Source organism: Facivitalis istanbulensis (genome assembly GCF_040560405.1).
Taxonomy (GTDB): domain Bacteria; phylum Pseudomonadota; class Alphaproteobacteria; order Sphingomonadales; family Sphingomonadaceae; genus Sphingomonas; species Sphingomonas istanbulensis.
In genome coordinates, this window is record NZ_JAVSCQ010000001.1 from 112,191 (window position 1) to 166,453 (window position 54,263).

Below are 54,263 nucleotides of genomic sequence, written 5' to 3' on the forward strand. Positions count from 1 at the left end.
GGTGCAGATTGTCGAGCGGCGCGCCGGACAGTTCGAACTGCCCCGCCGGCTCCAGGCTGATCGAGCCGTCCGCGCCGGTCAGCGCGATGACGTTGCCGCCCTCCAGCACCGGCGCCCAGCCATATTGCTCCAGCTCGCCGAGCAGCGCCCGGATGCCCGAAGCCTCGTCATAGGAGGGGGCGTGGTGGTCGCCCAGCGCATAGACGAACTTCTCATGCTCGGTACCGATCCGCCAGCGGTCGCGGGGCTTCTCCCCCTTCGCGAAGCTCGCGATCAGCTGGTCGCGCGACTCGATGATGGCGCCCTTGGCGGTGCTCGCGGTCTTGGTGCTCATGAACCGCGCCTTACGCGGGCGGGCGCGTCCGCGCCATAGGGTGAATCATCACCAGTCGCCCGCCGCCGCCATCCACAGGGACACCGCCGCCGCCGCCGCCGTATCGGCGCGCAGGATGCGCGGGCCCAGGCCGATGCCGATCGCCGCGGGATGCGCGCGGATCGCCTCGCGCTCGCCGGCGTCGAACCCGCCCTCCGGCCCGATCAGGATCGCTGCCGGACCTTTATGCGTCCGCATCGCCTCCAGTGCCGGAACGCCGCCATTTTCATCCGCGAAGAACAGGGCGCGCCCGGCGGGCCAGTCGCGCAGGAGCACGGGCAGCTTCACCGGCTCGGCCACCTGCGGCAGGGCGGTGCGGCCACATTGCTCGGCCGCCTCGATCATATGCGCGCGCAACCGCTCGGTATTGGGCTTGTCCACGACCGTGCGGCGCGTGACCATCGGCACCAGCCGCGCGACGCCCAGCTCGCACGCCTTTTCCGCCAGCCAGTCGACCCGGCCTTTCTTCAGCGGGGCGGCGCAAAGCCAGAGATCGGGAACCGCCTCGCGCTCACGCAGCCGCTCGGTCACGTCCAGCGTCAGGTCGCGCTTGCCGACCGCCGCCGCGACGCCCAGCCATTCGCCGGTGCGATCGTCGAACAGCTTGACCGGATCGCCGACCCTGGTGCGCATCACCGACACCAGATAATGCGCGGCCGGGCCATCGATACGGATCGGCCCCTCCCCCAGCATCTGGTCGACGAACAGGCGGGGTGTGGATTGCGGCGGCCAGGCGGGAGTAGCGGGCATGGGGTCCGCTTACACCGGTCGTTCGCCGCTTGCCACTTTTGCCGTTTCGGGTGTTCTTTGCCTCAAGCGAAAGGACAGATCATGGGCAAAGGCTATCAAGAGGAACTCGAATCCCTGCAACTGGCGCTGGTCCGCACGCAGATCGCGATGACCCAGCGGGACGAAGAGGCGGCCCAGCGCGTGGTGATCGTGCTGGAGGGCCGCGACGGCGCGGGCAAGGACGGCACGATCAAGCGCATCACCGAACATCTGTCGGTCCGTGCCACCCGGGTCGTGGCGCTGCCCAAGCCGTCCGACCGCGAACGGACGCAATGGTATTTCCAACGCTATGTCGCGCATCTGCCCGCGGCGGGCGAGATCGTGATCTTCAACCGTAGCTGGTACAACCGGGCGGGCGTCGAGGTGGTGATGGGCTTTTCCACGCCCGTCGAACAGGAAGCGTTCCTGCGCGACGCGCCCGATTTCGAACGGATGCTGGTCGAAAGCGGGATCAAGCTGGTCAAGATCTGGCTCGACATCTCGAAGAAGGAACAGGCCAGCCGGCTGGAATCGCGGCGGACCGACCCGCTCAAGGCGCTGAAGGTGTCCGACATGGACAAGGTCGCACAGGCCAGATGGGCGGAGTATTCGGCCGCGCGTGACATCATGTTGACCCGCACCCACACCCCCTTCGCGCCGTGGCATGTCGTGCGGGCCGACGACAAGAAGGAAGCGCGCATCGCGATCATCCGCCACATCCTCCACCGCATCGCGCCGCCCGATGTCGCGGCCGACGTCGACCTGCCCGATGCCGACCTGCTCTTTCCGTTCGATATGGCCGCGCTGGAGGATGGACGGCTGGCCAAATAATGCCGGACGGGGAAGACGGCAAAAGGGGACGGCGCGACCGCGCTCCGGCTGTCGTCCGCGCCCCACCGTCAGTCCCGCCGGGCGCGGGCCGGGGCAATCAGGGCTTGGCTTTGTCGCCCGGCTTTGTCTAACGCCTTGGATGAAGGCCCTTAGAGGCACGCTAGGTAAGGAAAAGGCATCATGGTTGCCGACTGGTCAAAGATCGAATCGCTTCCCCGGACCCCGCTGCTCGATCTCTTCGCGAATGACCCCGACCGGCTGGCCTCGCTCAGCCTCGATGTGGCGGGCATTCATTTCGACTGGTCGAAGACGCACCTGACGCCGGAGGCGGTCGCCACCTTCGCCGAACTCGCCAAGGCCAGCGACCTGGCCGCGAAGCGCGACGCGCTGTTCGGTGGTGAGGTGGTCAACGTCACCGAGGGCCGCGCGGTCGAGCACACCGCCGAGCGCGGCGAGGGCAATCCCGAAAGCGTCGCCACCGCCCGCGCCTCGCACGCGCGGATGCGCGCGCTGATCGATGCGATCGAGGCGGAGGCGCTGGGGCCGATTCGCCATGTCCTGCATATCGGCATCGGCGGCTCGGCGCTCGGCCCCGACCTGCTGGTCGACGCGCTGGGCCGCGACAGCGACCGTTATGACGTGGCGATCGTGTCGAACGTCGATGGCATGGCGCTGGAGGAAGTGTTCAAGCGCTTCGACCCCGCCGCCACGCTGCTGGTCGTCGCGTCCAAGACCTTCACCACCACCGAGACGATGCTCAACGCCACCTCGGCACTGCAATGGATGACCGAGAACGGGGTCGAGGACCCGTATGGCCGCGTCATCGCGCTGACCGCCAACCCAGACAAGGCGGTCGAATGGGGCGTGGACGAAACCCGCATCCTGCCCTTCGCCGAATCGGTCGGCGGGCGCTATTCGCTCTGGTCGACGATCGGCTTCCCCGCCGCGCTGGGCCTTGGCTGGGACGCGTTCGAGGAGCTGCTGGAAGGCGCGGCCGAGATGGACCGCCATTTCCGCCTGACCGATCTGGCGCAGAACGCCCCCGCGCTCGCCGCCTTCGCCGACCTCTATTATACGCAGGTCCGCCATGCCGAGACGCGTGCGCCCTTCGCCTATGACGAGCGGCTGCGCCTCCTCCCCTCCTATCTCCAGCAGCTGGAGATGGAATCGAACGGCAAGGGCGTGACCGTCGACGGCCAACCGGTCGGACGGCCCACCGCCGCGATCACCTGGGGCGGGGTCGGCACCGACGCGCAGCACGCGGTGTTCCAGTTGCTCCACCAGGGCACCCACCTCGTCCCCGTCGAGTTCATCGCGGTGGTCGAGCCCGGCGACGTGCTGAGCGACGACCATCACCGCCAGCTGCTGCTCAATGCGTTCGCGCAAGGAGCCGCGCTGATGAAGGGCAAGAAGACCGACGACCCCGCGCGCAGCTATTCGGGCGATCGGCCATCCTCGACCATCCTGCTGGAGACGCTCGACCCGCGCACGCTGGGCGCGCTGATCGCCTTTTACGAGCACCGCGTATTCGTGAACGGCGTCCTGCTGGGCATCAACAGCTTCGACCAGTTCGGCGTCGAGCTGGGCAAGGAGATGGCCAAGGCGGCGGACCAGGGTGGGCAGGAATTCGACCCCTCGACCGAAAGCCTCATCAAGCGCGCCTTCGGCTGATTCGGTCCTCCCCGCCAAGGGGAGGATTTCCGATCACTGTAAGGGGAAGGCCGGACTTGGCTCGGCATCCCCGGTTGTGCTTTCAGGGCCGCCACGCCCTTTTTGAAATGCTCCGGAGAAACCGTTGCCATGGCTGAGTATGACTATGACCTGTTCGTCATCGGCGCGGGCTCCGGAGGCACGCGCGCGTCGCGCGTCGCGGCGGCGCATGGGGCGCGCGTCGCGGTGGCCGAGGAATATCGCGTCGGCGGCACCTGCGTCATCCGCGGCTGCGTCCCCAAGAAGCTGCTGATCTACGGCGCGCATTTCGCCGAGGATCTGAAGGACGCGCGCCGCTTCGGCTGGGAGGTGCCCGGTGACTGCGCATTCTCCTGGACGACGCTGCGCGACAATGTGCTGGCCGAGGTCGACCGGCTGAACGGCGCCTATACGAAGACGCTGGAAAGCCACAAGGTCGAGATCATCGACCAGCGCGCGACCGTCACCGGGCCGCACAGCGTCAGACTGGCCGACGGGACCGAAAAAACCGCCGAGCGCATCCTGATCGCGGTCGGCGCGCACCCCGCCATCCCGACCTGCCCCGGCCACGAGCTTGGCATTACCTCCAACGAGGTCTTCCATCTCGATTCGATTCCCAAGCGCATCCTGATCGCGGGCGCGGGCTATATCGCCAACGAGTTTGCAGGTCTGTTCCACCAGTTCGGCGCGCACGTCACGCTCATCAACCGCAGCAAGGAAATCCTGCGCGGCTATGACCTGACCATCCGCGACCGCCTGCTTCAGATTTCGATGATGAAGGGGATCGACTTCCGCTTCGACGCCACCTTCCACCGGATCGAGAAGCAGGCGGACGGCTCGCTCAAGGTGTCGATGTCGGGCCATGACCCGATCGAGGTCGATCTGGTCATGTTCGCCACCGGCCGCAAGCCCAACACGCATGGCCTGGGGCTGGAGACGGCGGGTGTCGAGCTGGACGACCACGGCGCGGTGAAGGTGGATGAGGAGAATCGCTCCTCCTGTCCCAGCATCTATGCGGTCGGCGACGTGACCAACCGCGTCCAGCTGACCCCGGTGGCGATCCGCGAGGGACAGGCCTTTGCCGACACGGTCTATGGCAACACCCCGACCAGGGTCGATTATGACTGCATCCCCGCCGCCGTGTTCAGCCATCCGCCGATGGCGGGCGTCGGCATGACCGAGGCCGAGGCGCGGCAGAAGCTGGGCTCGATCCAGGTCTATACCTCCGACTTCCGCCCGATGAAGAATGTGCTGGCCGGCCGCGACGAACGTTCGCTGTACAAGATGGTGTGCGACGCCGAGACCGGCCGCGTCGTCGGGCTGCACATGATCGGCCCCGACGTGCCCGAAATCCTTCAGGCCGCCGCCGTCGCGGTCAAGGCCGGGCTGACCAAGGCGCAATTCGATGCGACCGTGGCGCTCCACCCGACCATGGCCGAGGAACTGGTCCTGATGCGCTGACCCTGTGCGCGATCATCCCGCTCCGGCCCGGGCGGGATGATCGCGGCCGCCAGTAAAGGGCCAACATTCCTGTCGCGGTTTGCCGAAACTGTCGCTAGGGACAGCCCCTTGTCAGGCGGCGAGTCCCGCCCTTTCATCCACGGATCGTTCGATGCAGCCCACGCCCATGACCCTGGATCAGGTCATCGCCATGACCGAGGCGGCGATGCATGCGGCCGATGCGATCAATCATCCGCTGGCGGGCAATCACATCTCGGCCGCGCTCGACATCTTGCTTGCCGCACGCCGGGCGGCGACGGCGGTCGAGAGCCAGCCCGACTGACCCGCATTCAATCCACCGCTTGCGGCGAGGATTCGGCGATCAGGGCATCATCCAGTTCGCTCGCCCGCTGATGCGCGGGACGCCGATCGAGCCGCGCGATATAGGCCATGATCGCCTCGGTCCTGGGGACCAGACCGAACTGAGTGAACCACATCAGCTGCGACCCCAGATAGACGTCCGCCGCCGTGAAGCGGTCGCCCGCGATATAGGGCATATGCGCCACCGCCTGGTCGATCACGGCCACCGCCCGGTCGAAATCGCCATAGCCCGCCATGCGCTGCTGCTCGGCATCGGGTTCGACGCCCAACGCGCGGTTGGTGATCGCCGCCTCCAGCGGGCCCGCGGCGAAGAACAGCCAGCGATAATAATCCGCCCGCTCCTCGGGCAACGGCGCCAGCTCGGCATCGGGAAAGCTGTCGGCCAGATAGGCGCAGATCGCCGCCGTCTCGGTCACCACCCGGCCATGATGGACGATGGCGGGCACCTTCATCATCGGATTGATCGCGCGATAGGCGGGCGCGACCATCGCCGCGCCATAGTCGAGCGCCACCACGTCATAGGCGGCCCCCGTCTCCTCGATCATCCAGCGCGCGATCCGTCCGCGCGAGCGCGGATTGGTGTAGAGGGTCAGGTCGCCGGTCATCGCATCTCTCCTGTCATAAGGCGGTTCGGCCACGATCGGGCCAGTGTCCCGGATGGCGCGAGGCCCGCGCCCGGTGCCGGCCGCGCCGCCGATCCGGTCGTTATGGTCCTCAGCCGCAACAGCGTGCGCCGATGGTGCTGGGCAGGGTCCGGGGCGTCGCAAGTCCGGGCGGCACGGTCGCGCAGGGCATCGGTCATGCGGCATATCCTCCCGGTCATCAGCGACGAAAGACCGTCCGACCGTATGCCGACCGATTCCCGTCTCGCTGCGCAGCAGCATAATGGCGCATCGGCAAGGCGGCTATAGCGGGCTCGCTCCGAGGCACGCCCATCGGCTCGCCCATGAAAAAGGCCCGCCCCTCGCTGGGAGGGACGGGCCATTCGCATCACGGGATCGGATCGATCAGCGATATTTGCCGGTGAACGTCACACCGATGATCCGCGGTTCGTTGAACACGGCCGCCATGTAGTTTTCGATCACGCCCTTCACGTTCTTCTCGTTCGTGATGTTGCGCGCGAAGACCGACAGGCTCCAGTCGTCATGCGGCGCGCTGTAGCCGATGCTCAGGCCGCCCTCGAAATTGCCGTTCGAGGTGAACTCCTTGGTCCGGTACAGGACGAAGTTCGTGTAGCCCTGCAGGTTCCAGTCGGTCGAGATGAACGCCTTGCCACCATCGCCCAGCGGCACGTCATACTTCGCGGCCAGGTTCAGATTGTATTCCGGCGCGTTGGGCAGCGGGTTGCCGTCGATCTGCGCGAAATAGGCGTTGGAGCCGAACGCCTTGCGGACGACGAACGGGTCCATCACGGTGCAGACCTGCACGCCGTTCAGGCCGCACGTCTGGGCAAAGACGCGCTTGTCGCGAATCTCCGAGTGCAGCAGGCTGAGGCCCGCCGACAGCGTCAGATTCTGCACCGGCAGCCACTGCGCATCGGCTTCCAGGCCATAGGCCACCGCCTTGTCGGCGTTGAACAGCACGCCATTGCCGTCCGAATCGTTGCCGTTCAGCTGGATGCCCTTCACGCGATAGGCAAAGGCCGATGCGTTCAGGTGCAACGTGTTGTTGAACAGCTTGGACTTGAAGCCGGTCTCGAACGACAGGTTGGTTTCCGACTTCGCGGTGGTGAAGTCGGAATTGAACACCGCCGAGCGACCCTGGATCGTCGGGCCACGGAAGCCTTCGGCCGCGCGGACATAGACGTTCAGCTCGGGGCTGACCTCATACATCGCCGACAGATCCCAGCTCGGCTTGGTGTCCGACATGCGCACGTCGCGGCGACCGCGATAGGTGGAGACACCGGCCGCACTGTCGGCCGTGCGCAGCAGCTGGGTCCGCTTGGTATCCTCGCTGATACGGCCACCGGCGGTCAGCGTCAGGCGGTCGGTCGCACGATAGCTGACCTGGCCGAACACGCCCCACGAAGTGTTGACGTCGTGCAGGCGGACCCAGTTGTTCGGGTTCGCCCCGATCAGATAGGCGCGCTGGTAGAAGTCGGTGATGTCGCGGCTGTCGAAATAGATGCCGCCGACCTGCCACTTGATCGGGCCGTCTCCCTGCGAGGCCAGGCGCAGTTCCTGCGTCCACTGGTCGAGCCCGCGCACCTGACCCATGCTCAGGCCATAGCCGTTGGGCACGCCGTTCACCGGATAGTTGGCCGCCGCGCCGCCATCGGTGTCGCCCTTGCTGTAACCGGCGGTCGTCTCATAGGCGGTGATCGAGGTCAGCTCGGCCGCGCCCAGGTCCCAGGCGGCGCGCAGCGAGGCGCCCTGCGTGTCATAGGACTGCGGATTGCCCTGTCCCTCGTCCAGCGCGATCTGATCGCGCGGCTCGGCCGACACGTCGCGCGACCCCTTCTTCAGCGCGCCGCGATGGAACAGGGTCGAGGTGCCGTCATACCAGCGCGCATGGCCCGCCAGGTTGAACGACAGCGTCTCGGTCGGAGTGAGAAGCAGCTGAAGCCGGACGTCGCGCTCGGTGAAACCACCCATCGCGTCCTTTTTCGGGGTCAGCGTGCCATCGGCGCTGGGGCCCGAATAGACATTGTCCACCCAGTTGTCGCGATGCTGGACCAGCGCCGACAGGCGGAAGCTCAGCACATCGGCGATCAGCGGACCGCCGACACCGGCGTCCAGGCTCATCGTGTTATAGCTGCCGATCGAGGCGGTCGCGCGGCTCTGGAAGGTCTGGGTCGGCTTGATCGTGTCGAACTTGATGATGCCCGCGGTCGTGTTGCGTCCGAACAGCGAACCCTGCGGGCCGCGCAGCACTTCGACCTGGTCGACGTCGAACACCGGGTTCGACTTCAGCACGACATGCTCCAGGACCACATCGTCCTGGATGATCGACACCGGCTGCGACGCGCCGAGATAGAAGTCGATATTGCCCAGGCCACGGATATAGAAGCGCGGGAAGATGCGGCCCGTGGTGGTTTCGGCATAAAGGCCGGGTACCCGGCCCGACAGCGCCAGAATGTCCTCGCCGCCCTGCTGGAAGGCGCGCAGGTCCTGGCCGCCGACGACGCCGACCGACACCGGCACGCGATTCAGGCTCTCCGAGCGACGCTCGGCGGTGACGACGATGTCGCCCAGGCCACCTTGTTCGTCGTTCGCGGCGGCGCCCGCCGCTCCCTTATCGGCGGTCTGCGCGATGGCCGGCACGGCCGCCAGCGTTCCCCACGCGGCGCCCAGAAGCGCCACGGTCTTGATAACCGATTTCATGTTGTTCCCCACGCTCGAACGGATCGGTCTACGCCGCCCGTATGATTTCATACTCCCGGTGAGCGGGCGGTTAGGACCGCATTATGGCGCTAACGTGACACAAATGATGCATAAAAGTCACAGCAGCCGTGAAACCCGCCGCCGCTTCGGCGCGCGCCGGGCCGTCTCAGCGATCGGCGATTTTGCAGCCATAGTCGGGCTTTTACGTATGCCTGGAGCGTTAAAAAAACGGCTATTGCTGTCCGGTTGGGGCGGAGCGTCGATCCGGGTTTTGCTTGACGCGGCCCACTGGGCTGGTCAGGGGGGCGGCGTTCGTGCAGGCTTCGATCCCTGGTTCCTTTCGTCGCGGTCCGGCGGTTCGCCGTGGCCGGTACAGCCATGGGTATGAAACAGGCGCGGCATAGGATCACTATCGGGGTTGCCGACTGATGTTCGCCTGGTTCCAACGCCTTCTGCCGAAGACGGGAAATTTCTTCGAACTGTTCGAAGCGCAAGCCGCGACAATATTGGCCGGGGCGCAAGCCACGGCGCGCCTTTTCGACGACCAGGGCAACGCCGCCGAACACATCGCCGCCATCGCCGCGCGGGAACATGAGGCGGACGAGATCACGCGCCAGGTCCTCACTTCGGTCCGCTCGACCTTTCTGACGCCGTTCGACCGCGCCGCGATCACCTCGCTGATCGGATCGCTGGACGACACGATCGACGAGATGCACGCCGCCGCCACCGCGATCGGGCTGTACAAGGTCACGCGGTTCGCGCCCGAAATGCGCGAAATGGCGATGGTCGCGGTCGAAGCCGCCAAGTTGACGGTCGAGGCCATGCCGCTGATGCGCGATGTCGCGCGCAATGGCGACCAGCTCCACGCGCTGACCGAGGAACTGGTCCGGCTGGAGGGGCGCGTCGACGACATTCACGCGGCGGGCCTGAAGCGCGCGCTGGAGGAATGTGGCGAGCAGGACACGCTGCGCTTCGTCATCGAGCGCGAAATCTACAAGCATCTGGAACGCATCCTCGACGCGTTCGAGGATGTCGCCGACGAGATTGACGGCATCGTCATCGACCACGCCTGAGCGACGGGCCATGCATGAGCTTGCCTTTCCGCTGCTGGTCGGCCTGATCCTGGTCGCGCTGGCGTTCGATTATCTCAACGGGCTGCATGACGCCGCCAATTCGATCGCGACGGTCGTGGCGACGCGGCTGCTGTCCCCCGTCGCGGCGGTGGGCTTTGCGGCCTTCTTCAACTTCGCCGCCTATTTCCTGACGGTCGCCTTCCCCAGCCTGCACAAGGTTGCCGAGACGATCGGCAAGGGCCTGATCGACCAGGACATCATCACGCCCGCGGTCATCTTCGGCGCGCTGGGCGGGGCGATGGCGTGGAACATCATCACCTGGCTGCGCGGCATTCCCTCGTCGAGCAGCCATGCGCTGGTCGGCGGCCTGATCGGCGCGGGCGTTGCCCATTCGGGCATGGATGCGGTCAAATGGGCCGGGCTGAACAAGACGCTGCTGGCCATCGTCCTGTCGCCGATGCTGGGCATGGTCCTGGCCATGCTCATCATGCTGCTCAGCAGCTGGGCCCTGCGCGGTGCGACGGCGGGGGGAGCGGAGCGCAGCTTCCGCGCGATGCACATCGTGTCCTCCGCCGCCTATTCGCTCAGCCATGGCCTGAACGACGCGCAGAAGACGATGGGCATCATCACCGTGCTGCTCTATTCGACCGGGCGGCTGTCCGGCCCGTTCGAGGTGCCGCACTGGGTCGCCATCGCCTGCTACATCGCCATCGCGATGGGCACGATGACCGGCGGCTGGCGGATCATCGAGACGATGGGATCGCGCATCACCAAGCTGTCGCAGCATCAGGGTTTCAGTGCGTCGACCGCGGGGTCGATCGTGATCTTCCTGGCCTCGATCATGGGCATTCCGGTGTCGACCACCCACACCATCACCGGCTCGATCATCGGCGCAGGCGTGGCGCGGCGCGCCTCGGCGGTACGCTGGGGCGTGGCGGGCAATGTCGTCATCGCCTGGATCATCACCATCCCCGCCTCCGCGCTGATGGGGGCGGGCTTCTATCTGCTGACGCGGCTCTTCTGATCCGTCAGCGGGCTGGTCGCCCGATGATCCGGGCGACCAGCCGCGTCACCGGGCCGTGGCGGCCCATCCAGTCGTGATAGGCGCGATAGGCGGGATCGGCGGACAGATGCCATTCCTCGGTCCGGGCGCGCCAGTAATAGACGCCGCTGACCACGCCGAGCAGCACCGTGCTGCGCGCCGCATCGACCCAGCTGCCCGTCGACAGCACCGGCACCGTCGCAATCCACCAGAAGAGATTCTTCGAGAGATAGGCGGGATGCCGTGACCAGGCATAGGGTCCGTGGGTCAGGATGCCGCGATGCGTCAGGTTGGAGAAGCGCAGTCCGAACGCCACCGTCGCCCAGGCATAGATCGCGGTCAGCGCGACCAGCACCGCGCCGATGATCGCCAGCAGCAGCGGATGGCCGGCCAGCCAATAGCTCCATCCGGCGGTCCCCGGACGATAATCGAGCGGACCGCCATCCGTCATCAGGATGGTCGGCGGATAGCAGATGAGCGCCGCCATCCACGCCGCCGCATAGGGGTTGGCCGAGCGGATATGCGCGTCGAGCGGCCGCATCGCCAGGATATAGCCGACCGTGGCGAAGGTCACGTCGATCACGAACATCAGGGTGATGAGCCAATTGGCCAGCGCGACCGGATCGCGCAGCGCCACCGACACGTCGCCGCGCACAAACTGTCCGAATCCGGCAGGCAGGGCGGCGATCATGAAGGCGAGGAAGAAGGCCTTCACGCCCCAGGCGCGCAGATGCTCATAGATCGCCTCCGGCTCGACGCCCGGCTGTCCGGTCAGCCACGCCCCCAGCATCCATGCGCCATCGCGCGGCTCGACCAGATGGCGGTCGAGCCATAGCACATAGGGAATGGACCCCAGGAACAGGAAGGGCGCGGCCCAGCCCAGGCACCACATGGCGAACGCGAAATTGCCCTGCCAGTAGAAGCGCCCGGTGGCATAGATCGCGCCGATCAGGGCGAAGGTCATCCATAATCCCGCCAGCTTGGTCAGGCTGATGTCCAGCGTCGCGCGCATCGGACGGCGAGTCGTCCAGTCAATCCCGGTCGAGGGACGGCGATGCACCTTGTCGACCAGCAGCGACCACAGGATCATCGGCCCGCCGACCGCCACCAGATTGACCAGAGCGGCATAGGGCCCGCCCAGATGCAGCCAGCGCGCGGCCGCGATCCAGCCCAGCGCCCCGGCCAGTCCGGCCAACCCCACCCCATGCCCGACGGCGGAGACAGGGCGCGGCGAAGGATGGGAGGACGGATCGGACATGGGCCCCGTGCCATAGCCCATTTTGGCGAGGAAGGGATCAGGATGTTTCGCCACCGGCCTTCCCGTTCCCAAATGCGTCCTCATCGGCTCAGCCGCCGTTCAGCACGGTTGCGCTTTGATTGGCGACGGCTTCCCGCTACACAGGCGGTCCGTTTTTCTGGTCCAGGACCCTTGATGCTCCGTCCGCTTTCGAAACGCCCGCTCTTCGCAGCCACTGCGATCGTCGGGGCGCTTGCCATGGTTCCGATCACGACCGCCGCCATGGCCGCGGTCGACAGCTCCACCGTTCGCCAGTTCGACCGCTTCCTCGACGTCTATAACCGGATCAAGGCCGATTATGTCGACAAGGTGGACGACCAGACGCTCATCAAGGGCGCGATCCAGGGGATGCTGGCCGCGCTCGATCCGCATAGCAGCTATGTCGACGCGCTCGATTTCGACAATCTGAAGATCCAGACCGAGGGCAATTATGGCGGGCTGGGCCTGACCGTCTCGATGGAGGATGGCGCGATCAAGGTCATCGCGCCGCAGGAGGACACCCCGGCGGGCCGCGCGGGCATCAAGTCGGGCGACTATATCACCCATATCGACGGCAAGCTGGTCTATGGCCAGTCGCTGGACGAGGCGATCGGGCAGATGCGCGGCAAGCCCGGCACCAAGATCCGCCTGACGCTGGTCCGTCCGGGCCGCGACAAGCCGATCGAGTTGACGCTGACCCGCGAGGTCATCGTGCAGCGCCCCGTGAAATGGGAAGTGCGCGGCGATGTCGGCTATATCAACATCAACACCTTCTCCGAGAATACCGGGGCCGATACGCGCGGGGCGATCATGGCGATCGACAAGGCGCTGGGCCATCGCCCGCTCGGCTATGTCGTCGATCTGCGCGACAATGGCGGCGGCCTGCTGACCCAGGCGATCGCGGTCAGCGACGCCTTTCTCGATCATGGCGAGATCGTGTCGCAGCGCGGCCGCGAGAAGAGCGATATCGAGCGTTATTATGCCAAGCCGGGCGACGACGCGCATGGCCTGCCCGTGGTGGTGCTGACCAATTCGGGCACCGCCTCCGCCTCGGAGATCGTCGCGGGCGCGCTTCAGGATCATCACCGCGCGCTCATCATGGGCGAGCGCAGCTTCGGCAAGGGATCGGTGCAGACGCTGCTGCCGCTCGGCCCCGAAACCGCGCTCCGCCTGACCACCGCGCGCTATTACACCCCGTCGGGCCGCTCGGTGCAGGAAGGCGGGATCGAGCCGGATATCAAGGTGCCGCAGATTTCCGACCCCGATTACAAGACGCGTCCGATCTTCCGCGAGGCCGATCTGCGCCGCCACCTCATCAACGAGGTGAAGGCCGACAACGCCATCCTGGAGGAGGATACCAAGGCCGATCCGCGCTTCGCCCAGACCCCCGACGCGTTGAAGAAGGACGGGATCGAGGACTTCCAGCTTTACTATGCGCTCAAGACGATCGCGCGTCTGGGTGGGCCGACCCAGGTGGCGGCCGCGACCAAGCCGCCGGTGAAGTGACGATGGCGCGCCCCGGCACCCGTCGCGAATGCATGGCGAAATGGATCGCCCTGCTGCTGCCCGCCGCGCTGCTGGCCGGTGCCTGGGGCAGCCAGCTGATCGGCGGCCTTTATCCGTGCGAGATGTGCCATTGGCAGCGCTGGCCGCATTATGCCGCGCTGGTCCCGGCGCTGCTCGCCTTTGTCGTACCGCAACGCAGTCTCCGGGGATCGCTTGTCATCCTTGCCGCGTTGTTGATCGCGGTGTCGGGGGCGATCGGTGTCGCGCATGCCGGAGTCGAATATGGCTGGTGGCCGGGCTTCACCGCCTGCACCTCGACGGTGAATTTCACGGGAGGGACCGCAGCCGACCGGCTGAACGCCATTCTAAAGGCGCCGGTCATCCGCTGCGACGTGGCGCAATGGACGCTGGGCGGCATCTCGCTGGCCGGGTTCAACGCGATCCTGTCGCTGGGCGGCGCGGCGACCATCCTGGTGCTGATGAGGAAGGCGCGATGAACAAGTTGCGTTGGATGCCGGGCGACCGGCGCGAAACGACGAAGGCGATGGTCCGGGTGGACCAGGCGGGAGAGTATGGCGCGACGCGCATCTATGCCGGGCAGCTGGCGGTGCTGGGCGACCGGCACCCCGCCTCGCGCGCGATCCATCACATGGCGTTGCAGGAAGAGCGGCACCGCGCCTTTTTCGACCGGATGATCGCCGAGCGGCGGGTGCGTCCGACGCTGTTCCAGCCCTTCTGGGACAAGGCCGGCTTCGCACTGGGCGCGATCACCGCGGCGATCAGCCCCAAGGCGGCGATGGCCTGCACTGCGGCGGTCGAGACCGAGATCGACAAACATTACCAGGCGCAGCGCGACCAGCTGGGAGAGAGCGATCCCGAATTGTCGGAGGCGATCGCCGATTTCCAGGCCGAGGAGTTGGAACATCGCGACCATGCGCTGGGCGCGGGGGCGGAAGAGGCGATCGCCTATCCGCTGCTGTACGGAATGATCCGGGCAGGCTGCAAGGTCGCGATCGCCGCGGCCAAGCGGGTCTGACCGGTGCGAGACGGGAGAATGAAGATGGTGAAGCGGTCATGGCAGGTGGCGATGCTGGCCGGACTGGCGCTCGGCGCAGGCGTGCCGGTATCGGCGCAACAGGTGGCCGCCCCGGGCGCGGCCAAGCCCAAGCCGATCGAGGTGCCGGGCGAGGTGTCGCGCAACGCGCCGATCAACGGCGTGCTGACTTTGTTCGGCAATGAACGCTGTCCCACCGACGCCAATGGCAATGAAATCGTCGTCTGCGTGCGCCGCGGGGCGGAGGAACAATATCGCGTGCCCAAGGAGCTGCGCGAACTGCAGGTGACGCCCGAGAATGAAAGCTGGGCGGTCCGCGCGACCGGCACGGTCAACGAGGGCGTCGGCGTGAACAGCATCGGCAGTTGCTCGGCGGTCGGCGCGGGGGGCGCGACGGGATGCTTCGCGCAGCGCGTCCGCGAAAACCGCGCGGCCAATGCCGACCGGCGGCGCGAAGCGGGCGTTCCCTGATCGGGCGGTCCGGGTAGCGCACGCTCTGGTCAAAAACCCATGGCTTTCCCTCGCCTCCGGGCAGGCGCGCGCCAGAATCCGAACCCGATCCCCCTTTCCCCTTTCGGGGAGGGGCTGATCCTTCATAACGCCGGGACGCCCTGCCCCGTCACGCCGCTGCCTGCACCCGTGGCGCCGCCGCGATCCGGTCCAGCGCGATGGCGCGCGCAGCCTGATGCGGCACCACGCCGTCCCGCTCGGCCCGCGCCAGTGTGTCGGCCAACCGCCGCCCGATCGCCATGACCCGCTGGCGTACCTCCGCTGCTCCCCAGCCGAGATATTCGCCCGCGACATTCACGATCCCGCCCGCATTGACGAGGAAATCGGGCGCATAGAGCACACCACGCCCGGCCAGCCGCTCGGCCACGTCTTCACTGGCCAGCTGATTGTTGGCCGCGCCACAGACCAGCTGCGCCTTCAGCCCGTCAACCGTCGCCGCGTCCAGCACCCCGCCCAGCGCACAGGGGGCGAGCACATCGACCCGGGCGGACAGCAGCGCCCGGCTGCTCATGACCATCGCGCCGAAGCGGTCGGCAGCGCGTGCCGCGATCTCGCTGCGCGGCTCCGCGACGACCAGCCTGGCCCCCATGTCGTGCAGCAACTCGCACAACGCATAGCCGACATGGCCCAGCCCCTGGACCCCCACGGTGACATCGGACAGGCTCGCGCCCAGCCGATGGCGCACCGCGACCTGCATCGCCTGCGCTACGCCCAGCGCGGTCCAGGGCGAAGGATCGCCGCCCGGCTTGCCCCCGCGCGGGGGCAGCCCCGCGACATGATGCGTCTCCTGCGCGACCACCTCCATGTCGGCGACCCCGGTTCCGACATCCTCGGCCGTGACATACCGGCCACGCAGCGAACGGACGACGCCGCCCAATGAACGGAACAGGGCTTCGCGGTCGAACGGCCCTTCGGGCAGGCGCAGCACCGCCTTACCACCGCCGAAGGGAAGATCGGCCAGCGCGTTCTTCAGCGCCATGCCCTCGGCCAGCCGCAGCGCATCCTGCGTCGCCTGCTGGTCGCTGGCATAATGCCACAATCGGCACCCGCCCGCCGCCGGTCCCAACGCGGTCGAATGCAGCACGATCACCCCGCTCGCCCCGCTGGCGTCGTCGCTAAAGGGCACGACCTCCTCGGGCGGCAGGGCATGGTGGCGGGCTTGATCGAGCGGCATCGCTGTTCTTCCTGACAATCGGACGTTCGTGATGCGTCAAAACTAGCCCGGCGGCGCGGGGAAATCTGACCTCATTTCCCTTGCACATCGCATTATCGGGGATAGGTTGTTCTTCTGAATACAATCTAGCGATCATCCATGCCGCACGAACTCGATATCTGGGAGCGCCGCATCCTCGCGCTACTGCAAGAGGATGCCAGCCTGTCGACCGCCGCGATTGCCGAAGCGGTCGGCCTGTCCACCTCGCCCTGCTGGCGGCGGATCGACCGGCTGGAGCGTGAGGGCATCATCAAGCGCCGCGTGGCGCTGGTCGACCGCACCAAGGTCGGGCTGAAGGCGCAGATCTTCGCACAGGTGAAGCTGAACGCGCACGGCCGCGCCAATCTGGACGAATTCGCCACCGCGATCCGCGACCTGCCGGAGGTCATGGAATGCCATGTGCTGATGGGCTCGGTCGACTTCATGCTGCGCATCGTCGCGGCCGATATCGAATCCTATGAGCGGCTGTTCTTCGAGAAGCTGTCGAACCTGCCCGGCGTGCAGGAAATCAATTCCACCGTCGCGCTGTCGGAGATCAAGTCGACCACGTCCCTGCCGATCGGCGGCTGAGGCCGGCGATCCCGCGCGCGACCTTGGCCGACATGGCCGGCCGGTGGAGATTTGCTGCCCAACCGATCACTTTGATCGGCGTTGTTCCATTGCCATTAACCGCGCTGTGCCTATCTTGCAGGTGGAAAGGTATCCGGCACCGATGAACGAAAACGACAAGCAGCAGAGCCCCGATCCCAATGGGGGCGGCAACCCCTGGATGAAGAGCCTGCTGATCTGGGTGGGCATCCTGATGGCGCTCGCCCTGTTCGTCAGCCTGTCGGGTGCGGGATCGACCGCGCAGAGCGGCAATGCGATCGAATATTCGACCTTCCTCGACAAGGTCGACGAGGGCACGGTGAAGACCGCGACCATCTCGCGCGATTCGATCACCGGCACCCTGTCCTCGGGCGAGCGGTTCAAGACCACTCCGGTCCCCGATTCGCAGCTGATCCCGCGCCTGCGCGAGAAGGGCGTGACCTTCACCGCCAAGGCGGAGGAAGGCCCGTCGATCTGGATGGTCATGCTGTATAATTCGCTGCCCTTCCTGCTGTTCATCGGCATTGCCTTCTTCGTCCTGCGCCAGATGCAGAAGGGCGGCGGCGCGAACGGCGCGATGGGCTTTGGCAAGAGCCGCGCGCGGATGCTGACCCAGAAGGAAGGCAAGGTGACCTTCGACGATGTGGCCGGCATCGACGAGGCGCGCGACGAATTGCAGGAAATCGTCGAATTCCTGAAGGACCCGTCGAAGTTCGCCCGGCTGGGCGGCAAGATCCCCAAGGGCGCGTTGCTGGTCGGCTCGCCGGGCACCGGCAAGACGCTGCTCGCCCGTGCGATCGCCGGCGAGGCCGGGGTGCCGTTCTTCACCATTTCGGGTTCGGACTTCGTGGAGATGTTCGTCGGCGTCGGCGCCAGTCGCGTGCGCGACATGTTCGAGCAGGCGAAGAAGTCGGCGCCCTGCATCGTCTTCATCGACGAAATCGACGCGGTCGGCCGCCATCGCGGTGCGGGCCTGGGCAACGGCAATGACGAACGCGAGCAGACGCTGAACCAGCTGCTGGTCGAGATGGATGGTTTCGAGGCCAATGAAGGCATCATCATCATCGCCGCGACCAACCGCCCCGACGTGCTCGACCCCGCGCTGCTGCGGCCGGGCCGCTTCGACCGGCAGGTCGTGGTGCCGCGCCCGGACATCGATGGCCGCGTGAAGATCCTCCAGGTCCATATGAAGAAGGTGCCGCTGGCCCCCGATGTCGACCCCCGCGTCATCGCCCGTGGCACGCCCGGCTTCTCGGGTGCGGACCTTGCCAATCTGGTCAACGAAGCCGCGCTGATGGCGGCGCGCAAGGGCAAGCGCCTGGTCGCCAATGCCGAGTTCGAGGAAGCCAAGGACAAGGTCATGATGGGCGCGGAACGCCGCTCCATGGTCATGACCGAGGATGAGAAGCGGATGACCGCCTATCACGAGGCGGGCCATGCCATCGTCGCGCTGCACGAACCGGCATCCGACCCGATCCACAAGGCGACGATCATCCCGCGCGGCCGCGCGCTGGGCATGGTGATGCGCCTGCCGGAACGCGACTCGTACAGCTATCACCGCGACAAGATGTACGCGAACCTCGCGGTCTCGATGGGCGGCCGCGTGGCCGAGGAGATCATCTTCGGCTATGAAAAGGTGTCGAGCGGCGCCAGCGGCGACATCCAGTATGCCACCGGCCTCGCCCGCGACATGGTCACCAAATGGGGCATGTCCGACAAGGTCGGCCCGGTGGAATATGCGCAGCCCGAGGGTGAGAGCTTCCTCGGCTATTCGTCCAGCCAGCCGGTGCGCATGTCCAACCAGACCGCGCAGTTGATCGACGACGAGATCAAGTCGATCGTCGAGGGCGGGCTGCACCGCGCCAAGCATGTGCTGACCGAGAATGTCGACCAGCTTCACCTGCTGGCCGGCGCGCTGCTCGAATATGAGACGCTGTCGGGTGACGAGATCAAGTCGCTGATCGCCGGCGACGATATCGGCCGCGACGATCCCAAGGCCAGAGCGGTGCCGATCGCCAAGGCCGGGACTTCGATCCCGAAGACGCGGCGCGGTGCGGGCCCCTTCGGATCGCCGAGCCCGCTCGGCGCCTGACCCGGCGATCATGCCCATGACAGGAGGGCCGTCTCCGGCGAGGGGGCGGTCCTTTCCTTTGTCCCAGCCCGCGTATCGATAGTCGTAAAGCCGCTTAAAGGCGCACGACAGGGCCTGTTTCATCGGTATGAGGAAAGCGCGTCTGACGCCATGAGGCACGCGGTCGGACAATGCGCCAGTTCCACCGAAGAACTCATGCCACGCGGGACCGAATCGGTCCGTTGAGGCCACCCATGCGCTCGCCAAGCCCCGCGGCCTGTCGTTGCCGTGCAAAGCTCAGCACCCGCGCCCTGCCGATCCGTCAAATGCCGGCCAGAAAGACCACGCCGGGGATCGTCAGGCTACGCCCCGTCGCGGACAATCGCCCCGCCTGGCCGATGCGAAAGGCGTTGACCGTCCCCGATCGCTCATTGGCGACCAGCATCTCGCCCCGTTCTTCGCGCAGCAGAAAGAAGCGCGGCCAGTCGCCGTCGGTCGGCAGCGACTGGACGAGGCTCGGTGCCCCCTTGGTATCCAGCGCGAAGACGCTGATGCTGTTGGCGCCGCGATTGGAGACGTAGAGCGTCCGCCCGGCGCGATCGATCGCGATGTGCGCGGCATAGGACGCCCCCTTCACCTCCGGCGGCAGCAGGCGATGCTCGCCGACCGTGCGGAAGCGGCCATCCGCCTGCGGCTCCAGTTCGAACAGGCGCGGCTGCAATTCGCAGGCGACATAGGCACGGCGCAGCGTCGGATGGCGAACCATATGGCGCGGCCCGACACCCGCGGGGGCCTGCCAGCCGATCACCGGCTCCGCCAGCGTGCGCGCGGCCGGATCGAATCGATAGGCGAAGATCGCATCCGCGCCCAGATCCACCGCGTGCAGCCAGCGCCGATCGGGGCTGAACCCCACCCAATGCGCATGAGGCCCCGCCTGCCGTTCGGACACGGGGCCGGAACCGCGATGCTGAAAGACCTGCGGCGCGCCCAGCGTGCCCGTGCGGCGGTCGAGCCGATAGAAGGCGACCGATCCGCTCGAATAATTGGCGACCGCCAGACAGGCGGAAGCACGGTCCAGCGCGACATGGCACGGGTCCGCCCCGCCGGTGGAGGCATGACCCCGGCCATGCCAGCCAGGGCCATAGGCGCCCACCTGTCCCTGCGTCCGCTCGCGCAACAGGTAGAAGGTGCCGCCCGGTCCGCCGCCCACGCCATAGGACGCGTCCTCGATCCCCGTCGCCGGCGCGCCCGGCCGTCCGTCGACAATGGGATAAAGCCCCCTGCCCCCCTCCCGCGCATAGGTCCCCGCGATGAGCCGATCCTGCCCCGCCGCCTGCGCCGAGGCGGGGCCCGTCGCGAGTCCCCATCCGGTCATCGCCATCGCCCCGGCCATGACGTCGCGCCGCGTGCTGGTCATCCTGCTCCCCTTTTCGGTCATGTCCTCCCTCTTGAACGCCAAAGGGGCCGGGAAGGCAATCGCCCACCCGGCCCCCTCTCACCCCGATCCGGTCAACCGATCGGAGGGCGTGGATCAGATCGCGACGACGCCGCCATCATTCTTCGTGATGACGATGGTCGACGAACGCGGGCGGATCGTCGCCGCCGCATTGCCCGCCTGGCTGTCCGGCCAGTTGCTGGTCGGCGCGGCCGGGCTGCTGGCATCCTCGCCCGGATGCTGGATGTTGATGAACACCGAGGTGCCGTCCGGCGTCGAGTGGATGCCGGTGATCTCGCACTGCTTGGGGCCGACCAGGAAGCGCTTGAGCGTCACGCCCGGCGCCTTGCCGATCCGGGTGGTGACGGTCGCCGAGGCGCCGCCCGCGCTGCTGGTGACCGAACGCGTGCCGCCATCGCCGACCCGGCCGGGGATCGCAGCCAGCATCATGCAGTTGGTGACGTCGGTAAAGGCGCCATCGTCGGTCTGGATCCACATCACCGGGGTCTGCTGGCCCGCGACATTGCTGGGCAGGCTGAACCACAGGCCATCGGGCGAGGAGAAGTCGTTGGTCGCGTCCAGCCCCGACAGGTTGATGTTGGTCGGATCGAGATCCGCGCCCGCGCCGAAGGCATAGACGTCCCAGGTGAAGCTGGTCGCCTCGGTCGTGTCATTCGCTTCGCGCAGGCGGATGATGTGGCCGTTGCGGTTGCCGACCGAGGTCGAGGGCGCATCGACATAGGAACGCGGATTGGCCCAATCGACGCCGGTGTTGCTGCCCGACGCGACCGGCTTGCGCGAGGAGTTGTTGGTCAGGGTGCAATACATCTCGCCCGTCGCCGGATTGACCGCGGTCCATTCGGGCCGGTCCATCTTGGTCGCCCCCAGCGCGTCGCCGGCCAGACGCGTGTTGATAAGGACATCGGCCTGATCGGCGAAGGGATAGACACTGTTCGAGGAGGACAGCCCGTTCTGGCCATAGACCAGCGGCAGCCACTGGCCGGTGCCGTCGGCGTTGAACTTGGCGACATAGAGCGTGCCGTTGTCGAGATATTTGTCACCGACCGCCAGGCGATCGCTGGCGCTCGCGTCCGAGGCGCTCCACGGCGTCGCCGACACGAATTTGTAGATATACTCGTTCTGTGCGTCGTCGCCCATGTAGAAGGCCGGACGGACCCCCGCGATCATCCGGCCGCTCTGGCAGCCTTCATGGTTCATACGGCCGAGCGCGGTACGCTTGCGCGGGGTGGAGTTGGGGTTGAACGGATCGATCTCGACCACCCAGCCGAACTGGAACGGCTCGTTGCGGAAATCGGCGGTACCGTCGGTCGCCAGCGTGGCCGTCGCGGTCGCGTTCCAGCGACGGAAGACGGTGCTGGACGAGTCGGACGGCGTGACCGTGGTCCAGCCATAATTGCCCGAGCGCCCTTCGCGGATGCCATAGCGCGCCAGCGAGACATTCTGCTTCGCGTCGATCGTGCTGCGCACCGTCGCGTCGCCATTGTTGCGCCGGAAATAGCCCGCCCAATTCTCTTCGTTGGTCAGATAGGTGTTCCACGCCATCGTGCCGTTGGCGCAATTGTTAATCGTGCCCCGACCGCCCGTGCCGTCGGGCGAATAAGCCGTCTTCAGCCATGCGCTGCCCTTTACCGGGCCGCTGAACGCCATCGGCGTGTTCGGCGTGATGCGGCGGTTCAGCGACGACGACCGCACATAGGCCCATTGGCCGTTGCTGCGCGCGACCTCGACCACCGACACGCCGTGGCACTCGATCTCCTTGATGGCCTCCGATTCGGGGCGCGGCGACGCCGTCGGGCCATTCGCATGGAGATAGAGCTGGGTGATGTTCTCATGGTTGAGGACGAGCAGACCGCGCGTGCTGTTCGTCGGATCGGGGTTCGAGCCCGATGCGGCGAGACCGAAATAGCTCATGCCATCGTGGTGATCGCCCGCGCGCTGCGCATAATTGGTATCGGTGCCGTTGTTGGCGGCGGCCGCGACATTGCCGTTGATCGGATCGCCCAGGCGATACAGCACGGTCACGCTATAGCCCGAGGGCACCGTGACCACGTCGGCCAGGCTGTGCGGCACGGCGGTGAAGTCCAGCGTGATCGGCGTCACGGTGACGGTCACGCTGTTGTTGGTGACCAGGCCGTCGCGGCTGGTGATCTCCAGATTGAAGGCGAGCTGGGTGGCGGTCGCCACCGCCGGTGCCCGGAACGAGGCGACCAGCTGGTTCGCGTTGGTCAGCGTGACCGACGGGCCCGCCGTCTGGCTCCAGTTCACATTGGCGACCTGCCCGCTGGCAACGGTGCCGGTCAGCGTGACCGCGCGGCCCGCCGCGACGCTGGCGGTGCTGCCCGCCGCGGTGGCGGTGACGGCCTGCGGATTCTCATCGTCGCACCCGGCCAGCAGCGCGCCACCAAACAGCGCGGTCGTCATCGCCGAAACACCATGGCGCAGCGTCTGGCGGCGCGACAGGCGGGTGGCGATCAGATCGCTCATATGCGTGTTGGTCGAACGGTTGGTGTCGATGTCGCCATCGTCATAGGCGACCAGATTTTCGATATCCGACATGACAAATCCCCCGGCACCGCGCAGGAATGGGCGCGGCCTCGCCAGCGGGTTTGCCGCGCAAGAAAGTCATGACCGCTTCATTTTCGCGTCACCTCGATGACTCATGGATGAAGTCTTCATGACGGGAACGTCATGCGATCCCCACGACTTGACTCCGCGCGCCGATGCTGGCAAGGCGCGCCCGCATCCCAAGGGCTCGCCCATGGGATTCCGTCCAAGACAGCAGGTGCCGGGGAATTTGCCCCAGCTTAATCTCCTGCCGAGACGGGGAAAAGGATTTTGCCGGTCGCCCAGTTCATGCTGGTCCCGCCCGGTCTGCCCCGCGTTTCTCACGCGTTGGTTGCCCATTCCCCATCGCTGGACACCCCGAGGGGTGGTCACATCCCCCGGTCAAGCAACCGGGATGGCCGTTCGCGGCCGTTCCAACCATGGAGAATGGCATGGATCGCGATCAAAAGACCCAGGCCGTCGCCGAACTGAATCGTACCTTCAACGAGGTCGGCGTGGTGGTCATCACCCGCAACCTCGGCATGACCGTCGCCCAGTCGACGGCCCTGCGCACGAAGATGCGGGAAGCCGGCGCGGTTTATAAGGTCTCGAAGAACCGGCTTGCCAAGATCGCTGCCCAGGGCACCGACTATGCCGGTGTCGCTGACATGCTGACGGGTCCCGTCGGCATTGCCAGCTCGATCGATCCCGTGGCCGCCGCCAAGGTGGCCGTGGAATTCGCCAAGACGACCGACAAGTTCGAGATCGTCGGCGGATCGATGGGCGCGAACGTCCTTGATGTCGCAGGCGTGCAGGCGCTGGCGACGCTGCCCTCGCTGGACGAGCTCCGGGCGAAGCTCATCGGCCTCATCGCGGCTCCCGCGACGAAGCTGGCGACCATCACCCAGGCTCCCGCGGCGCAGCTCGCCCGCGTCCTCGCGGCTTATGCCGACAAGGACAAGGAAGCCGCCTGATCTTCGGGCGTACACGACGATTTGAACTGACACACTCGGGCCATTTTACCCGGCCCGTATTGGAGATAAGAACATGGCAGACCTGAACGCGCTGGTTGACCAGCTGAGCGAGCTGACCGTCCTCGAAGCCGCCGAGCTGTCGAAGATGCTCGAAGAGAAGTGGGGCGTCTCGGCCGCTGCGGCTGTTGCCGCTGCGCCGGCCGCTGGCGGCGCTGCCGCTCCGGCAGTCGAAGAGAAGACCGAGTTCGACGTGATCCTCACCGGCGACGGTGGCAAGAAGATCAACGTCATCAAGGAAGTCCGTGCGATCACCGGCCTGGGCCTGACCGAAGCCAAGGCGCTGGTCGAAGGCGCTCCGAAGCCCGTCAAGGAAGGCATCAACAAGGACGAGGCCGAGAAGATCAAGAAGCAGCTCGAAGAAGCCGGCGCGACCGTCGAGCTCAAGTAATCGGACAGCGGGGGTGACCCCGCCAGCCGTTCGCTTGGCGAGCTAAAGAAAGGGCGGCCCCTCTTGCGGGGGTCGCCCTTTTCTTTTGTCCGCTTCCCCCGGCATCCCTTCCCCCATGCAAATTCGCGCGCATGCGGCGTCGGCTTGGGCTAGGCGTTGGGACATCATGCGTCGCCTTGCCTATCTGCTGCCCGTCCCCGCCCTCCTTGTCGCGGCGATGGTCGCGCCCCAGCCCTCGCGGAACCCCGCCCCTGCCCCGACCGATGGCCGGGATGTGGTGACGGCCGCCGCCCGCGATCCGGGCGTGGCGACGCTCGCGCCCGATGCGGAGCAGCGCTGGATTTCCTTTCAACTGACACCGGGCAATCAGATCCGCTTCGCCATGACGATCGATGGGCAGAAGGTCACCGCGATCCTCGATACCGGCGTCAGCTTCACCCTGTTGTCCCGCAGCTCGCCCATCGCCGCCACGGCCCGCATCCACCCCGGCGGCGAGGCCAGCGCGATCGGCGGCGCGGTGGCAATCGGATGGATGCCGACCCACAGCCTGGCGCTGGGCGGGCTGACCCGGCGCGGCGGGGGCGTCGCGGTCGCTCCCCTGCCCGCCATGGCGACGGGCGATGCCCAGCCGGTCGACCTGCTGGTCGGGCGCGACCTGACGGCGGGCCATGCGCTCGACATCGACTATCCGCACAAGCGCTTCCGCCTGATCGCCTCGGGCCGGATGCCCTTTACCGGCGCGACGGCGCCGTTGAGCATCTCCGCCGAACGCCGGGTCTATGAGAGCCTGGTCGGCCTGGGCACGACCAGGCTGTCGCCGATCATCGTCGATACCGGCGACGGCTCCTCGCTCACCGTGACCCAGGCGGGCTGGCGCGCAGCCCGGCTGACCGGGGTTCCCGTGACCAGTGCGATCGGGTTCGGGCTGGCGGGGCCTTCGGTCAACGACCTGGCGATCGTTCCCGATATCCGGCTCGGCACGCTGACCGCGCGCGAGGTCGAGGTGCGGGTCGAACCGGCCAAGGGCTTCAGCGAATCGGTCGGCGCGGCGGGCCGCATCGGGTCGGGCTTTCTCCAGCGCTATCGCGTGCTGCTCGACCCCGGGGCGGGGCGCATGATCCTGACCCCGGGGCCGCATGCCAACGACCCCGCGCTACGCTCCACCGCCGGGCTGCTCATGGGGGTGGCAGGGGACCGGCTGCGCGTCCTGCATGTCATGCGCGGCGGCCCGGCGGACAAGTCCGGGTGGCGGGACGGTGACACCATCTGCGCGATCAACGGACAGCCCATCCCGCGCGACTATGTCGACAGTCCGCTCGCACGCTGGACGGTCGGCAAGCCCGGAACCATCGTCCGCCTGCGCGGCTGTGATGGGCAGGAACGCGTACTGACGCTCGCGCGCTTCTATTAGCGCCATGTCGTAGGCGTCCGCGAATGGATCACCATCGGACCGCCTTCACGCTCCGGGAAGAGCATTCCGCAACGAAAAAAGGGCGCCTCCGAATCGAAGGCGCCCTTCCCTGTCGTTCGGTGATTCCGATCAGTCGCGGTCGAGGATCGCGTCGATCGCCGCGCCGACCTCGTCCATCGCCGCCATGCCGTCGACCCGCGTCACGATCCCGCGCGCTTCATAGATGGGCAGGATCGGCGCGGTCTTGGCGCGATATTCGGCCATGCGGGTCCGCACCGTCTCGGCATTGTCGTCCGGCCGCCGCTTGAACTCGGTCGAGCCGCAGACATCGCACACGCCCTCGACCTTGGTGGGCTTGAAGCGGTCGTGATAGCCAGCGCCGCACGAGGCGCAGGTGAAACGGCCGGTGATCCGCTCGACCAGCGCATCCTCGTCCACCGCGAGTTCGATCACATGGTCCAGCGTCTTGCCGCGTTCGGCCAGCAATTGGTCCAGCGCCTCGGCCTGCGCGGCGGTACGCGGATAGCCGTCGAAGATCGCGCCGCCCACGGATTCCTGGGCACCATCGGCCTGGTCCAGCCGCTCGCCGATCAGCGCCGAGACGATCGCGTCCGACACCAGCTCACCCGCATCCATCACCGCCTTCGCCTGGAGCCCGACGGGAGTCCCCGCCTTGACCGCCGCGCGCAGCATGTCGCCGGTCGACAGCTGCACCATGCCGCGATTGGTCACCAGCCGCTGCGCCTGGGTTCCCTTGCCCGCACCCGGCGGGCCCAGCAGGATGATGTTCACGCCCACGTCACTCTCCCCCATATCCGTCGTCCGCCCGCGCTCAACGCAGGCGACCGCCCTTCAGCTTCGCCTTCTTGATGAGATCGCTATATTGATGCGCAAGCAAGTGGCTTTGAATCTGCGTCACCGTGTCCATCGTCACGTTGACGACGATCAACAGGCTGGTGCCGCCCAGATAGAAGGGGATCTGGAGCGCCGACACCAGATATTCCGGCAACAGGCAGATGATGGTCAGATAGGCCGCGCCGATCACCGTGATCCGGGTCAGCACGTAATCGAGATAGGTCTCGGTGTTCTTGCCCGGACGGATGCCCGGGATGAAGCCGCCATAGCGCTTCAGATTGTCCGCCGTTTCTTCCGGGTTGAACACGACCGCGGTGTAGAAGAACGAGAAGAACACGATGCCCGCGCCGTACAGCAGCATATAGATCGGCGAACCATGCTGCAGATACTGGTTGAGGCTGATGATGAAATCGCCCCAGCGGCTCTCGCCGGCGACGCGCTGCCCCGCGAATTGCGAGATGGTCAGCGGCATCAGCAGCAGCGACGAGGCGAAGATCGGAGGGATCACGCCCGCGGTGTTGATCTTCAGCGGCAGGTGGCTGCGATCGGCCTGCATTCCGCGCTGCGTCGCGCGCTTGGGATACTGGATCAGGATCCGGCGCTGCGCACGCTCCATGAAGCAGATGAACAGCACCAGCACCACGACCGCGACGACGATGCCGATCAGGCGGACCGGATCGATGCTGCCCGAACGGCCACCTTCGAGCAGGTTGACCAGCGTGGTCGGCAAGTGGGCGACGATGCCCGCCATGATGATGAGCGACACGCCGTTACCGATGCCCCGGCTGGTGATCTGCTCGCCCAGCCACATCAGGAACATCGTACCGCCGATCAGCGAGATGACCGCCGCGATGCGGAAGGTCATGCCCGGCTCGATCACCGCCTGGATGCCCTGGCTCGCGCCCAGCGTCTCAAGGCCGACGGCAATGAAATAGCCCTGGATCGCGGTCAGCAACACCGTGCCGTAGCGGGTATATTGGTTCAGCTTCTTGCGGCCGCTCTCGCCTTCCTTCTTGATGGCGGCGAGCTGCGGGCTCAGCGAGGTCGCGAGCTGCACGACGATCGACGCCGTGATGTACGGCATCACGCCCAGCGCGATCAGCGACATGCGGCTGAGCGAACCGCCCGAGAAGGTGTTGAAGAAGTCGAGCACGCCGCCCGTGGTCTTCTGGCTCAGCAGGCCCAGCGCGGTCGGGTCGACGCCCGGCAGCGGCACATAGCTGAGCAGGCGGAAGACGATCAGCGCGCCGATGGTGAACCACAGCCGCTTCTTGAGGTCGGTGGCCTTGGCGAATTTCGCCAGGCTGATGCTTTGCGCCATCTGGTCGGCTGCGGATGCCATAGCTGTTGCGTTATCCTGGAAACGAAAAACGGCGGGATGCGTTTTGAACCGCCCCGCCGCTCATATAGGCGCGAAGACGCGCTTGTCTAACCCGGATGGACAATCCGCCGCTGCCGGTGTGGCGTTTACGCCATCCGACAGCGGCGAATCCGATCCGGTTCAGGCCTTGGCGGCGAGCTTCGCGGCGCGGGTCTTGCCCTTCTTCGCGGCGGCCTTTTCAGCGGCGGGCACGACGTGCGGCACGTCAACCGAGCCACCGGCCTTCTCGACCGCGGCGCGTGCCGAAGCCGACACGCCCTGCACGACGAACGACAGCTTGGCGGTCAGTTCACCCTTGGCCAGCAGACGCACGCCGTCCTTGCCGCCACGCGCCAGGCCGGCAGCCTTCAGCGCGGCATGGTCGATCGTGCCGTCGGTGGCCAGCTTGCCCGAGTCGACCGCCTTCTGGATCGCGCCCAGATTCACCTCGGCATAGTCCTTGGCGAAGATGTTGTTGAAGCCACGCTTCGGCAGACGCATGTGGAGCGGCATCTGACCGCCCTCGAAGCCCGCGATGGACACGCCCTCACGGCTCTTCTGGCCCTTGACGCCGCGACCACCGGTCTTGCCCTTGCCGGAACCGATGCCGCGACCGACGCGGATCTTGGACTTGCGGGCACCCTGGTTGTCGAAAAGTTCGTTCAGCTTCATGATTTGCACTCGCTTTCGCTATTTGCGCGCTGGCCACCATTCCAGAGAATCATGGCCGTTGGATAAAAGGAAGGGGGCCGCATAGCCCCCTTCCCTGTCTTTGTCACGGATTCGATGTGACGGAATCGAGACTGTCTTGCGACAGGTCTCAGTCCACCACCTGAACCATGTGCTGCACCTTGCGGATCATGCCGCGGACTTCAGGGGTGTCCTGAAGCTCGGAGACCTTGTGCATCTTGTTCAGGCCCAGGCCGACGAGGGTCGCGCGCTGGTCCTTGGTGCGGCGGATCGGCGAACCGGTCTGCTTGATCTTGATGGTAGCCATGGTCGCTTACTCCACGACGGCCGCGGCTTCCGCCTCGGCAGTCTGCTGGGTGGCACCGTGACCGCGACCCAGCAGGTCGGCGATCTTCTTGCCACGACGCTGCGCCACCGCCTTGGGCGAGGTCTGCTCGCCAAGGGCCTCGAAGGTGGCGCGGATCATGTTGTACGGGTTCGACGTACCGACCGACTTCGTCACCACGTCGGCGACGCCGAGCGATTCGAAGATGGCACGCATCGGACCGCCGGCGATGATGCCGGTCCCCTGCGGGGCCGAACGCACCGTCACGCGGCCCGCACCGAAATGGCCGTTGCCATCATGGTGCAGCGTGCGACCGTCCTTGAGCGGAACGCGGACCATCGCCTTCTTGGCGGCGGCGGTCGCCTTCGAGATGGCTTCCGGCACTTCGCGCGCCTTGCCATGACCGAAGCCCGCACGTCCCTTGCCATCGCCGACCACGACGAGCGCGGCGAAGCCGAAACGCTTACCGCCCTTCACGGTCTTCGAGACGCGGTTGATGTGGACGAGCTTTTCGATCAGCTCTTCGCCCTGCTCCTCGGTGCCACCGCGACGGTCGTCGCGACGACCACGGTTGCCGTCACGGCCGCCACGGCCGCGGTCACCGCCGCCCGGACCACGGCCACGGCCGCCCCGGGGACCACGACCCTGGGTCGCGTCCTGCGCGGCGCCTTCGGCACCGGCAACGGCCACGTTGTTCTCGTCAGCCATATTAGAACTCCAATCCCGCTTCGCGTGCCGCCTCGGCCAGCGCCTTGACGCGACCGTGGAACAGGAAGCCGCCACGGTCGAAAACGACCTGCGTGACGCCAGCGGCCTTGGCCATTTCGGCCACGCGCTTGCCGACTTCGGTCGCCGCTGCGACGTTCGCGCCCGACTGGCCGCGTGCGTCCTTTTCCAGCGTCGAGGCCGAAGCCACGGTACGACCCGCCTCGTCGTCGATCACCTGGGCATAGATATGCTTGCCCGAGCGATGCACCGACAGGCGCGGACGGGTGCCCGCACGCGCACGCAGCGCGGTACGGTTGCGCCGACGGCGCTTCTCGAAAAGAGAGAGACCCTTGGTCATTACTTCTTCTTCCCTTCCTTGCGGAAGATGAACTCGCCGTCGTACTTGATGCCCTTGCCCTTATACGGCTCGGGCTTGCGCCAGCGGCGGATCTCGGCGGCCAGCTGGCCGACCTTCTGCTTGTCCGCACCGCTGATCTCGACGGTGGTGGCGTCCGGCGTCTTCACCTCGATGCCTTCCGGCACGTCGATATTGACGTCGTGGCTGTAGCCGAGCTGCAGCTTCAGGGTCTTGCCCTGTGCGGCCGCGCGGTAACCGACGCCGGTGATGACCAGCTTCTTGGAGAAGCCAGCGGTCACGCCGGTGACGAGGTTCTGGACCATCGTGCGCTGCATGCCCCAGAACGCGCGGGCGCGCTTGGTGGCATTCGACGGCTGCACCGAAATGGCGTCCGCCTGGACGTCATAGGTGATCTCGTCGACGAGCGGCATGGAGAGGGTGCCCTTGGGACCCTTCACGCTCAGCACCTTGTCGGCGATGGTCGCGGTGACGCCGGCCGGAACCGGGACCGCCTTCTTTCCGATGCGGCTCATCAGAACACCTCCGCCAGGACTTCGCCACCGACATTCTGCTCACGCGCTTCGGCGTCCGACAGAACGCCACGCGGCGTCGACACGATGGTGATGCCCAGGCCGTTGCGCACGCGCGGCAGGTCCTGCGCGCCCGAATAGATACGGCGGCCGGGCTTGGACACGCGCGCGACATGCTTGATCGCGGGCTGGCCCTCGAAATACTTCAGCTCGATGCGGATGCCGGCCGCGGGGCCCATCTGCTCTTCGCTGTAGCCACGGATATAGCCTTCGCGCTGGAGCACGTCGAGCACGCGGGCGCGCAGCTTCGACGCAGGCGTCAGGACGGAGTCCTTGCGCGCGCGCTGGCCATTGCGGATGCGGGTGAGCAGGTCACCCAGGGGATCGGTCACTGCCATCTCAAATGGTCCTTACCAGCTCGACTTGGTGACGCCGGGGATCAGGCCCTTGTTGGCCAGATCACGCAGCATGACGCGAGCGAGACGGAACTTGCGGTAATACGCACGCGGGCGGCCCGTGATCTCGCAGCGATTGCGGATGCGGGTCGGATTGCCGTTGCGGGGGATCTCGGCCATCTTCAGGCGCGCGATCAGACGCTCGGTCTCATCGAGGCTCTGGTCGTTCGCGATCGCCTTCAGCTTCGCGTACTTGCCGGCATACTTCTTGACGAGAAGGCGACGCTTCTCGTTCTTATTGATTGAACTCAGTTTCGCCATGGACTTAAGCTCTTTCTGTAAGGACCCCCTCCCCGGCGTGGAGAGGGGGCAGTCCGGTTACGCCGCCTTCTTCTCGTCGGCAGCGTCTTCCTTGGGGAACGGGAAGCCGAAAAGACGGAGCAGCTCGCGCGCTTCGTCGTCGGTCTTCGCCGAGGTGGTCACGATCACATCCATGCCGCGCACCTTGTCGATGCGGTCATAATTGATTTCGGGGAAGATGATCTGTTCCTTGATGCCGCAGGCATAGTTGCCGCGACCGTCAAAGGACTTGGGGTTCAGGCCGCGGAAGTCGCGAACGCGCGGCAGCGCGATCGTGATGAAACGGTCCAGGAACTCGTACATGCGCTCGCGACGCAGCGTGACCTTCACACCGATCGGCATGCCTTCACGCAGCTTGAACTGCGCGATCGACTTCTTCGCCTTGGTGATGACGGGCTTCTGACCCGCGATCAGCTCCATCTCGGACGCAGCCTGGTCGACGCGCTTCTTGTCCTGCGTCGCTTCGCCCACGCCCATGTTGAGCACGATCTTCTCGATCCGGGGGATCTCGTTGACGTTCTTGTAACCGAACTTGTCGGTCATCGCCTTGATGATGCTATCGTCATAGATAGCCTTCATGCGGGGCTTGTAATCAGCCATCGATCTTCTCCCCGGTCTTGACGGCGACACGGACCTTCTTGCCATCCTGCGTCTCGAAACGGACGCGGGTCGGCTTGCCATCGGCGGTCACGTGCGCGACCTTCGAGATGTGCAGCGGCGCAGCGGTGCGCTCCAGGCCACCCTGCGGGTTCGCCTGGGTCGGCTTGCGGTGACGGGTGGCGATGTTCACGCCGTCCACGACGACCTTGCCGTCCTTCGGCATCGCCAGCGACACGGTGCCGGTCTTGCCCTTGTCCTTGCCGGACAGGACGATGACCTTGTCACCCTTCTTGATGCGTGCAGCGGCCATTACAAAACCTCCGGCGCCAGCGAGATGATCTTCATGTGCTTCTTGCCGCGAAGCTCACGCACGACCGGGCCAAAGATACGGGTGCCGATCGGCTCCTCGTTCTTGTTGACCAGAACGGCCGCGTTTCCGTCGAAACGGATCACCGAGCCGTCGGCACGACGGATGTCCTTGGCGGTACGCACGATCACCGCGCGGTGAACGTCGCCCTTCTTCACGCGGCCACGCGGCTGCGCTTCCTTGACGCTGACGACGATGATGTCGCCGACCGATGCGGTACGGCGCTTCGAGCCGCCCAGCACCTTGATGCACTGCACCCGCTTCGCGCCGCTGTTGTCAGCGACGTCGAGATTGGACTGCATCTGGATCATGGATCCGCTTCCTTCTCTCTTCTGGGGTGGATACCGACCCAACCCCGCCTTAAAAAACGACCCCCGGCGCGGGTGTCCGCGCCAGGGGGAGAGGCCCTGTAGCCACTCCTGGCCCGAAAGGCAAGCGAGTCGCTCGCCGCCCCTCAACCAATCCGCTCTTCACCCCGAAGGGTGGCCCGTTCCTCCCGATCCCCTTTCCCCTGACGGGTCCGCGGAGCCGGGAGGTCAGAGGCGTCAGCCCTCGGCCGAGGCCCGTTCGGGCGTCGAGTGGGTGTTGACCCGCTCGATGACCTTCCAGGTCTTCAGCTTGGAGATCGGGGCGGTCTCTTCGATCCGCACCGTCTCACCGGCCTTGTATTCATTCGCCTCGTCATGGGCGTGATACTTCTTCGACCGACGGATGATCTTGCCGTAGAGGGGGTGCTTGACCTTCCGCTCCACATTGACGACGACCGTCTTGTCGGTCTTGTCCGAGACAATCACCCCGGTCAGCACGCGCTTCGGCATGTGTCTCGGTCCTTACTTGGCAGCCGCAGCGGTGCGCTGCGCCTGGATGGTCTTGATCCGCGCGATATCGCGACGGACTTCCTTGACCCGGCTGGGCTTTTCGAGCTGGCTCGTGGCCGCCTGGAAGCGCAGGTTGAACTGCTCGCGCTTCAGGTTGCCCAGCGCCTCGACGAGCTGGTCGTCGCTCTGGCCGGTATATTCAGTCTTGGCCATTACTCGCCTCCGAGGTGCGAGGTGTCGCCCAGGCGGGCAACGACCTTGGTCTTGATGGGGAGCTTCATCGCGGCGCGCTCAAACGCTTCGGCGGCAATCTTGCCTTCGACACCGTCGAGCTCGAACAGGATGCGACCCGGCTTCACGCGGGCGGCCCAGAATTCCGGCGAACCCTTACCCGAGCCCATGCGGACTTCGGCGGGCTTCGACGAAACTGGCACGTCCGGGAAGATGCGGATCCAGAGACGGCCCTGACGCTTGATGTGACGCGTGATCGCGCGGCGAGCCGCCTCGATCTGGCGCGCGGTGATCCGCTCCGGCTCCATGGCCTTCAGGCCATAGGACCCGAAGTTCAGGCTCGTGCCGCCCTTCGCATCGCCGTGGATGCGGCCCTTGAAGGCCTTGCGGAACTTGGTGCGCTTTGGTTGCAGCATGTTCTTTGATCCTTAGCGGCGATGATCGTCGCGCGCCGGGCGCACGCCGGAGGTCTGAGCCTCCATCATCAGCCGGTCCTGCGCCATGGGGTCATGGCCCAGGATCTCGCCCTTGAAGATCCACACCTTCACGCCGCACACACCATAAGCGGTGTGGGCCTGCGCTTCGGCATAGTCGACGTTCGCACGCAGCGTGTGCAGCGGAACGCGGCCTTCACGATACCATTCGGTCCGCGCGATTTCCGCGCCGCCCAGACGGCCGCCGCAGGTGATGCGGATGCCCTCGGCGCCCAGACGGAGCGCCGACTGCACCGCGCGCTTCATCGCGCGACGGAAAGCGATACGACGCTCGAGCTGGTCGGCGACGCCCTGCGCGACGAGCTTGGCGTCGATCTCGGGCTTGCGGATCTCGACGATGTTCAGCGACACGTCGGACGAGGTCATCGAACCCAGCTTCTTGCGAAGCTTTTCGATGTCGGCGCCCTTCTTGCCGATGATCACGCCCGGACGCGCCGCGAAGATCGAGATGCGGCACAGCTTGGCCGGACGCTCGATGACGACCTTCGAGATCGCGGCCTGGGGCAGCGTCTTCATGATGTACTGGCGGATCTTGAGATCCTCCAGCAGCAGGCGGCCATAGTCATGGCCTTCGGCGAACCAGCGGCTGTCCCAGGTGCGGTTGATCTGGAGACGCAGGCCGATCGGATTGCTCTTCTGACCCATTATGCTTCTTCCTGCTCGCGGACGACGATGCGGAGCCGCGAAAACGGCTTCAGGATGCGGGTCGACTTGCCGCGACCGCGCGTCGCGAAACGCTTCATGGTGATCGACTTGCCGACCGACGCCTCGGCGACGACGAGCGCGTCGACGTCGAGGTTGTGGTTGTTCTCGGCATTGGCGATCGCGGAGGCGAGAATCTTGCGCGCGTCGACAGCCATGGCCTTCTTCGAGAAGGCCAGGATGTTCATCGCGTCGCCGGCCTTCTTGCCGCGGATCAGGCCAGCGACCAGGTTCAGCTTCTGCGCCGAGCCACGGATCTGCGTGCCGACCGACAGCGCTTCCTTCTCACCGACCTTGCGGGGGGATGCGGGCTTGGACATCAGCGCTTACCCTTCTTGTCGGCAGCGTGGCCGGGGAAGTAGCGCGTGGGCGCGAATTCACCGAGCTTCATGCCGACCATGTCCTCGTTCACCGAGACGGGAACGAACTTGCGACCATTGTAGACGTTGAAGGTCAGGCCGACGAACGACGGCAGGATGGTCGAGCGGCGCGACCAGGTCTTGATCGGACCTGCGCGGTTGCCGGCATCCTGAGCCACTTCGGCCTTCTTCAGGAGATGGAGGTCCACGAAAGGACCCTTCCAAACGGAACGAGCCATTGCGTGTTAGCCCTTCTTCTTGGCGTGACGGCTACGGATGATCATCTTGTCCGTCGCCTTGTTGTGACGAGTGCGCGCACCCTTGGTCGGCTTGCCCCACGGGGTGACCGGATGACGGCCGCCCGAGGTCCGGCCTTCACCACCGCCGTGCGGGTGGTCGACCGGGTTCTTCGCCACACCACGGGTCAGCGGACGATGGCCCTTCCAACGGTTGCGACCAGCCTTCGCCAGGTTGGTGTTGCCGTTGTCGGGGTTCGACACCGCGCCGACCGTCGCCATGCACTCGGCACGGATGTAGCGCTGCTCGCCCGAGTTCAGGCGAACGATGACCATGCCCTTGTCGCGACCCACGACCTGCACATAGGTGCCGGCCGAACGTGCAATCTGACCGCCCTTGCCGGGCTTCATCTCGACGTTGTGGACGATGGTGCCGACCGGCATCTGGCCCAGCTCCATCGCGTTGCCCGGCTTCACGTCGGTCTTCTTGCCCGCGACGACCTTGTCGCCGACGGCCAGACGCTGCGGCGCGATGATATAGGCCAGGTTCTCCTTGCCCTCGGCATCGGCGCCGTAGTTGATCAGCGCGATGAAGGCGGTGCGGTTGGGATCATATTCGATCCGTTCCACGGTGCCCTCGACGTCCCACTGGCGACGCTTGAAGTCGATGAAGCGGTAACGCTGCTTGTGGCCGCCCGCGATGCCGCGGCTGGTCACATGGCCCTTGTTGTTGCGGCCGCCGGTCTTGCGCTTGCCTTCGGTGAGCGCCTTGACGGGCGCGCCCTTCCACAGCGCCGAGCGGTCGACGAGGATCAGGCCACGGCGGGCCGGGCTCGTCGGGTTATAATGCTTGAGTGCCATCGCCTCAGATCCCCGTCGTCACGTCAATGGACTGACCGTCCTTGAGGGTGACGATCGCCTTCTTCATGTCGGAACGCTGATAGGGCGCACCCTTCCAACGCTTCGTCTTGCCCTTCTGGACGATCGTGTTCACGCCGGTGACGGTCACGTCGAACAGCGCTTCCACCGCCGCCTTGATCTCGGGCTTGGAAGCACCGGGGGCGACCTTGAACACCACGGCGTTGTGCTCGCTGAGGAGCGTCGCCTTCTCGGTGATGTGCGGCGCAACGATCACGTCGTAATGACGCGGATCGACCGCCTTCTGCTGCTTAGCCATGGAAACGGGCCTCCAGCTTCTCGACCGCCGAGCGCGTCAGCACCAGCGTGTCATGCTTCAGAATGTCGTAGACATTGGCACCGGCGGCCGGAAGGACGTTGATTTCCTTCAGGTTGCCCGCGGCCAGCGCGAACGACGTTTCGACGGCGTCGCCATCGATGACCAGCGCGGTCTTGCCGAAGCCGAGCTTCACCAGATCGCCCTGCAGCGTCTTCGTCTTGTTACCCTCGACGGCCAGATCGTTCATCACGATCAGCGAACCCGCCTTGGCGTGGCTCGACAGCGCCATCTTCAGGCCCAGGGCGCGAACCTTCTTGTTCAGACCCGGGTTGAAGTCACGGACGCGGGCGCCGTGCGCCTTGCCGCCACCGATGAAGACGGGGGCCCGACGATCGCCGTGACGAGCGACACCGCCGCCCTTCTGGCGACCGAGCTTCTTGCCCGAACGTGCGACATCGGCGCGCTCACGGGTGCCGCGCGCGGTGGCGCGACGCTTTTCCAGCTGCCAGGTCACCACGCGGTGCAGGATGTCGGCGCGCGGATCGAGGCCGAAGACCTCGTCGTTGAGCTCGATCTCTGCGGCGTCGGTGCCGGCGAAGGATTGAACCTTGACCTTCACGACTTAGCCCTCCTGGCTCTCGGTGGCTTCCGGAGCAGGCTCGGCAGAAGCGTTGTTGTTGGCGGCCGCCTTGATGCTGGCGGGGAACGGAGCGTCCGCGTGGCGCGAAACCTTGACCGCGTCCTTGACGATCAGCCAGCCACCCTTCGAGCCGGGCACCGAGCCCTTGACGAAGATCAGGCCGCGCTCGACGTCGGTCGACACGATTTCCAGGTTCTGCTGGGTGCGGTTCTTGTCGCCCATGTGGCCAGCCATCTTCTTGTTCTTGAAGACGCGGCCCGGATCCTGACGGTTACCGGTCGAACCATGCGAACGGTGCGAGACCGAGACGCCGTGGGTCGCACGCAGACCACCGAAGTTCCAGCGCTTCATCGCACCGGCAAAGCCCTTACCCTGGGTACGACCCTGGATATCGACATACTGGCCGGGGACGAAATGGTCGGCGGCGATTTCCGCGCCGACATCGAGCAGGCCGTCTTCATCCACCCGGAATTCGACCAGCACCTGCTTGGGCTCGACTTCGGCCTTGCCGAAATGGCCACGCTGCGGCTTGGCAACATTCTTGGTCTTGGCAACACCTGCACCAAGCTGAACGGCGGTGTAGCCGTCACGGTCTTTTTCGCGACGGGAAACGACCTGCACGCCTTCAAGCGCCAGAACGGTGACCGGCACGTGCCGACCATCGTCCTGGAACAGGCGGGTCATCCCCAGCTTCTTCGCGATCACGCCGGTACGCATGATCCTGTTCCTTCCTCGACAGAGGCCCCCAAGAACCATTCAAGGGGGGCGTATCCAGCCCGGATAAAGCGAAACGAGCCCCCGTCCCGGGCTGGCGACCGGCAAGCCGGTCAGACGGGGGACGCTGTCCCCGGCACCACCTTCCCCAGATCAGGTCAGGCCGCCGGGCGGTATCCCTTAAGAGTGCCGGATCGCGGGAGCGATCGCGGCGCGTTTTCCGACAGCTTCAAATCGGGAAACGCCAAAATCCCGTGGGACAGAATCGTCGACCACGGGAATACCGGCCCTCTTACGCCAGCTTGATCTCGACATCAACACCCGCGGCGAGGTCAAGCTTCATCAGCGCATCGACGGTCTGCGGGGTCGGCTGCACGATGTCCAGCATCCGCTTGTAGGTGCGAACCTCGAACTGCTCGCGCGACTTCTTGTCGATGTGCGGACCACGGTTGACCGTGAACTTCTCGATGCGCGTCGGAAGCGGGATCGGACCGCGGATAAGAGCGCCGGTACGGCGCGCGGTGTCGGCGATGTCGCCCGTCGCCTGATCGAGCACGCGATGGTCGAACGCCTTCAGACGAATGCGGATATTGCTGTCCATGATCCCTACCGATGCGAAAGAGCGGGCTTTCCGGCTACCGTCACGGCGGATCACGAACGCGATCGGTTTCCCGACCAGGCATTCGGCGATCCGCCCCGATGGCGACCTTGGGCCGAAACAAACTCTGGGTTGCGGCATGAACGGCGAACCATCCCTGCCCTCACTAAAAGCAAACGGCCGACTCCGGTGTTTCCGGGGCCAGCCGATTCCCTTGAGGGACGTGCCTATACGCACATGACCCGGTGCCCGCAAGAGGGCGAATCCGGTTTTTGTTGGACGCCGGGGCACAAGAGGCGCCGTCCATCGGACGATGACGCGCTCCCCAGTTCCCGAAGCCCAGATAGGCCCGGACAAAGCCCGGGAAGTGCAGCGTCAGGCCACTCGCACCGTGCCCCCCTCGCCTGCCAGCATCGATCGACCAAGCCCGGCGATTCGCCCGATTCAACGGCGGCGGGCACACAACAGAAAAAGGCCGACCCCGTCGCCGGGGCCGGCCCTTTCTCGTCAAGTCCGACGGCTTTCGCCGAAAGGACTTAGGCGTCGATGGCGCTCACAACGCCGGCGCCGACGGTGCGGCCGCCTTCACGGATGGTGAAGCGCTGGCCGACGTCCATGGCGATCGGCGCGATCAGCTTCACGCCCAGTGCGACGTTGTCGCCCGGCATGACCATCTCGGTGCCCTCGGGCAGCTCGACGGTGCCGGTGACGTCGGTGGTGCGGAAGTAGAACTGCGGACGATAGTTCGCGAAGAACGGGGTGTGACGGCCGCCTTCTTCCTTCGACAGGACGTACACTTCCGACTTGAAGTCGGTGTGCGGCTTGATCGAACCCGGCTTGCAGAGAACCTGGCCGCGCTCGACCTGGTCACGTGCAACGCCACGGATCAGCGCGCCGATGTTGTCGCCGGCTTCACCCGAATCGAGCAGCTTGCGGAACATTTCGACGCCGGTGACGGTGGTCTTGCGGGTGTCGTTGATGCCGACGATCTCGACTTCTTCACCAACCTTGATGATGCCGGTTTCGACACGGCCGGTGACGACCGTGCCGCGACCCGAGATCGAGAACACGTCTTCGATCGGCATCATGAACGGCTTGTCGAGCGGACGCTCGGGCTGCGGGATATAGTCGTCGACGGCCTTCATCAGCTCGAGGACGGCTTCCTTGCCGAACTTGTCGTTCGAGCCCGACAGGGCGCAGGTGGCCGAACCCTTGATGACGGGGATGTCGTCGCCCGGGAATTCGTACGAGCTGAGCAACTCGCGGATTTCCAGCTCGACCAGCTCGAGGATTTCCTCGTCGTCGACCAGGTCGACCTTGTTCATGAACACGACCATCGCGGGCACGCCGACCTGGCGGGCCAGCAGGATGTGCTCGCGGGTCTGCGGCATCGGGCCGTCGGTCGACGACACGACCAGGATCGCGCCGTCCATCTGCGCCGCGCCGGTGATCATGTTCTTCACATAGTCGGCGTGGCCGGGGCAGTCGACGTGCGCATAGTGGCGGTTCGTCGTCTCATACTCGACGTGCGCGGTCGAGATGGTGATGCCGCGCTCGCGCTCTTCCGGAGCCTTGTCGATGTTCGCGAAGTCGACGGCGGTGCCACCGGTCGTCTCGGCCAGAACCTTGGTGATCGCGGCAGTCAGCGAGGTCTTGCCGTGGTCGACGTGGCCAATGGTGCCGATGTTGAGGTGCGGCTTGTTCCGCTCGAATTTTGCCTTTGCCATTTTCCTACCTTCTGAATCGAATTCGGTGCCGCATCCGGGGCCACGCGAACGCGGCCCCATAGCGGGTGTTTCAGGTGATTGCCAGCCCTCAAGAGCATTCGCGCCATGGGGGGAGCCCCGGAGCGCGATCCGCCCTTTTAGGCCAACTTCGCCTTCACTTCGTCCGCAACATTCTGCGGCACTTCGTCATAGTGCGAGAACTGCATCGAGTACTGCGCACGACCCTGGGTGAACGAACGGAGCGCGTTCACATAGCCGAACATGTTGGCCAGCGGGACCATCGCCTCGACCGTCTGCGCATTGCCGCGCGTATCGGTGCCCTGGATCTGGCCACGACGGCTGTTCATGTCGCCGATGACGTCGCCCAGATAGTCTTCCGGGGTCACGACTTCGACCTTCATGACCGGCTCGAGCAGCGTGATGCCCGACTTCTGGGCCGCTTCGCGCATCGCGCCGCGGGCACAGATTTCGAACGCCAGCGCCGACGAGTCGACGTCGTGGTACGCACCGTCATACAGCAGGACTTCGAAGTCGATGATCGGGAAGCCGACCAGCGAACCGGTTTCCGCGGTTTCACGGAAGCCCTTCTCGATCGCGGGGATATATTCCTTCGGAATGTTACCGCCCTTGATCTCGTCCTTGAAGACGAAGCCCGATCCACGCTCGCCCGGGGTCAGCTTGACCTTGACGCGGCCGAACTGGCCGGTGCCGCCCGACTGCTTCTTGTGCGTGTAGTCGATGTCGACCGGCTTCTTGAGATATTCGCGATACGCCACCTGCGGCGCGCCGACATTCGCCTCGACCTTGAACTCGCGCTTCATGCGGTCGACCAGAATCTCGAGATGGAGCTCGCCCATGCCCTTGATGATGGTCTGGCCCGACTCGGGGTCCGAGGTCACGCGGAACGAGGGGTCCTCGCGGGCGAGACGATTGAGCGCGACGCCCATCTTCTCCTGGTCGGCCTTGGTCTTCGGCTCCACCGACAGCTCGATCACGGGCTCGGGGAACTCCATCCGCTCGAGGATGATCGGGGCGTTCTGCGCGCAGAGCGTGTCACCCGTGGTGGTGTCCTTGAGGCCCGCCAGCGCGACGATGTCGCCCGCATAGGCTTCCTGGATGTCCTCACGGCTGTTCGCATGCATGAGCAGCATGCGGCCGATCTTTTCCTTCTTGTCCTTCACCGAGTTCAGGACCTGCGACGAGGTTTCGAGCTTGCCCGAATAGATGCGCGCGAAGGTGAGCGAACCGACGAACGGGTCGTTCATGATCTTGAACGCCAGCGCCGAGAAGGGCTCGCTGTCCGACGAAGGACGCTCGTCCGGCGTCTCGCCGTCGAGCTTCACGCCCTTGATGGCGGGAACGTCGAGCGGCGACGGCAGATAGTCGATGACCGCGTCGAGCAGGGGCTGCACGCCCTTGTTCTTGAACGCCGAGCCGCAGACCACGGGGACGAACGCCATTTCCAGCGTGCCCTTGCGGATCAGCTTCTTCAGTTCTTCGACCGACGGCTCGTTACCTTCAAGGTACGATTCCATCGCGGCGTCGTCCTGCTCGACGGCCATTTCGATCAGGTCGCTGCGATACTTCGCGGCCTTCTCGGCCATGTCGGCCGGGATGTCCTGATATTCGAACTTCGCACCCAGCGACTCCTCGAGCCAGATGATCGCGCGGTTCTCGACCAGGTCGACGAGGCCCTTGAAGCCGCCCTCGATGCCGATCGGCAGATACAGGACCGCCGGGCGCGCGCCCAGGCGCTCGATGATCGAATTCACGCAGAAATAGAAGTCGGCGCCGGTGCGGTCGAGCTTGTTGACGAAGCACATGCGCGGCACGCCGTACTTGTCGGCCTGACGCCACACGGTTTCCGACTGCGGCTCGACACCCGCCACGCCGTCGAAGCAGGCGACCGCGCCGTCGAGCACGCGGAGCGAACGCTCCACCTCGATGGTGAAGTCGACGTGCCCGGGGGTGTCGATGATGTTGATGCGGTTGTCGTTCCAGAAACAGGTCGTCGCGGCCGACGTGATGGTGATGCCGCGCTCCTGCTCCTGCTCCATCCAGTCCATGGTGGCGGTGCCTTCATGCACTTCGCCGATCTTGTAGGACTTGCCGGTGTAATAAAGAATGCGCTCGGTCGTCGTCGTCTTGCCGGCATCGATGTGCGCCATGATGCCGATGTTGCGATACTTCTCGAGCGGATGGCTGCGGGCCATGATCGATCTTCCTCAAGCGTAGGGGGGAGCCGGTCGGCCCGGCTCCCCCTTATATAGGCTGTTTGCGTGACCAGCGGAAGACCGCCGGCACCGCGCTTCGAAAAGGTTGCGGCAGAACGGAAATAATCCCGGTCCGCCGCAAGGCCCTTACCAGCGGTAGTGCGAGAAGGCGCGATTCGCTTCCGCCATGCGGTGCGTATCTTCGCGCTTCTTGACCGCGTTGCCGCGATTGTTCGCGGCGTCCATCAGTTCGCCCGACAGACGCGCGGCCATGGTGTTCTCCGAACGGGCACGCGACGCGCCGATCAGCCAGCGGATGGCCAGCGCCTGCGCACGTTCCGGGCGGACTTCGACCGGGACCTGGTAGGTCGCACCGCCGACGCGGCGCGAACGGACTTCGATGCCCGGCTTAATGTTGTTCAGCGCGTCGTGGAACACGCCGATCGGATCGCGCTTGGCGCGCGTCTCGACGGTTTCCAGAGCGCCATAGACGATGGCTTCGGCCACGGACTTCTTACCGTCCAGCATGACCGAGTTCATGAACTTCGACAGGACCACATCCCCGAACTTGGGATCCGGCAGGATTTCCCGCTTTTCGGGACGACGACGACGAGCCATTCTCGTATTTCCTTACAAAACTTCAGCCTTGGATGGTCGAGGAGCCTGATGACAGGCCCGACCGGCTTACTTCGGACGCTTGGCGCCGTACTTCGAGCGGGACTGCTTGCGATCCTTCACGCCCTGCGTGTCGAGGACGCCGCGCAGCACATGGTAGCGCACGCCGGGAAGGTCGCGCACACGGCCGCCGCGGATGAGCACCACCGAGTGCTCCTGCAGGTTGTGGCCTTCGCCCGGGATGTACGAGATGACTTCGCGGCTGTTGGTCAGACGGACCTTGGCCACCTTGCGAAGGGCCGAGTTCGGCTTCTTCGGGGTCGTCGTGTAGACACGGGTGCAAACGCCGCGCTTCTGCGGGTTCTGCTCCATTGCAGGGACCTTGGACTTGGCCTTCTGCAGTTCGCGGCCCTTGCGGACCAGCTGGTTGATCGTGGGCATTGAAGCCTTCACCTTTCCATGAGGTTACTTTGCTGGAGCCATCACAGCACTTCGGAATACAAAAAGGGGCCATCGCGGCTTGCGCCCGGCCCATATTTCGCATCCAGCAATGTTCAAGCTTGCCCGACGGATAAGTCCCGAATCCGGAAAATCCCCTTCGTGCAGTGGCGGGCTATACGCGTGAGTCCCGCCAGGGTCAACGCCCTGTCGGGTCGCAGCCGGGCCGGCCGCCGGAAGCCCCATCGCAAAAATGTCCGAAAATCACCGCAAGGATGCTTGCCCTCGCCGATCAGGCGAGCTAATGGCAGCCGCCTCGCAGGAGTGTAGCTCAGTTGGTAGAGCATCGGTCTCCAAAACCGAGGGCCCACGGTTCGAGTCCGTGCACTCCTGCCACTTTCCCCTGACATCGCCGGATATGGGACGTTGCCGCTGTGGCGGCCATGGATTCGCGTCGATCCCAGATATCGGCCCCCTTTCGCCATGAGATACGCCCGGTCCTTCCACCGCATCGGCGCGGGCCATGCGCCATTCTCCGATCGGCCACGCAAAAAGGGGGCGTCCACCAAGCCGGTGGACACCCCCTTTCCATCCGATCGACGGGCCCAGGCCCGCCCCGATCAGTTGCGGAACAGCGAGTGCGGATCAATCACATCGTCGCCATGATAGGGCGCGCTGACGTCGCGGCTCTGCTGCTCGCGCTCGGCGCGCAGCGACGCCAGCAGCGCCTCGCGGTCGCCTTCCAGCCGCGCGTCGGTGGGTTGCGCATCGCCATTGCCGCCCGTCGTCTTCGCGGCCTTCGCCACCGCCCCGTCCAGCTCGCGCTGGGTGGTCAGACCCAGAGTCACCGGATCCTTGGGCGTGATATTGGCGATGTTCCAGTGGCTGCGGTCGCGGATCGCGGCGATCGTGGTGCGGGTGGTACCGATCAGGTTGCTGATCGCGCCGTCCGAAATCTCGGGATGGTTGCGGATGATCCAGGCGATGCCGTCCGGCTTGTCCTGCCGCTTGCTGACCGGCGTGTAGCGCGGCCCCTTGGTGCGGCGGACCTGCTCGGGGCCCTTAGTCATCTTCAGGCGGTAATCGGGGTTGGCCTGCCCCTTTTCGATCTCGTCCTGCGTCACTTCATGCGCGCGGACGGGATCGCGGCCGGTCAGCTTGGTCGCCGCGGTATCGTCGGCGATCGCCTGCACTTCCAGGATATGAAGGCCGCAGAAATCCGCAATCTGCTCGAAGGAGAGCGAGGTGTTGTCGACCAGCCAGGAAGCGGTCGCATGGGGCATGAGCGGCTGGGCCACGGGGATCACTCCAGTCGGAAAATAAAAGGGCCGCCCCTCACCGGAGCGGCCTTAGCGGCGGCAAACCTAATGCGGGGCGCGCATAAGAGCAAGGTGCGGCGCGGGGAAACTGCCAGCGCGGCCAATACCGCACCCGCCGCCCCTGCGTCAATTGTCGCGGTCGAAGCGGCCAAACGGCAAAAGCTGGGACGCCAGCCGCCGCGTCGCCTGCATGTCCCCGGCCCGGATCGAGGCCAGGACCGTGACGGCGGCGCGCTGCACGATCCGGTCGATCGGAGTCGGCGCCGCCGCCCGCACCGCCGCCTCGGCCAGCGTCTTGCCGCGCGGATCGCGAGGATCGAGCTGAAGACGCAACAGCGCGACCAGTCCCGGAAACATCGCCCGGTCGCCGCCCAGCGCCACCGCCCGGTCGAGCGCCGCGAATCCCGCCGATCGCTGCGCCCCGAGCGCGGCGCGGCCGACGAACGCCCCCAGCTTCTTGACCGCGCCGATATGCCATGCGCCCAGCCCCAGCTGCGCCTCCGCATCGAGGGGATGCTCGGCGATCAGCGCTTCGAATTCGCGCCGCGCCGCCACCGCGTCGCCGCGATTGCCGGTCAGCTTGGCCCGGTAGCCCAGCGCGGTCGCGCGCATCAGCAACGCCTCGCGATCATCGGGCGACCGATGCAGCATATTGCCCGCCGCGGCATAGGCCGCGGCGACCCGCCGTAGCGAGCTCGCCTCGTCATCATCGCTGAACGAAGCCTGGGTCAGGATCTCGCGCGCCGATTGCGCCGCGCAGGGGCATGCGACCAGCAGCGCCGACAGCACCACGCCCAGCCCCGCCATCCATCGTCCCGCTTGCCGCATCCTGCCTCCCTTTGCCCGAGCGCCGCGCCGGGCCCTCTGCCCGGACGTACGATCCTGTGCCGGAAACGCGCCATGCGCCCCGGCCGTGATCGCACGGCTACAGCCTTTGGGTTACGAGATGGTGAGGACGATCTTGCCCAGATGGTCGCCCGCTTCCATCCGTTCATGCGCCTGCGCCGCCTGCGCCAGCGGGAAGCTGCGATCCATGACGGGGCGCAGCGCCCCTTCCTCGACATGCGGCCACACCATGCGCGCCAGTTCATCGGCGACCAGCGCCTTGAACTCGACATCGCGCCCCCGCAGCGTCGATCCGGTCAGCGTCAGGCGATGGCGCATGATGTCCCAGAGCGAGAGTTCGACCTTGGCCCCGCGCTGCACCGCGATCGAGACATGCCGCCCCTCCTCGGCCAGGCACCGGAGATTGCGCGGCACATAATCGCCGCCGACCATGTCGAGGACGATGTCGACCCCCCGGCCGCCGGTAAAGGCCTTCACCTCCTCGACGAAATCGCTGGTGCGGTAGTTGATCGCCTTGGCCGCGCCCAGCTTTTCCGCCTGGGCACATTTATCGTCCGACCCGGCGGTCACGATCACGGTCAGCCCGAACAGCCGGCCCAGCGCGATCGCCATGGTGCCGATGCCGCTGGTCCCGCCATGGACGAGCAGATGATCGCCTTCCCCGGCATAGGCCCGCTGGAAGACATTGGTCCACACGGTGAACAGCGTTTCGGGCAGCGCCGCCGCCTGTTCCATCGACAGGCCCCGCGGCACCGGAAGGCACAACCCGGCATGGGCGACGGCATATTGGGCATAGCCGCCCCCCGCGACCAGCGCGCACACCGGCTGTCCCAGCAGTTCCGAACCGACATCCGCGCCGATCGCCACGACCTCGCCCGCGATTTCCAGCCCGGGAATCGAGGGCGCGCCCGGCGGCGGCGGATAATGGCCCTGGCGTTGCATCACGTCGGGACGGTTCACGCCGGCGGCGGCGACGCGGATCAGCACCTCGCCCGGCCCCGGCCTGGGCGTGGGGCGTTCGACAGGAACCAGGACTTCGGGGCCCCCCGCGGTCTCCGGATCGATGGCCAACATCCCGTCGGGAATCTCGGCGATGCTCTTCATCTCGTCCCTTTCGCCACGGCGATCCATCCACTGACCTACGACGTGCATAAACCGCCCCCTTCGCCGTGGCTCTATCGGGTCAGTTATTGACATCGCCAACGGCCGGGTCAACGCTGGTTCCCATTATGGAACAGGATGATTCTCCGATCCGCATCCCCGACAGCTTGACGGCGCTGACCCAGGCCGACCTCGATCCGCTGTCGCTTGCCGAACTGGAGCTGCGGGTCGCCACGCTGGAGCGGGAGATCGACCGGACCCGACGCCATATGGATCACGCCGTGCGCCACCGCGCCAGCGCGGACGCGTTGTTCAAGCGGTGAGGCATCGGGGCCCGGCCTGGCGCTTCGCCGCCTTTCGCCGATGCCCGTGCCCGATGTCGCGCGCCGCGAAAGGCTCCGCCCGACACGCTTTGTTCACGGCCGCCATGCCACCTATGCTTGATGCCGGGGTTCCGCATCCCGACATTGGTCGAAACGAAGCGCCTCTCCCCCGCGCTTCGACTGGAGTATCGTAGATGCCATCTTTCGCTCCCGCGCTCGAGACCACGCTCCACAAGGCGCTGGAAGCCGCGACCGTGCGGCGCCACGAATATGCCACGCTGGAGCATCTGCTGCTGGCGCTGATCGATGACGAACATGCCTCGAAGGTGATGGAGGCCTGCCATGTCGACCTGGGCGAGCTGAAGGCCACCGTCGCCCAGTATCTCGATGCCGAGCTCGACGCGCTGAAGGTCGAGGCGGCGACCGACCCCTCCCCCACCAGCGGGTTCCAGCGCGTGGTCCAGCGCGCGATCCTGCACGTGCAGTCGTCGGGCCGCGACGAGGTGACCGGCGCGAACGTGCTGGTCGCGCTGTTTTCCGAGCGCGAATCCTATGCCGTCTATTTCCTGCAACAGCAGGACATGAGCCGGCTGGATGCCGTCAGCTTCATCAGCCACGGCGTCGGCAAGGGCGGCGCGACCGCCGAATCGGCTCCGCCCAAGGGCGCGGAAGAGGAAAAGCCCGCCAAGGCGCCCGAAAAGGGCAAGGGTGAGAGCGCGCTCAAGCAGTTCACCGTCGACCTCAATGAAAAGGCGAAGGCTGGCAAGGTCGATCCGCTGATCGGGCGGGGGCCGGAGGTGGACCGCACGGTCCAGATCCTGTGCCGCCGGTCGAAGAACAATCCGCTCTATGTCGGCGATCCCGGCGTCGGCAAGACCGCCATCGCCGAGGGGCTGGCGCGCAAGATCGTCGAGGGCGACGTGCCCGAGGTGCTGAAGAACGCCGTCATCTACTCGCTCGACATGGGCGCGCTGCTGGCGGGCACCCGCTATCGCGGCGATTTCGAGGAGCGGCTGAAGGCGGTCGTCAACGAGCTGGAAAAGATGCCCGACGCGGTGCTGTTCATCGACGAGATCCACACCGTCATCGGCGCGGGCGCGACCAGCGGCGGGGCGATGGACGCGTCCAACCTGCTCAAGCCCGCACTGTCGGGCGGCACGATCCGCTGCATCGGTTCGACCACCTATAAGGAGTTCCGCAATCACTTCGAAAAGGACCGCGCACTGCTGCGCCGGTTCCAGAAGATCGACGTGAACGAACCGACGATCGAGGATACGATCAAGATCCTGACCGGATTGCGCTCGGCGTTCGAGGATCACCATCAGGTCAAATACACCCCCGACGCGATCAAGTCGGCGGTAGAGCTGTCGGCGCGCTACATCAACGACCGCAAGCTGCCCGACAAGGCGATCGACGTGATCGACGAGGTCGGCGCGATGCAGATGCTGGTGCCGGTCAGCAAGCGCAAGAAGACGATCACCCCCAAGGAGATCGAGGCGGTGATCGCCACCATGGCGCGCATCCCGCCCAAAAGCGTGTCGACCGACGACCGCCAGCAGCTCGAAACGCTGGAGACCGACCTCAAGCGCGTGGTGTTCGGCCAAAATGCCGCGATCGAGAATCTGTCCTCGGCGATCAAGCTGAGCCGGGCGGGCCTGCGCGATCCCGACAAGCCGATCGGCAACTACCTCTTCACCGGCCCCACCGGCGTCGGCAAGACCGAGGTGGCGCGCCAGCTCGCGACGATCCTGGGCATCCCGCTCCAGCGGTTCGACATGTCCGAATATATGGAGCGTCACTCGGTCAGCCGTCTGATCGGTGCCCCTCCGGGCTATGTCGGCTATGACCAGGGCGGGCTGCTGACCGACGCGGTCGACCAGAATCCGCATTCAGTGCTGCTGCTCGACGAGATCGAGAAGGCGCATCCCGACCTGTTCAACATCCTGTTGCAGGTGATGGACAATGGCAAGCTGACCGATCACCACGGCAAGACGGTCGATTTCCGCAATACGATCATCATCATGACGACCAATGCGGGTGCCGCCGACATGGCGCGCGAGACGGTCGGCTTCGGCAACCTCACCCGCGAGGGCGAGGATGAGCAGGCCGTGCAGAAGATGTTCACGCCGGAATTCCGCAACCGCCTCGATGCGATCGTGCCCTTCGGCTATCTTCCGCCCGAGGTCGTCGCGCGGGTGGTGGACAAGTTCATCCTCCAGTTGGAACTCCAGCTGGCGGATCGCAACGTCCATATCAGCCTGGACGACGCGGCGAAGAACTGGCTCACCGAAAAGGGCTATGACCGGCTGTACGGCGCGCGTCCGATGGGCCGCCTGATCCAGGAGAAGATCAAGCAGCCGCTGGCCGAGGAACTGTTGTTCGGCAAGCTGGTCCATGGCGGCGAGGTGACGGTGCGGATGAAGGACGGCGCGCTGTCCTTCGCGATCGAGCCCGCCGCGCCCAAGAAGCCGCGCAAAAAGGGCGGCAAGCCCGCGGAAGTCGACGCGGGATGATCGCGAAGGTTCGATGAGGCAAGGACCGGGGCCGGGTTGCAATACCCGGTCCCGGTCTTGTCCGGGCGCTTGAATATGGTGCCCGATCGGCCACCGCATGTCCCGCCACCGTCATATTAACCGAAACTTCGCCGTTTTGGGGGACGATTGCTGGGAATGAGTGGGGCGGGTTCGATCAGATTACTGGCGCTGGTGATGGCGCTGTTGACGGTCGCCTGGCCGTTCGGGACCGCGCTTGCGCAGGCGGGCCTGCCGGTCCGCACCTGTATCCGCCCGATTCAGCCCGGCGACAACGCCCGCGCGATGTTCGCGGCGGTCCGGGGCTTCGATTGCAGCCGCGATCAGTCCTCCTATGGCGAGGGCGATTTCTGGGTCCTGTCGCAACCATTGCCGCCATTGCCCGGCGCCCCCAATGAACGCCTCAGCATCAGCTTCGCCAGCACCTGGCAGAACGCCACGACCCTCCACATCCTCTATGCCGATGGGCGGATCCGCAGCGTCGCCTTCACCAGCGCGACGACGTCGCGCTATCTGCTGCTGGGGGCGGTGATCGCGGTCCCGCTCCCCCGCGACAAGGTCCGGCCGGTGCAGGTGCTGTGGGAAGCCAGGGGCGCGGCCAATATGCGCGGTGTCGTTCGCGGTGCCCGGATCGAGCATTATGCCGACATATTGGCGATCGAGTCGTCGCTGGGGCTGCTATACGGAATCATCATGGGGATGGTGGTGGCGCTGGGCCTCTACAATCTCGCGCTCTGGCCCGCGCTGCGCCAGCCGCTCCAGCCGGTCTATTGCCTGTTGCTGTTCTTCATCACCGGCTATGCCCTGTGCTCATCGGGGTTGATCGGCCAGTGGCTGCCCTGGCTCGACAATAACGAACGCCATCGCTGGAACGCGATCATGCTGGGCGGGACCGCGCTCACCATCGTGATCTTCGCGCGCTATTTCTTCGAGCCGGCGGTATTTCGCGGCTGGCTCGACAAGCTGGCCCTCGCCACCTTCCTCATCCTGGCCATTCCCAATCTGGCCTTCGCGCTGCTCGCTCCGCTGTGGATTCGCGAGATCGACCTGGTCATCGTCATGGGCTTCGCGGTGCTGCTCGTCTTTCTCGTCACAGTGATGATTCACGCCTGGCGGTTGCGGAGCAATTTCCTCTGGGTCTTTGCGATCGGATGGGGAATGCCGATCGCCTTTGCGATGCTGCGCGTGCTGAACGCCTTGCACCTGATCGCCTGGCGGCCGTGGCTGGACCAGTCGACCGTGTTGTCGATGGGCGTCGAAGCGATGGTCGCCGGCCTGGGCGTCGCCTACCGCATCTATCTGCTCAGCCGCGACCGCGACCTGGCGCGCGCCGACGAGCGTGTCGCGCGGCGGCTGGCCGATACCGATTCGCTGACCGGCCTGTTCAACCGCCGCGCCTTTCTGGACCAGGCGATCGGGCGTAGCGGGCCGCAGACGCTGATCCTGGCCGATATCGATCATTTCAAGCGGATCAACGACACGCTCGGCCATGACGGCGGCGACGAGGTGCTGCGGCTGTTCGCACGGGCGCTGACCGACGCGGTGCCCCCGGACATGTTGATCGCGCGCATCGGCGGCGAGGAGTTCGCGCTGCTTGCCGATGCCGATCGCGCGATCGATGCCGAGGCGCTGCTCGCCCGGTTGCGCCGCGCGCGCTATCCCTCCGGCCTGGCGATCACCGCCAGCCTGGGCCTGTGTACCGGGCCGATGGACGACGAAGCCGACTGGCACCGCCTGTACCGGGAAGCCGACCAGGCGCTGTTCGCCGCGAAGGATGGCGGGCGCGACCGGGCGTGCTGGGGCGTCACCATCGACGCCGAGGTCAAACTCCACCCCCTGCCCCGCCGCCCCCTTGCCCCGCGCCCGGTCTCGCCGTAGCATCGGGCGCTTGGGAGAGGGCGGACGTTGCGCGAACGACGGATCATGATGGGGATAGCGGTGCTGGCGCTGACGACGCTGGCCTATCGGCATCCGACCGCCGATATCCGCCTCATCACGCATGACCTGACCGACCAGTCGCCGCGCCGGGTACAGGCCGCCATAGACCTGGGGCTGTTCGGCGTCTCGATCCTGTACACCTGGACCGTCAACCGGCTGCGCTGACGGCGCATTTCGCCTGCCGTCCCGCGCTGATCGCGCGACCCGCCTTGCGTCCCCGTCGAGCGTGCCGCATAGCGAGTCCATGGATACGCCCATCGAAGAACTCACGTTCGAGGACGCCCTCAAGGAGTTGGAGAGGATCGTCGGCCGGCTGGAAAGCGGCGAAGCGACGCTCGACGAATCGATTCGCCTCTATGAGCGCGGCGATCGTCTGCGCCAGCGTTGCGCCGAGCGACTCGACGCCGCACAGGCGCGGATCGAAGCCATCCGCCTCGACGCCGAAGGCAAGGCCGCGGGCACCCGCCCGTTCCAGGCCGGTTGAGCGTGGCCACAACCACGCTGGACCTGCGCGCGGCGCTGGACGAAGTCGCGCGCGATGTCGATTCCCGCCTCGCCATATTGCTGGCCGATCCGGGCGACCCGCGCACCTCGCTCTATGCCGCGATGCGCCATGCCGCGATCGGCGGTGGCAAGCGGCTGCGCCCCCTGCTGGTCTTCGCCACCGCGCGGCTGTTCGACGTGGACCGCACATGCACCGGCTGGGTCGCGACCGCGCTGGAAGCCATTCACGTCTATTCGCTGATCCATGACGACCTGCCCGCGATGGACGATGACGATATGCGCCGCGGCAAGCCGACCGTCCACAAGGCGTTCGACGAAGCCACGGCGATCCTGGCGGGCGACTGCCTGCACGCGCTGGCCTTCGAGATTCTGGCGAGTCCCTCGACGCATCCCGACCCCTTTGTCCGGTCCGAACTGATCCTAGACCTCGCCCGCGCCTCCGGGCCCAGCGGGATGGCGGGCGGCCAGATGATGGATCTGGAGGCCGAGCGGCAGGTGTTCGACCTGCCCACCGTCACCCGGCTTCAGCAGATGAAGACCGGCGCGCTGATCTGCGCCGCGGTCGAGGCGGGCGCGATCCTCGGCCGCGTTGCCCCCGAGGGACGCACCCATTTGCGCGGCTATGCGCATGACCTGGGCCTCGCCTTCCAGATCGCCGACGACCTGCTGGATGCCGAGGGCGAGGAGGCGATCGCGGGCAAGCGGCTGCGCAAGGATAAGGAGGCGGGCAAGGCGACCTTCCTAAGCCTGCTCGGCGTCGAACGCGCGCGCGAGCAGTGCCGGATGCTGGTCAACCAGGCGATCGAGCATCTGCGCGACTATGGCCCCGAGGCCGATCTGCTGCGCGCCATCGCCGCCTATGTCGTGGAACGTGACCGATGACCCGGATCGGCGTCTATCCCGGCACGTTCGACCCCGTGACGCTCGGGCATATGGACATCATCCGGCGCGGCGCGAAGCTGGTCGACAGGCTGGTCATCGGGGTTACGACAAACCCGTCCAAATCGCCGATGTTCACGCTGGACGAGCGCATGGAGATGGTCCGACGCGAGGTGGCCGACGTCGCGGGCGAGATCCATGTCGTGGCGTTCGATTCGCTGCTGATGGACTTTGCCGAACGCGAAGGCGCGAAGGTGATCGTCCGGGGCCTGCGCGCGGTCGCCGATTTCGAATATGAATATCAGATGGCGGGGATGAACCAGCAGATCAATCCGCGCGTCGAAACCGTCTTCCTGATGGCCGATGTCGCCCTGCAACCGATCGCCAGCCGCCTGGTCAAGGAAATCGCGATCTATGGCGGGGACATCAGCAAATTCGTGACCCCCACCGTTCGTGCCGATGTGGTGGCGCGGGTGGACAGGATCGGCCGCCGGGGCAGCTAACGCCCGGCCCCGCAGGTCGACAGGCGGCAGCGAAAGCGGAGCAGGGACCTTCTCTGTTCCACGCGCCTCGCCCATGCGCCGGGCCTGCCGCGACGGCGTCCGGGGCATGCTGCTCCGCCCCGTACAGGTTCAGTTTGGCGCAAGGGGCGATTTGCTCTACAGCCACCCCATTCCCTTCCTTGTCGATAGAGATGTGATGCGCGTTCTCGCCGCTCTTGCCATGATGATGGCCAGCCTGATCGCCGTTCCGGCCCAGGCCAATCCCCAGTCCAAGACCCAGAATCCCGCCAAGGTGGCACAGGTGCTGGACGACAATGTGGCGGGTCGTCCGACCCCGCCACCGATCACCGACAAGGAGAATCTCTGGCTGCTCGACCTGTCGACCGGCGGGCGCGTGACCATCTGGCTGCGCCCCGATGTCGCGCCCAAGATGGTCGAGCGGATCAAGACGCTGACGCGCCGTCATTTCTATGACGGGCTGTCCTTTCACCGCGTGATCGACGGCTTCATGGCGCAGGGCGGCGATCCCAAGGGCGACGGCACCGGCGGGTCGGACCTGCCCAACGTCCCCGCCGAGTTCAACTATCTGCCGCATGTGCGCGGGTCCGTCGCCGCCGCGCGCGCCGAAGATCCGAACAGCGCCAACAGCCAGTTCTACATCGTCTTCCAGCCGCGCTTCGCGCTCGACAAGAAATACACCGTCTTCGGCCGCGTGCTGAACGGGATGCAATATGTCGATGCGATCGAGCGGGGCGAGCCGCCGGTCAATCCCAGCCGGATCATCCATGCCTATATCGCGGCGGACAATCCCCCCGCCTATGTCCCGCTCGCGCCCGTC

General features: G+C 65.9%; 61 protein-coding genes and 1 tRNA gene (2 of these 62 cut by a window edge). 24 read left to right on the forward strand and 38 right to left on the reverse strand.

The window, feature by feature from the left end; all coding sequences use genetic code 11:
- Nucleotides 1-334: the beginning of a glutamate--cysteine ligase gene (locus RN629_RS00555; protein ID WP_407033332.1), read on the reverse strand. 1,040 nt of this gene lie to the left of the window's left edge; only the first 334 of its 1,374 coding nucleotides appear in the window; it begins with the start codon at nt 332-334; its stop codon lies off the left edge, out of view.
- Between the two features lie 48 nt (nt 335-382).
- The gene (locus RN629_RS00560) at nt 383-1,123 is read right to left on the reverse strand and encodes a 16S rRNA (uracil(1498)-N(3))-methyltransferase (protein ID WP_407033333.1); all 741 of its coding nucleotides are present in this window, start codon (nt 1,121-1,123) and stop codon (nt 383-385) included.
- 81 nt (nt 1,124-1,204) lie between these two features.
- On the opposite strand from RN629_RS00560, the gene ppk2 reads away from it, so the two are divergent.
- The 4 genes from ppk2 to RN629_RS00580 all read left to right on the forward strand — a co-directional run bounded on the left by ppk2 (nt 1,205) and on the right by RN629_RS00580 (nt 5,444).
- On the forward strand, nt 1,205-1,972 hold the full coding sequence (ppk2, locus tag RN629_RS00565) for a polyphosphate kinase 2 (RefSeq protein WP_407033334.1): 768 nt from the start codon (nt 1,205-1,207) through the stop codon (nt 1,970-1,972).
- A 180-nt stretch (nt 1,973-2,152) separates the two neighbouring features.
- Nucleotides 2,153-3,643: a glucose-6-phosphate isomerase gene (pgi, locus tag RN629_RS00570; protein ID WP_407033335.1), complete on the forward strand. Its 1,491-nt coding sequence runs from the start codon at nt 2,153-2,155 to the stop codon at nt 3,641-3,643.
- Nucleotides 3,644-3,772: 129 nt separating this feature from the next.
- The gene (gor, locus tag RN629_RS00575; protein ID WP_407033336.1) at nt 3,773-5,122 is read left to right on the forward strand and encodes a glutathione-disulfide reductase; all 1,350 of its coding nucleotides are present in this window, start codon (nt 3,773-3,775) and stop codon (nt 5,120-5,122) included.
- A 151-nt stretch (nt 5,123-5,273) separates the two neighbouring features.
- Nucleotides 5,274-5,444 (forward strand): hypothetical protein, encoded by a 171-nt coding sequence (locus RN629_RS00580; RefSeq protein ID WP_407033337.1) that lies wholly within the window; start codon nt 5,274-5,276, stop codon nt 5,442-5,444.
- 7 nt (nt 5,445-5,451) lie between these two features.
- On the opposite strand, the gene RN629_RS00585 is transcribed toward RN629_RS00580, so the two are convergent.
- Nucleotides 5,452-6,087, reverse strand: a complete 636-nt coding sequence (locus RN629_RS00585; protein ID WP_407033338.1) for a glutathione S-transferase family protein — start codon at nt 6,085-6,087, stop codon at nt 5,452-5,454.
- Nucleotides 6,088-6,489: 402 nt separating this feature from the next.
- Nucleotides 6,490-8,805: a TonB-dependent receptor gene (locus RN629_RS00590; protein WP_407033339.1), complete on the reverse strand. Its 2,316-nt coding sequence runs from the start codon at nt 8,803-8,805 to the stop codon at nt 6,490-6,492.
- A 428-nt stretch (nt 8,806-9,233) separates the two neighbouring features.
- Here RN629_RS00590 and RN629_RS00595 point away from each other — a divergent pair, with 428 nt between their 5' ends.
- The gene (locus RN629_RS00595; protein ID WP_407033340.1) at nt 9,234-9,878 is read left to right on the forward strand and encodes a DUF47 domain-containing protein; all 645 of its coding nucleotides are present in this window, start codon (nt 9,234-9,236) and stop codon (nt 9,876-9,878) included.
- A gap of 10 nt (nt 9,879-9,888) precedes the next feature.
- The gene (locus RN629_RS00600) at nt 9,889-10,902 is read left to right on the forward strand and encodes an inorganic phosphate transporter (RefSeq protein ID WP_407033341.1); all 1,014 of its coding nucleotides are present in this window, start codon (nt 9,889-9,891) and stop codon (nt 10,900-10,902) included.
- Nucleotides 10,903-10,906: 4 nt separating this feature from the next.
- Here RN629_RS00600 and RN629_RS00605 read toward each other — a convergent pair whose 3' ends face one another.
- Nucleotides 10,907-12,178, reverse strand: a complete 1,272-nt coding sequence (locus RN629_RS00605; RefSeq protein ID WP_407033491.1) for a methyltransferase family protein — start codon at nt 12,176-12,178, stop codon at nt 10,907-10,909.
- Nucleotides 12,179-12,352: 174 nt separating this feature from the next.
- On the opposite strand from RN629_RS00605, the gene RN629_RS00610 reads away from it, so the two are divergent.
- The 4 genes from RN629_RS00610 to RN629_RS00625 are packed head-to-tail and all read left to right on the forward strand — an operon-like array spanning nt 12,353 to nt 15,227.
- On the forward strand, nt 12,353-13,702 hold the full coding sequence (locus RN629_RS00610) for a S41 family peptidase (protein WP_407033342.1): 1,350 nt from the start codon (nt 12,353-12,355) through the stop codon (nt 13,700-13,702).
- 2 nt (nt 13,703-13,704) lie between these two features.
- Nucleotides 13,705-14,199 carry a disulfide bond formation protein B gene (locus RN629_RS00615; RefSeq protein WP_407033492.1) on the forward strand — a complete coding sequence of 165 codons (495 nt, stop codon included), beginning with the start codon at nt 13,705-13,707 and terminating at the stop codon, nt 14,197-14,199.
- Complete coding sequence (locus RN629_RS00620) at nt 14,196-14,738, forward strand: demethoxyubiquinone hydroxylase family protein (RefSeq protein ID WP_407033343.1); 543 nt, start codon at nt 14,196-14,198, stop codon at nt 14,736-14,738. Before RN629_RS00615 ends, RN629_RS00620 begins: the two co-directional genes overlap by 4 nt.
- A 24-nt stretch (nt 14,739-14,762) precedes the next feature.
- On the forward strand, nt 14,763-15,227 hold the full coding sequence (locus tag RN629_RS00625; RefSeq protein ID WP_407033344.1) for a hypothetical protein: 465 nt from the start codon (nt 14,763-14,765) through the stop codon (nt 15,225-15,227).
- Nucleotides 15,228-15,375: 148 nt separating this feature from the next.
- Here the strand turns inward: RN629_RS00625 and RN629_RS00630 are convergent, their stop codons facing one another.
- On the reverse strand, nt 15,376-16,440 hold the full coding sequence (locus RN629_RS00630) for a Glu/Leu/Phe/Val family dehydrogenase (RefSeq protein ID WP_407033345.1): 1,065 nt from the start codon (nt 16,438-16,440) through the stop codon (nt 15,376-15,378).
- Nucleotides 16,441-16,578: 138 nt separating this feature from the next.
- Between RN629_RS00630 and RN629_RS00635 the strand changes: the two genes are divergently transcribed.
- Both RN629_RS00635 and ftsH read left to right on the forward strand, forming a co-directional pair.
- On the forward strand, nt 16,579-17,049 hold the full coding sequence (locus RN629_RS00635; RefSeq protein ID WP_407033346.1) for an Lrp/AsnC family transcriptional regulator: 471 nt from the start codon (nt 16,579-16,581) through the stop codon (nt 17,047-17,049).
- A 142-nt stretch (nt 17,050-17,191) separates the two neighbouring features.
- The gene (ftsH, locus tag RN629_RS00640; RefSeq protein WP_407033347.1) at nt 17,192-19,159 is read left to right on the forward strand and encodes an ATP-dependent zinc metalloprotease FtsH; all 1,968 of its coding nucleotides are present in this window, start codon (nt 17,192-17,194) and stop codon (nt 19,157-19,159) included.
- Nucleotides 19,160-19,460: 301 nt separating this feature from the next.
- Here the strand turns inward: ftsH and RN629_RS00645 are convergent, their stop codons facing one another.
- Both RN629_RS00645 and RN629_RS00650 read right to left on the reverse strand, forming a co-directional pair.
- On the reverse strand, nt 19,461-20,555 hold the full coding sequence (locus tag RN629_RS00645) for a lactonase family protein (protein WP_407033348.1): 1,095 nt from the start codon (nt 20,553-20,555) through the stop codon (nt 19,461-19,463).
- Nucleotides 20,556-20,669: 114 nt separating this feature from the next.
- Nucleotides 20,670-23,150: a PhoX family protein gene (locus RN629_RS00650; protein ID WP_407033349.1), complete on the reverse strand. Its 2,481-nt coding sequence runs from the start codon at nt 23,148-23,150 to the stop codon at nt 20,670-20,672.
- A gap of 440 nt (nt 23,151-23,590) precedes the next feature.
- On the opposite strand from RN629_RS00650, the gene rplJ reads away from it, so the two are divergent.
- The 3 genes from rplJ to RN629_RS00665 all read left to right on the forward strand — a co-directional run bounded on the left by rplJ (nt 23,591) and on the right by RN629_RS00665 (nt 25,971).
- The gene (gene rplJ, locus RN629_RS00655; protein ID WP_407033350.1) at nt 23,591-24,112 is read left to right on the forward strand and encodes a 50S ribosomal protein L10; all 522 of its coding nucleotides are present in this window, start codon (nt 23,591-23,593) and stop codon (nt 24,110-24,112) included.
- 73 nt (nt 24,113-24,185) lie between these two features.
- Nucleotides 24,186-24,560 (forward strand): 50S ribosomal protein L7/L12, encoded by a 375-nt coding sequence (gene rplL / locus RN629_RS00660; RefSeq protein WP_407033351.1) that lies wholly within the window; start codon nt 24,186-24,188, stop codon nt 24,558-24,560.
- A gap of 166 nt (nt 24,561-24,726) precedes the next feature.
- A complete protein-coding gene (locus RN629_RS00665) occupies nt 24,727-25,971 on the forward strand; it encodes an aspartyl protease family protein (RefSeq protein ID WP_407033352.1) in 1,245 nt (414 codons plus the stop codon).
- A gap of 129 nt (nt 25,972-26,100) precedes the next feature.
- Here RN629_RS00665 and RN629_RS00670 read toward each other — a convergent pair whose 3' ends face one another.
- From RN629_RS00670 to rpsL, 27 genes are all read right to left on the reverse strand, one after another.
- Entirely contained in the window at nt 26,101-26,763 is a 663-nt protein-coding gene (locus RN629_RS00670; protein WP_407033493.1) for an adenylate kinase, read from the reverse strand.
- Between the two features lie 40 nt (nt 26,764-26,803).
- Nucleotides 26,804-28,168 (reverse strand): preprotein translocase subunit SecY, encoded by a 1,365-nt coding sequence (gene secY / locus RN629_RS00675; protein ID WP_407033353.1) that lies wholly within the window; start codon nt 28,166-28,168, stop codon nt 26,804-26,806.
- Between the two features lie 159 nt (nt 28,169-28,327).
- Nucleotides 28,328-28,858, reverse strand: coding sequence for a 50S ribosomal protein L15 (gene rplO, locus RN629_RS00680; protein ID WP_407033354.1), 531 nt, complete (start codon nt 28,856-28,858; stop codon nt 28,328-28,330).
- Nucleotides 28,859-29,006: 148 nt separating this feature from the next.
- Nucleotides 29,007-29,183 (reverse strand): 50S ribosomal protein L30, encoded by a 177-nt coding sequence (gene rpmD, locus RN629_RS00685; RefSeq protein ID WP_407033355.1) that lies wholly within the window; start codon nt 29,181-29,183, stop codon nt 29,007-29,009.
- Between the two features lie 6 nt (nt 29,184-29,189).
- Complete coding sequence (gene rpsE / locus RN629_RS00690) at nt 29,190-29,909, reverse strand: 30S ribosomal protein S5 (protein WP_407033356.1); 720 nt, start codon at nt 29,907-29,909, stop codon at nt 29,190-29,192.
- Nucleotide 29,910: 1 nt separating this feature from the next.
- Nucleotides 29,911-30,267: a 50S ribosomal protein L18 gene (gene rplR, locus RN629_RS00695; RefSeq protein ID WP_056430739.1), complete on the reverse strand. Its 357-nt coding sequence runs from the start codon at nt 30,265-30,267 to the stop codon at nt 29,911-29,913.
- Nucleotides 30,267-30,800: a 50S ribosomal protein L6 gene (gene rplF, locus RN629_RS00700; protein ID WP_407033357.1), complete on the reverse strand. Its 534-nt coding sequence runs from the start codon at nt 30,798-30,800 to the stop codon at nt 30,267-30,269. The genes rplR and rplF overlap by 1 nt, the downstream gene beginning before the upstream one ends.
- On the reverse strand, nt 30,800-31,195 hold the full coding sequence (rpsH, locus tag RN629_RS00705; RefSeq protein ID WP_058716515.1) for a 30S ribosomal protein S8: 396 nt from the start codon (nt 31,193-31,195) through the stop codon (nt 30,800-30,802). The genes rplF and rpsH overlap by 1 nt, the downstream gene beginning before the upstream one ends.
- Before the next feature lie 12 nt (nt 31,196-31,207).
- Complete coding sequence (gene rpsN / locus RN629_RS00710) at nt 31,208-31,513, reverse strand: 30S ribosomal protein S14 (protein WP_007406083.1); 306 nt, start codon at nt 31,511-31,513, stop codon at nt 31,208-31,210.
- A 57-nt stretch (nt 31,514-31,570) separates the two neighbouring features.
- The gene (gene rplE / locus RN629_RS00715; protein ID WP_037569379.1) at nt 31,571-32,152 is read right to left on the reverse strand and encodes a 50S ribosomal protein L5; all 582 of its coding nucleotides are present in this window, start codon (nt 32,150-32,152) and stop codon (nt 31,571-31,573) included.
- A complete protein-coding gene (gene rplX, locus RN629_RS00720) occupies nt 32,145-32,462 on the reverse strand; it encodes a 50S ribosomal protein L24 (protein ID WP_007406132.1) in 318 nt (105 codons plus the stop codon). The genes rplE and rplX overlap by 8 nt, the downstream gene beginning before the upstream one ends.
- Complete coding sequence (gene rplN / locus RN629_RS00725; RefSeq protein WP_007406105.1) at nt 32,462-32,830, reverse strand: 50S ribosomal protein L14; 369 nt, start codon at nt 32,828-32,830, stop codon at nt 32,462-32,464. Before rplN ends, rplX begins: the two co-directional genes overlap by 1 nt.
- 234 nt (nt 32,831-33,064) lie before the next feature.
- On the reverse strand, nt 33,065-33,337 hold the full coding sequence (gene rpsQ / locus RN629_RS00730; RefSeq protein ID WP_407033358.1) for a 30S ribosomal protein S17: 273 nt from the start codon (nt 33,335-33,337) through the stop codon (nt 33,065-33,067).
- 12 nt (nt 33,338-33,349) lie between these two features.
- Nucleotides 33,350-33,550 carry a 50S ribosomal protein L29 gene (rpmC, locus tag RN629_RS00735; RefSeq protein WP_007406063.1) on the reverse strand — a complete coding sequence of 67 codons (201 nt, stop codon included), beginning with the start codon at nt 33,548-33,550 and terminating at the stop codon, nt 33,350-33,352.
- Nucleotides 33,550-33,984, reverse strand: coding sequence for a 50S ribosomal protein L16 (rplP, locus tag RN629_RS00740; protein WP_230481238.1), 435 nt, complete (start codon nt 33,982-33,984; stop codon nt 33,550-33,552). Before rplP ends, rpmC begins: the two co-directional genes overlap by 1 nt.
- Nucleotides 33,985-33,996: 12 nt before the next feature.
- Nucleotides 33,997-34,707, reverse strand: coding sequence for a 30S ribosomal protein S3 (gene rpsC / locus RN629_RS00745; RefSeq protein ID WP_007406047.1), 711 nt, complete (start codon nt 34,705-34,707; stop codon nt 33,997-33,999).
- A complete protein-coding gene (rplV, locus tag RN629_RS00750) occupies nt 34,707-35,084 on the reverse strand; it encodes a 50S ribosomal protein L22 (protein ID WP_407033359.1) in 378 nt (125 codons plus the stop codon). Before rplV ends, rpsC begins: the two co-directional genes overlap by 1 nt.
- On the reverse strand, nt 35,084-35,362 hold the full coding sequence (gene rpsS, locus RN629_RS00755; protein ID WP_037569384.1) for a 30S ribosomal protein S19: 279 nt from the start codon (nt 35,360-35,362) through the stop codon (nt 35,084-35,086). The genes rplV and rpsS overlap by 1 nt, the downstream gene beginning before the upstream one ends.
- A gap of 6 nt (nt 35,363-35,368) precedes the next feature.
- A complete protein-coding gene (rplB, locus tag RN629_RS00760; protein ID WP_407033360.1) occupies nt 35,369-36,220 on the reverse strand; it encodes a 50S ribosomal protein L2 in 852 nt (283 codons plus the stop codon).
- A 4-nt stretch (nt 36,221-36,224) separates the two neighbouring features.
- Entirely contained in the window at nt 36,225-36,536 is a 312-nt protein-coding gene (locus RN629_RS00765) for a 50S ribosomal protein L23 (protein ID WP_407033361.1), read from the reverse strand.
- Entirely contained in the window at nt 36,529-37,155 is a 627-nt protein-coding gene (rplD, locus tag RN629_RS00770; protein WP_341505342.1) for a 50S ribosomal protein L4, read from the reverse strand. Before rplD ends, RN629_RS00765 begins: the two co-directional genes overlap by 8 nt.
- A gap of 3 nt (nt 37,156-37,158) precedes the next feature.
- Nucleotides 37,159-37,893, reverse strand: coding sequence for a 50S ribosomal protein L3 (rplC, locus tag RN629_RS00775; RefSeq protein ID WP_407033362.1), 735 nt, complete (start codon nt 37,891-37,893; stop codon nt 37,159-37,161).
- A gap of 289 nt (nt 37,894-38,182) precedes the next feature.
- Entirely contained in the window at nt 38,183-38,491 is a 309-nt protein-coding gene (rpsJ, locus tag RN629_RS00780) for a 30S ribosomal protein S10 (protein WP_007406109.1), read from the reverse strand.
- Between the two features lie 533 nt (nt 38,492-39,024).
- Nucleotides 39,025-40,215, reverse strand: a complete 1,191-nt coding sequence (tuf, locus tag RN629_RS00785; protein WP_407033363.1) for an elongation factor Tu — start codon at nt 40,213-40,215, stop codon at nt 39,025-39,027.
- 137 nt (nt 40,216-40,352) lie between these two features.
- Nucleotides 40,353-42,428, reverse strand: coding sequence for an elongation factor G (fusA, locus tag RN629_RS00790; RefSeq protein WP_407033364.1), 2,076 nt, complete (start codon nt 42,426-42,428; stop codon nt 40,353-40,355).
- A gap of 147 nt (nt 42,429-42,575) precedes the next feature.
- Nucleotides 42,576-43,046 carry a 30S ribosomal protein S7 gene (gene rpsG / locus RN629_RS00795; protein ID WP_007406077.1) on the reverse strand — a complete coding sequence of 157 codons (471 nt, stop codon included), beginning with the start codon at nt 43,044-43,046 and terminating at the stop codon, nt 42,576-42,578.
- Between the two features lie 66 nt (nt 43,047-43,112).
- Nucleotides 43,113-43,484 (reverse strand): 30S ribosomal protein S12, encoded by a 372-nt coding sequence (gene rpsL, locus RN629_RS00800; RefSeq protein ID WP_007406072.1) that lies wholly within the window; start codon nt 43,482-43,484, stop codon nt 43,113-43,115.
- A 317-nt stretch (nt 43,485-43,801) separates the two neighbouring features.
- On the opposite strand from rpsL, the gene RN629_RS00805 reads away from it, so the two are divergent.
- A tRNA-Trp gene (locus RN629_RS00805) sits at nt 43,802-43,877 on the forward strand.
- Nucleotides 43,878-44,101: 224 nt separating this feature from the next.
- Here RN629_RS00805 and RN629_RS00810 read toward each other — a convergent pair.
- The 3 genes from RN629_RS00810 to RN629_RS00820 form a co-directional block, all read right to left on the reverse strand.
- Nucleotides 44,102-44,779 carry a DUF1013 domain-containing protein gene (locus tag RN629_RS00810; protein WP_407033365.1) on the reverse strand — a complete coding sequence of 226 codons (678 nt, stop codon included), beginning with the start codon at nt 44,777-44,779 and terminating at the stop codon, nt 44,102-44,104.
- 147 nt (nt 44,780-44,926) lie between these two features.
- Nucleotides 44,927-45,628: a hypothetical protein gene (locus RN629_RS00815; RefSeq protein ID WP_407033366.1), complete on the reverse strand. Its 702-nt coding sequence runs from the start codon at nt 45,626-45,628 to the stop codon at nt 44,927-44,929.
- 111 nt (nt 45,629-45,739) lie between these two features.
- Complete coding sequence (locus RN629_RS00820) at nt 45,740-46,750, reverse strand: NAD(P)H-quinone oxidoreductase (RefSeq protein ID WP_407033367.1); 1,011 nt, start codon at nt 46,748-46,750, stop codon at nt 45,740-45,742.
- Nucleotides 46,751-46,875: 125 nt separating this feature from the next.
- On the opposite strand from RN629_RS00820, the gene RN629_RS00825 reads away from it, so the two are divergent.
- The 8 genes from RN629_RS00825 to RN629_RS00860 form a co-directional block, all read left to right on the forward strand.
- Nucleotides 46,876-47,070, forward strand: a complete 195-nt coding sequence (locus RN629_RS00825; RefSeq protein WP_407033368.1) for a DUF1192 domain-containing protein — start codon at nt 46,876-46,878, stop codon at nt 47,068-47,070.
- Between the two features lie 194 nt (nt 47,071-47,264).
- Complete coding sequence (clpA, locus tag RN629_RS00830; protein WP_407033369.1) at nt 47,265-49,583, forward strand: ATP-dependent Clp protease ATP-binding subunit ClpA; 2,319 nt, start codon at nt 47,265-47,267, stop codon at nt 49,581-49,583.
- Nucleotides 49,584-49,739: 156 nt separating this feature from the next.
- The gene (locus tag RN629_RS00835; RefSeq protein WP_407033370.1) at nt 49,740-51,479 is read left to right on the forward strand and encodes a sensor domain-containing diguanylate cyclase; all 1,740 of its coding nucleotides are present in this window, start codon (nt 49,740-49,742) and stop codon (nt 51,477-51,479) included.
- 45 nt (nt 51,480-51,524) lie between these two features.
- Entirely contained in the window at nt 51,525-51,704 is a 180-nt protein-coding gene (locus tag RN629_RS00840) for a hypothetical protein (RefSeq protein ID WP_407033371.1), read from the forward strand.
- A 79-nt stretch (nt 51,705-51,783) separates the two neighbouring features.
- Complete coding sequence (locus RN629_RS00845; protein WP_007406073.1) at nt 51,784-52,023, forward strand: exodeoxyribonuclease VII small subunit; 240 nt, start codon at nt 51,784-51,786, stop codon at nt 52,021-52,023.
- Nucleotides 52,024-52,025: 2 nt separating this feature from the next.
- Nucleotides 52,026-52,925, forward strand: coding sequence for a polyprenyl synthetase family protein (locus RN629_RS00850; RefSeq protein ID WP_407033372.1), 900 nt, complete (start codon nt 52,026-52,028; stop codon nt 52,923-52,925).
- Complete coding sequence (gene coaD, locus RN629_RS00855; RefSeq protein WP_407033373.1) at nt 52,922-53,425, forward strand: pantetheine-phosphate adenylyltransferase; 504 nt, start codon at nt 52,922-52,924, stop codon at nt 53,423-53,425. Before RN629_RS00850 ends, coaD begins: the two co-directional genes overlap by 4 nt.
- Nucleotides 53,426-53,621: 196 nt before the next feature.
- On the forward strand, nt 53,622-54,263 hold the 5' portion of the coding sequence (locus RN629_RS00860) for a peptidylprolyl isomerase (protein ID WP_407033374.1). 123 nt of this gene lie beyond the right edge of the window; 642 of the gene's 765 nt are visible here — the first part of the coding sequence; it begins with the start codon at nt 53,622-53,624; the stop codon falls past the right edge of the window.

Excerpts from the sequence above, each read along its gene's own strand:
- RN629_RS00560 (WP_407033333.1), bottom strand. The coding sequence starts at position 1,123 with ATGCCCGCTACTCCCGCCTGGCCGCCGCAATCCACACCCCGCCTGTTC.
- ppk2 (WP_407033334.1), top strand. The coding sequence starts at position 1,205 with ATGGGCAAAGGCTATCAAGAGGAACTCGAATCCCTGCAACTGGCGCTG.
- pgi (WP_407033335.1), top strand. The coding sequence starts at position 2,153 with ATGGTTGCCGACTGGTCAAAGATCGAATCGCTTCCCCGGACCCCGCTG.
- gor (WP_407033336.1), top strand. The coding sequence starts at position 3,773 with ATGGCTGAGTATGACTATGACCTGTTCGTCATCGGCGCGGGCTCCGGA.
- RN629_RS00580 (WP_407033337.1), top strand. The coding sequence starts at position 5,274 with ATGCAGCCCACGCCCATGACCCTGGATCAGGTCATCGCCATGACCGAG.
- RN629_RS00585 (WP_407033338.1), bottom strand. The coding sequence starts at position 6,087 with ATGACCGGCGACCTGACCCTCTACACCAATCCGCGCTCGCGCGGACGG.
- RN629_RS00590 (WP_407033339.1), bottom strand. The coding sequence starts at position 8,805 with ATGAAATCGGTTATCAAGACCGTGGCGCTTCTGGGCGCCGCGTGGGGA.
- RN629_RS00595 (WP_407033340.1), top strand. The coding sequence starts at position 9,234 with ATGTTCGCCTGGTTCCAACGCCTTCTGCCGAAGACGGGAAATTTCTTC.
- RN629_RS00600 (WP_407033341.1), top strand. The coding sequence starts at position 9,889 with ATGCATGAGCTTGCCTTTCCGCTGCTGGTCGGCCTGATCCTGGTCGCG.
- RN629_RS00605 (WP_407033491.1), bottom strand. The coding sequence starts at position 12,178 with ATGTCCGATCCGTCCTCCCATCCTTCGCCGCGCCCTGTCTCCGCCGTC.
- RN629_RS00610 (WP_407033342.1), top strand. The coding sequence starts at position 12,353 with ATGCTCCGTCCGCTTTCGAAACGCCCGCTCTTCGCAGCCACTGCGATC.
- RN629_RS00615 (WP_407033492.1), top strand. The coding sequence starts at position 13,705 with ATGGCGCGCCCCGGCACCCGTCGCGAATGCATGGCGAAATGGATCGCC.
- RN629_RS00620 (WP_407033343.1), top strand. The coding sequence starts at position 14,196 with ATGAACAAGTTGCGTTGGATGCCGGGCGACCGGCGCGAAACGACGAAG.
- RN629_RS00625 (WP_407033344.1), top strand. The coding sequence starts at position 14,763 with ATGGTGAAGCGGTCATGGCAGGTGGCGATGCTGGCCGGACTGGCGCTC.
- RN629_RS00630 (WP_407033345.1), bottom strand. The coding sequence starts at position 16,440 with ATGCCGCTCGATCAAGCCCGCCACCATGCCCTGCCGCCCGAGGAGGTC.
- RN629_RS00635 (WP_407033346.1), top strand. The coding sequence starts at position 16,579 with ATGCCGCACGAACTCGATATCTGGGAGCGCCGCATCCTCGCGCTACTG.
- ftsH (WP_407033347.1), top strand. The coding sequence starts at position 17,192 with ATGAACGAAAACGACAAGCAGCAGAGCCCCGATCCCAATGGGGGCGGC.
- RN629_RS00645 (WP_407033348.1), bottom strand. The coding sequence starts at position 20,555 with ATGACCAGCACGCGGCGCGACGTCATGGCCGGGGCGATGGCGATGACC.
- RN629_RS00650 (WP_407033349.1), bottom strand. The coding sequence starts at position 23,150 with ATGTCGGATATCGAAAATCTGGTCGCCTATGACGATGGCGACATCGAC.
- rplJ (WP_407033350.1), top strand. The coding sequence starts at position 23,591 with ATGGATCGCGATCAAAAGACCCAGGCCGTCGCCGAACTGAATCGTACC.
- rplL (WP_407033351.1), top strand. The coding sequence starts at position 24,186 with ATGGCAGACCTGAACGCGCTGGTTGACCAGCTGAGCGAGCTGACCGTC.
- RN629_RS00665 (WP_407033352.1), top strand. The coding sequence starts at position 24,727 with ATGCGTCGCCTTGCCTATCTGCTGCCCGTCCCCGCCCTCCTTGTCGCG.
- secY (WP_407033353.1), bottom strand. The coding sequence starts at position 28,168 with ATGGCATCCGCAGCCGACCAGATGGCGCAAAGCATCAGCCTGGCGAAA.
- rplO (WP_407033354.1), bottom strand. The coding sequence starts at position 28,858 with ATGAAGCTGAACGAACTTTTCGACAACCAGGGTGCCCGCAAGTCCAAG.
- rpmD (WP_407033355.1), bottom strand. The coding sequence starts at position 29,183 with ATGGCTACCATCAAGATCAAGCAGACCGGTTCGCCGATCCGCCGCACC.
- rpsE (WP_407033356.1), bottom strand. The coding sequence starts at position 29,909 with ATGGCTGACGAGAACAACGTGGCCGTTGCCGGTGCCGAAGGCGCCGCG.
- rplR (WP_056430739.1), bottom strand. The coding sequence starts at position 30,267 with ATGACCAAGGGTCTCTCTCTTTTCGAGAAGCGCCGTCGGCGCAACCGT.
- rplF (WP_407033357.1), bottom strand. The coding sequence starts at position 30,800 with ATGAGCCGCATCGGAAAGAAGGCGGTCCCGGTTCCGGCCGGCGTCACC.
- rpsH (WP_058716515.1), bottom strand. The coding sequence starts at position 31,195 with ATGGCAGTGACCGATCCCCTGGGTGACCTGCTCACCCGCATCCGCAAT.
- rpsN (WP_007406083.1), bottom strand. The coding sequence starts at position 31,513 with ATGGCGAAACTGAGTTCAATCAATAAGAACGAGAAGCGTCGCCTTCTC.
- rplE (WP_037569379.1), bottom strand. The coding sequence starts at position 32,152 with ATGGCTGATTACAAGCCCCGCATGAAGGCTATCTATGACGATAGCATC.
- rplX (WP_007406132.1), bottom strand. The coding sequence starts at position 32,462 with ATGGCCGCTGCACGCATCAAGAAGGGTGACAAGGTCATCGTCCTGTCC.
- rplN (WP_007406105.1), bottom strand. The coding sequence starts at position 32,830 with ATGATCCAGATGCAGTCCAATCTCGACGTCGCTGACAACAGCGGCGCG.
- rpsQ (WP_407033358.1), bottom strand. The coding sequence starts at position 33,337 with ATGCCGAAGCGCGTGCTGACCGGGGTGATTGTCTCGGACAAGACCGAC.
- rpmC (WP_007406063.1), bottom strand. The coding sequence starts at position 33,550 with ATGGCCAAGACTGAATATACCGGCCAGAGCGACGACCAGCTCGTCGAG.
- rplP (WP_230481238.1), bottom strand. The coding sequence starts at position 33,984 with ATGCTGCAACCAAAGCGCACCAAGTTCCGCAAGGCCTTCAAGGGCCGC.
- rpsC (WP_007406047.1), bottom strand. The coding sequence starts at position 34,707 with ATGGGTCAGAAGAGCAATCCGATCGGCCTGCGTCTCCAGATCAACCGC.
- rplV (WP_407033359.1), bottom strand. The coding sequence starts at position 35,084 with ATGTCCAAGCCCGCATCCCCCCGCAAGGTCGGTGAGAAGGAAGCGCTG.
- rpsS (WP_037569384.1), bottom strand. The coding sequence starts at position 35,362 with ATGGCTCGTTCCGTTTGGAAGGGTCCTTTCGTGGACCTCCATCTCCTG.
- rplB (WP_407033360.1), bottom strand. The coding sequence starts at position 36,220 with ATGGCACTCAAGCATTATAACCCGACGAGCCCGGCCCGCCGTGGCCTG.
- RN629_RS00765 (WP_407033361.1), bottom strand. The coding sequence starts at position 36,536 with ATGGCTAAGCAGCAGAAGGCGGTCGATCCGCGTCATTACGACGTGATC.
- rplC (WP_407033362.1), bottom strand. The coding sequence starts at position 37,893 with ATGCGTACCGGCGTGATCGCGAAGAAGCTGGGGATGACCCGCCTGTTC.
- rpsJ (WP_007406109.1), bottom strand. The coding sequence starts at position 38,491 with ATGGACAGCAATATCCGCATTCGTCTGAAGGCGTTCGACCATCGCGTG.
- tuf (WP_407033363.1), bottom strand. The coding sequence starts at position 40,215 with ATGGCAAAGGCAAAATTCGAGCGGAACAAGCCGCACCTCAACATCGGC.
- fusA (WP_407033364.1), bottom strand. The coding sequence starts at position 42,428 with ATGGCCCGCAGCCATCCGCTCGAGAAGTATCGCAACATCGGCATCATG.
- rpsG (WP_007406077.1), bottom strand. The coding sequence starts at position 43,046 with ATGGCTCGTCGTCGTCGTCCCGAAAAGCGGGAAATCCTGCCGGATCCC.
- rpsL (WP_007406072.1), bottom strand. The coding sequence starts at position 43,484 with ATGCCCACGATCAACCAGCTGGTCCGCAAGGGCCGCGAACTGCAGAAG.
- RN629_RS00815 (WP_407033366.1), bottom strand. The coding sequence starts at position 45,628 with ATGCGGCAAGCGGGACGATGGATGGCGGGGCTGGGCGTGGTGCTGTCG.
- RN629_RS00820 (WP_407033367.1), bottom strand. The coding sequence starts at position 46,750 with ATGAAGAGCATCGCCGAGATTCCCGACGGGATGTTGGCCATCGATCCG.
- RN629_RS00825 (WP_407033368.1), top strand. The coding sequence starts at position 46,876 with ATGGAACAGGATGATTCTCCGATCCGCATCCCCGACAGCTTGACGGCG.
- clpA (WP_407033369.1), top strand. The coding sequence starts at position 47,265 with ATGCCATCTTTCGCTCCCGCGCTCGAGACCACGCTCCACAAGGCGCTG.
- RN629_RS00835 (WP_407033370.1), top strand. The coding sequence starts at position 49,740 with ATGAGTGGGGCGGGTTCGATCAGATTACTGGCGCTGGTGATGGCGCTG.
- RN629_RS00840 (WP_407033371.1), top strand. The coding sequence starts at position 51,525 with ATGATGGGGATAGCGGTGCTGGCGCTGACGACGCTGGCCTATCGGCAT.
- RN629_RS00845 (WP_007406073.1), top strand. The coding sequence starts at position 51,784 with ATGGATACGCCCATCGAAGAACTCACGTTCGAGGACGCCCTCAAGGAG.
- coaD (WP_407033373.1), top strand. The coding sequence starts at position 52,922 with ATGACCCGGATCGGCGTCTATCCCGGCACGTTCGACCCCGTGACGCTC.